Here is a 52,736-nt window from a genome sequence, read left to right on the forward strand (position 1 = left end):
CTGGGGTGCAGGAGGCATGGGAGCCAGGGGCGCGGCCGGGTCGCCGCTGAGCAGCGGATCGGCCACCGGCGCGGGGAGCGCATCGGTGAGTACGTGGATCACCACTGCCGTGGCGCGGGCATCGGGCCCGGCGGCTGGGCACTCGGGGTTGCCGCATTGGCACGCCAACCGATCCCCACGCGCGGCCAGCACACCCAGAGCGTCGGCACGGCGCTGCCCGAACGTGCGGGGATCGTTGTCGCATACTTGCCGGGCGAGTTCGGTCAGTACTCGATCCAGTAGTTCGGCGTCGGTGGCCAGCAGGGCACCCCAGATGGAGGCCACCCCGGTGTCGTCGTCGGGTTTGCCGACCCCGACCCCACGGCGCCGGGCCGCGGATCGCACTTTGAGGACCGCGGCCGGATCGAATTTCTGCACCCAGCCGTCGATCTTCTTCTCGATCTTCTTGCGGGACAGGCCCGCCCACTCTGACAGTGCCCCGGCCAGCGCGGCATCGATCACCGCCATCAGGTTCGGGTCCTCGACCAAGCGGGTACGCCAACAGATCAGGCCCACCGTCCGCGCGGATACCCCGCCGTCGGCGAATACCGCCGCTACCCGCGGTAGCCGGTACCGCAACGCGATCGCCACCGACAACTGCCCTGAGGCTTCCTTCGGACCAATCCCCAGCGCGGCACCGACCTCCGCGCAGGCAGCGTCCCAGCCATCGCAGGCCCACCACTGCCGGTCACCCTGATTGTCGACCCGCAGCTCCACCAGATCCGCGATCGCCACGAACCGGCCGGACGCGGCCACCGCTTCCACCCGCGCATAATGCGCCATCGCATCGACCGTCGAGGCATCGCGCACGAGGACTCCCGTGCCACCGATACCACAATGATCGAACATATGTTCGAGTCTACCTGTCGATCGAGCGTGCCGCAATGGAATTCACCGATCAGTGCTACCGCTCAATTGGGCGCGTGAACATGTCAGGCAAGATGCCTCAGGTGACGTACCGTTCGCCGACCTTGTCCGATCTCGTCAGCACGCTGCTGGTGGATCAGACCGATGACCACCACTTCGTGGCCACCCAACTCGACAACCCCGGCCACCACATCGCCGGCGGTCATCTCGCCGGTCAGGTGCTGGTGGCGGCGAGCCGGACCGCACCGGGACGCAGCGCGCACAGCCTGCACGTCTACTACCTGCGTGCCGGTGACGCCCGGTATCCGGTCGAGGTCCAGGTCGACGCCGCGCGCGACGGCGGCACGCTCGCGACGCGCCGCATCACCGCCCGTCAGGATGGGGAGATCCTGCTGGAGGCGTTGGCGTCGTTCAGCGCCCCGGTTGACGCGCTCGACTATCAGGCGACCATTCCTGATGTGCCGGAACCGCTTTCGGTACCGACCATGGCCGAACAGCTCGCCGACTACGCCGACGAATCAGGTGGCTTCTGGGTCCGCGACCAACCGTTCGAGCTGCGGTACATCGATCCGCACCCGCGGTTGGCGAAGGACTCGTCGGACCCGGCGCCGCATCTGCGGATGTGGTGGCGCCCGACGGACACCATCCCCGACGACCCAGCGTTGCACGCCGGGCTGCTCGCGTACCTGACCGGTACCACCATGCTGGAGGCGGCGATGATCCCGCGTGGTGCGCTGCCGGCTCACACCTTCTCCGCGCTGATCGACCACGCGTTGTGGTTCCACCGGCCAGTGGATCTGGGCGACTGGGTGCTGTCCGACCAGACCTCGCCGAGTGGCATTGGCGGCCGCGGCCTGGCCAGCGGGACGATGTACAACCGTGCCGGGCAGTTGGTGTGCGTGGCCACGCAGGAGCTGTATTTCGGTCGTGGCTAACAATCTTGGGTCTGAAGCGGTCCCGCTCACCGGGCGAAACACGCGGTTGTTTCATCACCATTAGCAAGCCCGTTGCGGTGGCTGCCGCTAACATCGGTGCCGGTAAAGCACATTTTTCACGGTATCCCCGGCGAACTTGTGTGGTGAAACCGCACCATCGGCCGCGCTTCAGCGGCTACTGTCTGCGGTGACGCCGGACAGTACGCCGGATACTCAAACCTGCATAACGGGAGGCCATTGATGAGCGGCTACCAGACCGTGGTCGTCGGTACGGACGGATCGGATTCGTCATTGCGTGCTGTGGAGCGCGCCGCCCAGATCGCCGCGGGGGCCAATGCGAAGTTGGTCGTGGCAACCGCCTACTTCCCGCACGCCGATGATCAGCGTGCGGCCGACGTCCTGAAGGACGAGGGCTACAAGGTGCACGGCGACGCGCCGATCTACGCGATCCTGCGTGAGGCTCGTGACCGCGCCGAGGCAGCCGGTGCCACTCAGGTGGAGGAGAAGGCCATCGTCGGCGCTCCCGTCGACGCACTGGTCGAGCTGGCTGAGGGTTCCAACGCCGACCTGCTGGTCGTCGGCAACGTCGGCCTGAGCACCATTGCCGGCCGTCTGCTGGGCTCGGTGCCGGCGAACGTCGCTCGTCGCGCCAAGGTCGACGTGCTGATCGTCCACACCTCGTAAGGTTCGGATTTCCCTGAGGCCCTCGGCGTACTGCCGGGGGCCTCAGGATTTTTCGTGCCCGTAAAGTTTCGAGCCATGGCCCGAAGAAGTCTCGTCCTGGCGTCGTGGGTGACGCTGTCACTGGCCGCGTCACTGGTCGCCGGCTGCGGTGCGAACGATCGGACCGCCGCGCCCGCGACGACCTCCGGGCTGGCGTCCGAGACCGCATCGACGATCCCGTCCGTCGGCCCGCCGGACCCCAACGTGGCGCGCAATCCCGCCGTGGCTGCGGCGCAGGGGAGTGTGGTGCGGGTGCACGGTATCGCCCACAGTTGCCGAAAGCGGTTGGAGGGCACCGGGTTTGTCGTGGCGCCCAAGCGGGTCATGTCCACAGCCCATGGTGTTGCCGGGACCGACGAGATCTCGGTCGAGGTCGGCGGCGCCAAGTACGACGGTCACGTGGTTTCGTTCGACCCCAACATGGACATCTCGATCCTCGCCGTCCCGGACCTGCCGACGGCCCCGCTGATGTTCTCCGAGGCGCCTGCCGTCAGCGGTGCCGACGCGGCGGCGCTCGGGTTTCCGCACGGGGGTGCGTACGAGGCCAAACCGGTCCGGGTCCGTGAGGTCATCAAGCTGCAGGGGCCTGACATCTTTCGCACCGGCACGGTGACGCGCGAGGTGTATGCCATCAGAGGTGGTGTGCAGCAAGGAAATTCAGGCGGCCCGCTGGTCGACCTGGACGGTCGCGTGCGCGGCGTGGTCTTCGGTGCAGCACAGGACGACCCCGACACGAGTTTCGCGTTGACCGCGAAGGAAGTTGCCCCCCAGCTGGCGTTGGTGGGTAACACCGAACCCGTCCCGACGGGCCAGTGCGTGGGCTGACGTAGCCCTTACCAGCCGCGCGTCCGCCACTCCTCGAGGTGCGGCCGCTCGGTGCCGAGCGTGGTGTCGTCGCCGTGCCCGGGGTAGATGACCGTCGAGTCGGGGTAGACGTCGAAGACCTTGCGGGTGACGTCGCCGAGCAGCCGCTCGAAGTCGCCTTCCTGCCAGGTCTTGCCGACGCCGCCCGGAAACAGGCAGTCGCCGGTGAAGAGGTGTGTGACGTCACCGTCGGCCCCGCGGAGTGCCAGCGCGACCGAACCTTCGGTGTGACCCTGCAGGTGGATGACGTCGAGGGTCAGGTCGCCGATCGTGATGGTGTCGCCGTCGGCCAGAATCCGGTCGGGCTTGACGGGCAGTGGCTCGGCGTCCAGTGCGTGCGCCGCGGTGGGTGCGCCTGTGGCTTCCGCCACTTCGGCCAGCGCCTGCCAGTGGTCGAAGTGCTGGTGGCTGGTGACGATGAGCTCGACGTTCGGCGTTTGCGACCTGATCAGCTCGACGAGCGCCGCGCCGTCGTTCGCGGCGTCGATGAGCAGCGTCTTTCCGGTCGCGGAACAAGTGATGAGGTACGCGTTGTTGTCCATCGGTCCGACCGATGCCTTGACGATCGCCGCGGCGGGCAGCGTGCGACGTGCCGCGGTGCCCGCATCGACGTGGCCGGTGTAGGTGTCGTTGACGACTGTCATGACGCCACCGTATCGGGCTTGTCGGTGGGGGCACATAGCATGGCGCTGTGGTGTCTGGACTGCCCAGACATTCAGGTGAAGGGATACGTGTGTCGGACCGTCTGATCGTCAAAGGTGCGCGCGAGCACAACCTGCGGGGAATCGACCTTGACCTGCCAAGAGACTCGCTGATCGTGTTCACGGGCCTGTCCGGATCGGGCAAGAGCTCGCTGGCGTTCGACACCATCTTCGCCGAGGGGCAGCGCCGCTACGTCGAGTCGCTGTCGGCCTACGCCCGCCAGTTCCTGGGCCAGATGGACAAGCCCGACGTGGACTTCATCGAAGGCCTCTCGCCCGCGGTGTCCATCGACCAGAAGTCGACCAACCGCAACCCGCGCTCGACCGTCGGCACCATCACCGAGGTCTACGACTACCTGCGGCTGCTCTACGCGCGCGCGGGCACTCCGCACTGCCCGGTGTGTGGTGAGCGCATCGCTCGGCAGACGCCGCAGCAGATCGTCGACCAGGTGCTCGCCATGGACGAGGGCATCCGGTTCCAGGTGCTCGCGCCCGTGGTCCGGACCCGCAAGGGTGAGTTCGTCGACCTCTTCGACAAGCTCAACGGCCAGGGTTACAGCCGCGTGCGGGTCGACGGCGTCGTGCACTCGCTGACCGATCCGCCGAAGCTCAAGAAGCAGGAGAAGCACGACATCGAGGTGGTCGTCGACCGCCTCACGGTCAAGGCCAGCTCCAAGCAGCGGCTCACCGATTCGGTGGAAACCGCGCTGGGCCTCGCCGACGGCATCGTCGTGCTGGAGTTCGTCGACCGCGACGACAATCATCCGCAGCGCGAGCAGCGTTTCTCGGAGAAGCTGGCCTGCCCCAATGCGCACCCGTTGGCCGTCGATGACCTTGAGCCGCGGTCGTTCTCGTTCAACTCCCCGTACGGCGCCTGCCCGGAGTGCACCGGCCTGGGCATCAAGAAGGAAGTCGACCCCGAGCTCGTCGTGCCGGACCCGGAGCTGACGCTCGCCGAGGGCGCGGTGGCGCCGTGGTCCATGGGGCACAACGCCGATTACTTCACCCGCATGATGGCGGGGCTCGGCGAAGAGCTGGGCTTCGACATCGACACCCCGTGGAAGAAGCTTCCGGCCAAGGCGCGCAAGGCGATTCTGGAAGGGTCCGACCACCAGGTGCACGTCCGGTACAAGAACCGGTACGGCCGCACCCGCTCCTACTACGCCGATTTCGAGGGCGTGTTGGCGTTCCTGCAGCGCCGGATGGAGCAGACCGAATCCGAGCAGATGAAGGAACGCTACGAGGGCTTCATGCGGGACATCCCGTGCCCCGAGTGCGCCGGCACCCGCCTCAAGCCGGAGATCCTGGCCGTTACCCTGTCCGCGGATGACGACGCGAAATCCATTGCGCAGGTGTGTGATCTGTCCATCTCGGACTGCTCGACGTTCCTCAACGCGCTGACTCTCGGCTCGCGCGAGCAGGCCATCGCCGGCCAGGTACTCAAAGAGGTGCAGTCGCGGCTCGGGTTCCTGCTCGACGTCGGCCTCGACTACCTGACCCTGTCGCGGGCCGCGGGCACGTTGTCCGGCGGTGAGGCACAACGTATTCGGCTGGCCACCCAGATCGGTTCGGGTCTGGTCGGCGTGCTCTACGTACTCGATGAACCCTCCATCGGGTTGCACCAGCGGGACAACCGCAGGCTCATCGACACCCTGGTCCGGCTGCGCGACCTCGGTAACACGCTGATCGTCGTCGAGCATGACCTCGACACCATCGCGCACGCCGACTGGGTCGTCGACATCGGTCCCGCTGCCGGTGAGCACGGCGGCCAGATCGTGCACAGCGGCACCTACAAGGAACTGCTGAAGAACACCAATTCGATTACCGGTGCCTATCTTTCGGGCCGGGAGCAGATCGAGGTTCCGGCCATCCGGCGGCCCGTCGACCGCAAGCGGCAGGTCACCGTGGTCGGCGCCCGGGAACACAACCTCAAAGAGGTTGATGTCGCGTTCCCGCTGGGGGTGCTGACGTCGGTCACCGGGGTCTCCGGCTCGGGTAAGTCGACGTTGGTCAACGACATCCTGGCGACCGTCATGGCCAACAAGCTCAACGGCGCCCGGCAGGTGCCTGGCCGGCACACCCGGATCAACGGGCTCGACCAGCTGGACAAGCTGGTGCGGGTCGACCAGTCACCGATCGGCCGCACCCCGCGGTCCAACCCGGCGACCTACACCGGCGTGTTCGACAAGATCCGCACGCTGTTCGCGGCGACGACCGAGGCCAAGGTCCGCGGCTACCAGCCCGGCCGCTTCTCGTTCAACGTGAAAGGTGGCCGCTGCGAAGCCTGTTCGGGTGACGGCACCATCAAGATCGAGATGAACTTCCTGCCGGACGTGTACGTGCCGTGCGAGGTGTGCCAGGGCGCCCGGTACAACCGGGAAACCCTCGAGGTGCACTACAAGGGCAAGACCATCTCCGAGGTCCTCGACATGCCGATCGAGGAGGCCACCGAGTTCTTCGAGCCCATCAGCTCGATCCACCGGTACCTCAAGACGCTCGTCGACGTCGGTCTCGGCTACGTGCGGCTGGGCCAGCCCGCCCCGACGCTGTCCGGTGGTGAGGCCCAGCGCGTGAAGCTGGCCGCCGAACTGCAGAAGCGGTCCACCGGCCGCACCGTCTACATCCTCGACGAGCCGACCACCGGCCTGCACTTCGAGGACATCCGCAAGCTGCTCAAGGTGATCAACGGTCTGGTCGACAAGGGCAACACCGTCATCGTCATCGAGCACAACCTCGACGTCATCAAGACCTCGGACTGGATCGTCGACATGGGTCCCAACGGCGGCGCGGGCGGCGGCACGGTGGTGGTGTCCGGCACACCGGAGGACGTCGCGGCGAGCCCCGACAGCTACACCGGTCAGTTCCTCGCCGAGCTGCTACCGGCCGTCGTGCCCGATCCGCCGAAGACCAGGCGGCGCAAGGTGAGCGCCTAGCGTCAGCGAGACAGGGCCTGGCTCAAGGGTGACGGGAACCGCGGCTTGACCCGCACCCCGTCGAGCCAGTCCGTCAGCTCGGAAGCCTTGCGTTGCAGCACCTTCCGAGCTGACGCTCCGACGTCTTCGACGTACTCCAGCTGTACCCGGCCGTCCGCGTCCTGACCCCAGGCGCCGACGACGCGGCCGTCCCACCACACCGTGGGCCCGGCATTGCCGGAGCGGTCGAACAGCTGCCCGGCGTGCGGACCCAGGTACCACGACCGGGCCTGCCAGCCCATGACGGTCGGGTCCAACCCGGGCAGCAGTGCGCCCCAATGCGGGACCGGGGGAGCGGCGTCGAGATCGTCGGGCAGGACGAAGCCAATGTCATCGCAGTCTTCCAACCCGACTTCGACGGCCTCGATCGACCGCAGCCCCTCGCGCGCCCAGGTCAGGGTCTGCCCGAACCACCACTTCACATCGGCGGCGGTGGCCGGGCCGAAGGTCCGCAGCCACGCGCGCAGCAGCGCCGCCCGGGCGTCGTCGGCGGGCAAGGCGGCGGCAGGTTCAGGCAGCCAGTGTGCCGCCGCTGCCCACCGTGGCCGCGACGTCGTCCAGGTGCCGTCGTTGGGCCCGCGCAGCAGATGTCCCTGCGCGGACAACACGGTCAGTACCCGCGGGGCGACGGGAGTGCTTCCGCCCCAGGTCTTTCCGGGCGCGGGGTCCCAGTCGCCGGCCAACTCCGGCAGCGTGGTCCGGAGCGTGGCGGTGTTGGCGAAATCGCCCGAGGACAGGTGGCCGCGGACGGCGGCCGACGCGAGCTCCAGCCAGGTCTCGCCGTCGGCCGCGATGCCGGATTTCTCGACGTCGCCGATCAGCCGTTTGCGTTCGGTCGCAGCCACGCGATCGCTGGCCGCGGCCTGGACAGCGGGCAGGTCGTCGGTGTGCACCACCCACAGCGTCCGGCGCATGGCCATGTGCTTGACCAGCTGCCGGTCCCGATACAGCGCACCGTCGAGATCAGTGACGGTGAAACCGGGCAGCCGCGCCCACAGCGACAGGTACGGCGTGGCGGGGTCAGTGCCGTGCAGGCCTACCAGCGACCGGGTCACCTCGTGGTGACTCGATGCCGCACCACTCAGGAAATGACGTTGCGCCAAGCGATTGCGGCGCTCGGCGACGGTGTAGGTACGCAAGTCAGCTGTCGTGCATCGAGCGACGGATCTGCTCGACCCGTTCCGCGGCGGCCTTCTGCCGGGCTTCGTACTGTTCCTCGACCGACCGGCCTTCCGGGGTGTCCGCAGCCAGCTCGGCCGAGCCGATCGCGGTGCCGTACCGGGTCTCGATCTTCTCGCGCACCGACTCGAAGGTCGGGACACCACCGGGGGTGTAGCCGGTATCGGGCGCTGGCGCGGGTGCCGGCGAGGGTTCCGGTTCCAGTGGCACGACCTCGGCGTCGATCGGCTCATTCGGATCCGTCGATGGCTGCTCGGCGGCGGTTTCGTCGGCCATGACTTCACCGTACCGCGCGGGAAAGTTGGGATCGGTAGCCGCGACGTCCGCGTGTACTTACGGCACGACGACGCCACTGGGGCGGCGTACAAGGAAGGGAAACCCTCTGCCATGAACATCAATCGCACTCTGGCCGCTGGTATCGGCATGCTGGCCGTGGGCGCCACCCTGATCGGCTGCTCCACTGACAAGTCGGACGGCCCGAAGGCGTCCGGCCCGGGTTCGGTGACGGGCGGCGGCAACACCGTCGTCAAGGTCGAGGGCCAGGACCTGGCCGGACTGGACCTGAAGTCGGTGACCTGCGTGAAGCAGGGCGGCACCATCAACATCGCCAGCGCACCCATCGGCGGTGGCGCGCAGGGCCTCGGTGTCGTGCTGACCGACGCGGCACCGCCGAAGGTGCAGTCCCTGGGCATGGTGGTCGACGGCAACGCGCTCGCGGTGTCGGAGATGGGCGGCATGAAGACCGGCTCGGCTGACGTCAAGGTCGACGGCAGCACGTACACCATCACCGGGCAGGCGGCGGGCGCTGACCTGAAGAACCCGATGGCCGGAATGATCTCGAAGAACTTCGAGATCATTCCGGCCATCGGGTTCTTCAGGTCAGCGCCCGCCGCCTGCCCGGTGATGGTGTACGTGCTGCCGTCGACCTTGACGTCAGCCGAGCCGGTCTTCATGCCGCCCATCTCCGACACCGCGAGCGCGTTGCCGTCGACCACCATGCCCAGGGACTGCACCTTCGGCGGTGCCGCGTCGGTCAGCACGACACCGAGGCCCTGCGCGCCACCGCCGATGGGTGCGCTGGCGATGTTGATGGTGCCGCCCTGCTTCACGCAGGTCACCGACTTCAGGTCCAGTCCGGCCAGGTCCTGGCCCTCGACCTTGACGACGGTGTTGCCGCCGCCCGTCACCGAACCCGGGCCGGACGCCTTCGGGCCGTCCGACTTGTCAGTGGAGCAGCCGATCAGGGTGGCGCCCACGGCCAGCATGCCGATACCAGCGGCCAGAGTGCGATTGATGTTCATGGCAGAGGGTTTCCCTTCCTTGTACGCCGCCCCAGTGGCGTCGTCGTGCCGTAAGTACACGCGGACGTCGCGGCTACCGGTGAACTCGCCCGCGCCCGCGCGCTGATGTTCGCCGCCGACGAGGCGACAGCCAAGGAACTGCTGCTGTCGCTGATGCCCGCCATCGAAGCGGCCGACCGGGACGACCAGATGCTCGAGGTCTTCGCCCAGCTCGGCGAGATCTATCTGATCCGCAGCGCCCTGGACGGGGTGCGCGAATGTATCCGGCGGATCGACGACTGCCTCGACATCTACGCAGCGATCCTGGCCGGCACCGCGCCGGCCGCGATCGCCGCGCAGATGACCATGACCCCGGAGGACGCTGACCACATGCTCAGCCGCTACCGCCGCCGGGCCACATTTCTGCGGACCGGCCTGTCCGCCGCCATCGGTGACCACGAGGGCGCGGCGCAGTCCTTGGCTGCGCTGGATGACGAAGACGTCTATCTGATGACCCACGCCCGCATCCTCTGCGCGCTCGCGCTGTGCGACGACGATCTGCACGTCCGTTCGGTGCCGTTGTGGGACCAGGTGCTGGCCGCGATCGCTTCGCCGGCCGACGACCCCGAGCGCGAATATCTTTGGCTCACCGGCGCGCTCGGCTATGCGCGGTTCTGCATCGAAACCGGCAAGATGGACGAGGCGTTGCCGTGGCTGCGCCGGGCCGAGGCCCGCGCCCAGGCCCGCGGCTGGGAATTGGCCACCGCGAGAGCGCAATTGGAACGGGCGGCGGTGCGTTGGTCGACGGGCGACCTGGAGGGCACCGAAGCGCTGGTCACCGCCGCGTATCCGGAGATCGCCCGGCAGGCGCGAGCTCACGAGGTATCGCGCTGCTGGCTGTACTTCGGGCTGACCCGGCTGGCCGCCGGCGCGTTGCAGGCCGCCGACGAATGCTGGGGGCACGCCGAACGGCACTGGCGTGAACTGGGCAAGCCGCTGCATGTGCACCGCATCCTGTTGCAGCGCAGCTGGATCGCCATCTTCCGGGGCGGCTACGACGAAGCCCGTGAGCTGATCGGTCAAGCCCGGGCGTGCCTGGATTCGTCGCCGCGCAGCAGTTGGTTGCAGTACGCGCGACTCGACGACCAACTCGGCTCCGTGTGGCGCGCTGAGGGACTGGCGGACCTCGGCTTCGATGCCGCGGGAAATCTGGGGACGTGGTCCGCCGAACCCGGCACCGATCAATACCGTTCCGGCATGGACAAATTGGCCACCGCCGCGGACTTGAAGTTGCCTGCGGCCCTGGCCGTCGACTCGGTGCGATACTCGATCACCGACGCCGACGCGCGAGCCCGCTGGGCCACCGGGGTGTCGGCGCCCCTGCTGGCCGGGGCGTTCGCCGTGGCGTGGGAATCGCAGGATCCTGCCCTGGTCGGCGAACTGATCGAATATCACAGCGCCCGAGGTGCATTCAGTGTCGACGCCGCGAACGACCGGACGATGGAATGGGCCCGGGCCGCCACGACGGCAGCACCGGTCCTCGATGTCGAGCAACTCGCCTCGGTGGCATCCGGGCCGGTCGCTGTCGGCGCCGCCGGCCTCATCCGGCTCGGGCCGTTGCCGCCGCTGCAGATGGAGCCGGGCGGTGAGCCGGTGCTGGCACGCTACCGCGAGCTGGCTCAGGCCCGCTACGGCCGCGCCGTCACCGCAGATCAGGACGCGTGGTCGACATGCCCGTAACTGATGTCACCACAACCACATTGGTGCTGCGCTTCGCCGACATTGGGATCGCGACCTACGTCAGCCTACGGGTGGTCGGCAAACCGGACCGGCTGGTCACCTGGATGGTGGCCGAGGACGTCCTACTCGCGGTGACCTCCGCGCTGGCCGATGTGCTGCCGGATCCGCTTGACGGTGAACACATTTCCGATGCCTTGACCCGGTCATTGGCCACCGGTCCCTTCGCCGCCGTGGAGCGGGAGCGGGAACTCGCCCGGCTCCTGGGGGCGCTGCTGCCCGATGAGGCCTGGGACCTGGTGCGACAGTGCGCGGGCGGGCCGGAACTGCCGGTGATCTTCGTGTCTCCGGGTGCCCGGTTGAGTCGGGTGCCGTGGGGCCTGCTCGCGCAGCCCACCGGCACCGACGACCAGCGCCTGATCGAGCTGGCCGACCTCATCCTGGCCGTGCCGCCGAACATTGCGAATGCGCCGCGCCGGCAAACGAATCCGGTCGACGGGCCGCCGCTTCTGCTGCTGGACCCGAAAGTGCCGGGCCAACGGCCGGATTCAGCGCTGGGCTCGGTGCTCGGGCGACCCTCGCCGGATACCGTGCTGACCCGGCACTTCGCCGCGCGTCCCGCACTGCCGACGGTCACCGCGCCGGTGGAGCTCTTCCGCCGCGCCGACGCCGACCGGCACTGGTTGGCGGATCAGTTGGCGCAGCAGCCCTCGCGGCTCGTGTACGTCGGGCATGCCAGCGCGGCCCCCGACCGTGACGGATCCGCTGAGCAGGCCGCCCTGCATCTGGCCGAGTCCGAGCCGCTGACCGCCGCCGGCATCATGGTGATGGAGCTGCCGATCCCGCCCCGAGTCGCACTGTTGGCCTGCGCATCCGGCGCCGACTACCGGTTCGACGAGGCCACCGGCCTGGTTGCGGCGATGATTCTCGGTGGCGCACAGGTGGTTACCGCGACCCTCTGGTCGCTGCCGACGACGGCCGGCTACCGGACGGCCACAGCCGGCGACGCCGATCCGATGTCGGAGGTGATCATTGCCGTCGACACCGCACACGAGGCGACGACGCCGGCCCGTGCCGTGAACCAATGGCAGCGACACTGCCTGCGTCGCTGGCGAACCGGAGGCGCGGCGCTGAGTCCGGTGTACTGGGCGGCCCTGATGACGTTCACCGTGGACGGCGCGCGGTGATGACGACGTCGCACGCCTATCCTGGGCCGATGACCATCGGGCCGCAGCCGCGTCGCGCCGTCATCGACGCCGCGTGGCGCGAGATCGGGCCCGGTCTCGAACTTCTGAGCAGCCCCGACGGCGGCCCGCTGAGCCGCGCGGTGAAGCGCATCGTCGATCCGCTGGTACTCCGGCTGCGGGCGCACCCCGAGTACTCGGCACCCGTGGTCGCCGCGGATATCGCGGACGAGATGCGCCAGATCATCTTCGACCACGCAGTTCAGTTGCGCGCTGCGGCACAGTGGTTCGCGCTGCTGAAGGCGCAGCGCCGGCGCGACCGCATCACCACCGGGAACGCGCAAGAGCTCTACTTCCCGGTGTGCTTCGAGCTGGCCGCCACCAGAGGCGAACCAGGACAAGATGATTCACCCGTCGTGGTGGAGGCGCTGCGTGACGTGCACGGCGACCGGGACCGCACCGCCGTGGAGCGGCTGCACGAGTACCTCGCCGATCCCGCAGTGCTGGAGACGTTGTCGCGTCAACTCGACGCCGGCTGGGACGACGTACGGGCCGGAAGCGAGCCGTCCGCGCCATTTCTCGCCGGGCTGACGACGGTGCTCGGCCCGTCCGGCGGCCACAACGCCGATGCCGCCCGGCAGCGGGTCTGGACCGCACTGATCGGTGACACCACCCCGTACAACTTCGGCGCCCGGATGCGAGATGCCTCGGCCGCCGCGCCCTGGTCGGTCGACGAGATCGGATTGTGCGCTGCCGCACCACAATCGAAGCCGACGGTCGCGGGTTCCCGCGTGGCAGAACGTCCGCTGGACCGCAGCATCGTCGACCGCGTCCGGGCGACGCTGCGCCGTGCCCTCGACCGCGACGAGCTGCCCGACCTGTCGACCTTGTGTGCCGAAGAAGCGGACCGCGCGGCCTCGCCATGGGGGCTACTGGCAGAGGACAACCAGGCCACCATGGTCGCCGGCATCGAGATCGGGGTGGACCTGGCACCGCTCGAGGTGAACCACCCGACCCGCTACCACCTGTCGGGCCAGATTCAGGCCCGGCTCCGCAAGGAGGCGTACGTGCTGCACGCCCGCAGGTACCTGACCGATGGCGGTCCCGTCCATCCACGGCAGCAGCAGGTGGTGGACGACCTCGCGGCGTTCGTCCGCCCCTATGTCTCGCGGCTGTGGGCACGACTGCACGGGCGTGACGTCTGGCAGGAATCCTGCGGCGATGCCGGCGAGGTGCGCGGCCTGTTGGACGGGGTCGCCCGATCGGTGAGCCTCGATCACCGCCAGCGCATCAAGGCGATGCTGGAATTGGAGGCGACAGGGTGAAACTCACTGTCGATTCAGGATTGTGGGCGTTGGGGTCCGAGGTCGACGCACCGCCTGAGGTGGCGGTGCTCGAGGTCAGCGGCGCCGTCCTGGCGTGGACGATCCACGAACCCGCACAGGCGCTGCGGATCACATTCACGGACCTGCCGGCCGCGGACTGGTTGTGGCGGCTGGTCGGGGAGGCCGGCCACGTGGCAGTGGTCGCTGCAGCCGCTACCGAAGCCGGCAACGACGTCGACCTTGCCGATGTGCTGCCGCTGCCCGAACCCCTTGCTGCCCTTCGCCGTCTGGCCGTCGGGCACTGGCTGCGGCGGTGGTGGCCGGCCAGCGCCCGCGACGGCATCACCCCGCTCGACCCCGCGGTGCTCGATACCGAGGTGGCGCTGTCGACGGCGGCGCTGGAGGACTACTTCACCCAGGACACCTTGGACTCGGACATCGCCGGACTGCTGGAGCCGCACCGTCGGACGCTGTCGGGTCTGGCCGCCGCGGGTGATCCGCGGGTGCTCGACCTGGTCCGCGGCTGCGTCAGCCTCGCCGACGAATCCGGGCTGGGCGACTGGTCGGAAGTCCTTGCGGCACAGGCGCTGCCGCGGCAGGACGACTACGCGCTCGCCGCCGGGCAACCCGGTGCCGGCGACGACGGCGCCATCGCGAGCGGCGTCGCATCGGTCTCGTGGACCGCGGTGCCACCGCGGATATTTGACGCTGCCGAACGCACCATCGACTGGTCCGTGCAGGCGCGTGACGGTGCGGTCGTCGCCGATATCCGCGTCGCCACGATCGGTCCTGCGGACGGGATAGCGGTGCGTCTGGACTCGGGTTCGATCACCGGCGACGGCACGCTCGACACCGACGGAAATGCCACCCTGCCCTTGCCGGCCACCGAAACCCAAGCCTGGGGCCATGATTGGACCGGGACCACGGTCACCCTCGGCGCCGAGAGCGGCGAGACGGAAGCGGTTCGCGACCGGGTCCGGCGTTACGTGCGCGCCCGGCTCGCGGCGCCCGGCCCCGATGCCTACCTGGCCGAGATCCTGGCTGCCGAAGCCGACTACTAAACCGTCACCGGCGAGCGGCCTCGACCGTCACCGCCGGCGCCGTCGCGCCGGGCAACGGCAACCACGGAACCCCGGGTGTGCCGACCTGTCCGGCCAGCCATGGCAGCGCGGCGGTGAACGCTTGCGCGGCGTACGGCCAGTCGTGCTTGCCCGGTCGTTCCACCACCGCGCACCGGATGCCACGTGCGCTGCCCAGCCCGCACAACGAATGTGCCGCAACGGTTTGTGCGGGCAGCGGCCCCCGGGAGAGCTCAGGTCCGTTGATGTCGTACCAGGCGGCGATGTCGTTGTACGACGTTCGGGACATCACCGTCATCGGGTCCCAGTCGGCGTATTTGGCAGTGCTGCCACCGAACAGGCGCGCAATGGTCTGAGGCCGGTCGCCTGCGTTGGGGGCGATGTCCCCGGCGATGTCCTGGAATGCGCTGAACAGGTCGGGATGCATGACGGTCAGGTCCACCGCGCAGGTGCCGCCCATCGACCAGCCGACGATGCCGCGGTTGCGCCGGTCGCTGCTGACGCCGTACGTGGCGGTCATGAACGGCAACACGTCTTTGATGAGGTGGTCGGCGGAGTTGCCGCGCGGTCCGTTGACGCATTCGGTGTCGTTGTTGAACGCGCCACCGGGATCGACGAAAACCAGGACCGGGGCATTGCCCTGGTGAGCGGCGGCGAAGTCATCGACGGTCTTGATCGCATTGCCGGCCCGCAGCCAGTCGGCCGGCGTGTTGAATTCGCCGCCGATCATCATCAGCAACGGCAGCCGCGGCGCCGGGTTGCTGGCGAACCACGCCGGCGGCAGGTAGACGTACTCGTCGCGATGTTTGAATCCCGATGCCGCCGAGCCTGTCTCGACTTGGACGACGGACCCCTTGCGGGGTATCTGCCGCGCCTTCTGCATCGCCACCACGGTCTCGGGCCGTGTCTGGTTGGGCACCGGCGCCGAGTTCACCTGTTCCCATGCGGTGTCGAGGTTGGGGAAGTACCCGACCCAGGCGTTCAGCGCCAGCCCCGTGGACAGCACGCACAGTGGTACCGAGACGACGGCCAGCCCGCGGCGCCACCAGCGGGTGGCCCGCCAGCCGACGATCAGCAGCACCGCCGCGGCGCTCGTGACCGCAGTCCACACCAACAGCTGGGTCGGCGCGGGCTCGTCAGACCAGCCCTGCGATGCGACGAACCAGCGCGCGGCGGCGGTCAGTGCCACCCCGGACGCGACAGCCACAGGTAGCCAAACGGTGCGCCACCGGCGGTTGCGCCAGCCGACCGCGACTATCAGCACCGCCACCGCGAGGGCCTGGACGGTGTACGGCAGCCAGCCGTGCGTCAACGAAATATGTTGCTCGGCATAGAGGCTGGCAGTCGTTGCCCCGATCGTCACCACGCCAGGGTGACTCGCAAAGCTGGGAGCCTCCTGTGTGCTACCTGGGCTTCGCGAGGGGGAACGGCAGGGTCTCGCGGATGCTGCGACCGGTGATCAGCATGACCACGCGGTCGACGCCCATACCCAGACCACCCGTCGGCGGCATCGCGTATTCCATGGCCTGGAGGAAGTCCTCATCCAGTTCCATGGCCTCGGGATCGCCGCCGGAGGCCAGCAGCGACTGTTCCTCGAGTCGCCGGCGCTGTTCCACGGGATCGGTCAGCTCGCTGTATGCGGTGCCGAGCTCGACACCCCAGGCCACCAGGTCCCAACGTTCGGCGACGCCCGGGATGCTGCGGTGCGGCCGGGTCAGTGGCGAGACCGAGGTGGGGAAGTCCTTGTAGAACGTCGGTGCCTCGGTGCGGTCTTCGACGAGGTGCTCGTACAGCTCCAGCACGATCGCGCCGGCATCCCAGTGGGTGCGGTACGGGATCGTGGCGGCGTCGCACAGCTTGCGCAGGGTCGCCACGTCGGTTTCCGGGGTGACGCGCTCGCCCAGTGCCTCGGACACCGCGTCGTGCACGGTCTTGACGGGCCACACTCCCGAAATGTCAACGGGCGTAAGGCTGCCGTCCGGACCCGGCCGCATGACCACCTGGGCGCCATTGGCCGCCGCCGCGGCGTTCTGGATGATCTCCCGGCAGCCGTCGATCCAGACGTTGTAGTCGGCGTGTGCCTGATACGCCTCCAGCAGGGTGAACTCGGGGTTGTGGCTGAAGTCCACCCCCTCGTTGCGGAAGGCGCGGCCAAGCTCGAAGACGCGCTCGACACCGCCCACGCACAGCCGCTTCAGGTACAGCTCGGGCGCGATGCGCAGGTACAGATCCAGGTCGTAGGCGTTGATGTGGGTCTCGAACGGGCGGGCGTTCGCGCCGCCGTGGATCTGCTGCAGGATCGGGGTCTCGACCTCCAGGAATCCCTTGCCCACCAACGTTTCCCGGATGGCGTGCAGCACGCGGCTGCGGGCGGTGATCAACTCTCGCGACTCGGTGTTGATCGCCAGGTCCAGATATCGGGTGCGGACGCGGGCCTCGGGGTCGGTCAGGCCCTTCCACTTGTCGGGCAGCGGACGCAGGCACTTGCCGATCAAGCGCCAGTTGTGCGCCAGCACCGATACCGTGCCGTTGCGGCTGGCGCCCATGACGCCGGTGACCTCGATCAGGTCGCCGAGGTCGATCGCCCCGGTGAACTCCGCCACGGTGCCGTCCGTCAGGAGTGAATTGTCCAGCAGCAGTTGGACTTCGCCGGACCAGTCGCGCAGTTGGGCGAACAGCACACCGCCGTAGTCACGCAGCCGCAGCACGCGACCGGCGACGCAGACCGTGGTGTCCACGGCGGACTCGACTGCTTCGGCGACCGTGTGGCTCGGTGCCTGCCCCACGGGGTAGGCGTCAATACCGCCCGCCTGCAACGCCTGTAGCTTGGCCATCCGGACCCGTACCTGGTCGGGCAGGCGGCGCGCGTCGGTGGCGTCGGACGCCCCTGCTGCCAGGTCGGCCACATCGGGAGCGCTGCCGTCGGCATGCAGCCGGCCCGACTCGACCAGATTCTTGGGAGCCGCGGTGTGGTGGCCGGTGTGGGGTTGTTCGTCGCGCCGGGAGAAGGGCAACACCAGGAAGCCCTCGGCGATCACCGACGCGACCCCGACGCGCGGGATCAGCCGCGCGTCCTCGTAGCAGGCGTAGCGGGGAACCCATTCGGGCAGGTACTTCATGTTGGAGCGGTACAGCGTCTCCAGCTGCCACCACCGGGAGAAGAAGATCAGCAGCGCGCGCCACAGCCGCAGGATCGGGCCGGCACCGAGCTGCGACCCCTGCTCGAATGCCGACCGGAACATCGCGAAGTTCAGCGAAATCCGGGTGACGCCAATCTCTTCCGAACGCTGGCACAGCTCGCTGACCATCAGCTCGATGGTGCCGTTCGGGGATGCGGGGGAGCGGCGCATCAGGTCCAGCGACACCCCGTTGTTGCCCCACGGCACCAGGGACAGCATGGCGACGACCTGGCCGTCACCTTGCACGGCTTCCACCAGCAGGCAGTCCCCGTCGGCGGGGTCCCCGAGTCGTCCCAGCGCCATCGAGAAGCCGCGTTCGGTCTCGGTATCGCGCCACGCGTCGGTGTGCGTGATCACCTGGGCCATCTCGTCGGCGCTGATGTCGCGGTGCCGGCGCATCCGCACCGTCAATCCGGCCCGGCGGGCGCGGGTGACGGCCTGCCGGACTGCACGCATGTCGGGCCCGGACAGCTTGAACTGGTCGGGATACAGGATCGCCTCGTCGCCCAGTTGCAGGGCGTTGAGCCCGCCCTGGCGATAGGCCTCGGCGCCGGTCGAGCTGGCGCCCATCACGCCCGGTGCCCAGCCGTAGGTCTGGCACAGGGCCAGCCAGGCGTCGATGGCGGCCGGCCAGGCCCGCGGGTCGCCGACGGGATCGCCACTGGCCAGGCAGACGCCTACCTCGACCCGGTAGGTGATGGCCGCGCGGCCGTTGGGCGCGAACACGACCGCCTTGTCGCGGCGGGTGGCGAAGTAGCCCAGTGAGTCGTTCTTGCCCCATAGCTCGAGCAGCCCGCGGATGGCGGACTCGTCCTCGCCGGTGAGGGCGTTCTCCGCGCGCTGGGACTGGAACAGCACGATCGCCGCGACCATCAGCGCCACTGCGCCGAACAGGCCGAACAGCGCATTGAGCAACGCGTGCGGATGGCCACCCTCGAACGCTTCTTTGCCGACCGCGGCGAAACCGCTGACCCGGTTCACTGCGTAGGCCAGGCGGTAGTCAGGGTCCAGCGGGGGCCGGCCGGGGAACATCTCCAGCAGGCCCCAGGCCAGCAGGATGCCGACGGCCATGCCGGCGACGAGGGTCAGGGCCGCCTTGAGCAGCGCCCCGCGACGGACCTTGGCCCAGAACTGATTCCGCGACAGCAGCAGGACGACGATGACGCCGATGTGGAACACCAGGCCGATCGCCTCGCCCAGGTCCCGCATGACGGTCAGGTCGACCACCGAGAGGTTGCCGGACAGCAGGCCGTAGATGTTCCAGCCAATGTGGCCGACCATGTAGATCAACAGGATCCACCAGGCGATCCGCTTGCGTGCCGCGAGCGCGGCGGCCAGCAGAACCAGCACGAACGACCAGGCGAAGCTGGTGTCCGGGAAGTTGAACAGGTAGTCGTTGACGAACTCTCGGGGGATGTGGATCATCCACCGGATCAGCGGCGACAGGCTGGCGAACAACGACAGCGTCGCGACGACACCGACGGTCCAGCCGGCGGCGGCCGGAACCCACCCCAATGTCGTCGGGCGCTGCTGTGGTCTGCTCGACGTCAACGTCATAAGTTCGGACAATATGCGGTGAAACCTGGGAGTGTCTGCAGAGCCCTGGTCACGGCTACCAGACGGGGCCCGTGTACTTCTCGCCCGGACCCTGGCCGGGCTCGTCGGGCGCGACGCTCGCCTCGCGGAAGGCCAGCTGCAGACTCTTGAGGCCGTCGCGGACCGGGCCGGCGTGCATTCCCAGATACTCGGCGGAGGCCTGAACCAGACCGGCCAGCGCGGTGATGAGGCGACGGGCCTCGTCGAGGTCGCGGTGCGGGCTCTCGTCGGGATCCGCGTCGGCCAGCCCGAGCTTCTCGGCGGCGGCGCTCATCAGCATGACGGCGGCGCGGGTGATCACCTCGACGGCGGGGATCGCGGCCAGCTCCCGTACCTGGGCTTCCTCAGCTTCGGTCACTGAGTTTGTGGTGGGGTCACTGGTTAGGTTCGGGTCGGTCATGACTGCTAGAGTGTCATGCGCGACCGTCCTGGCTTACGTCAGGACAGCAAGTGGAGTCCCACTCCCACCGTCGGCCTCGCGGCTTGACGGTCCGGTCACAGGCACATTGTGCCTGTTCTGCGTTGTGCGCAGACGGCGTGAGCCGTGATCGGTCGGCATTGGGCCCTGCTATATGCAGGGCTTTTCTGTTCATGCGAACAGATGGCCGGGCCGGGTGTGACCTCTACTGAACAAGTACTGGAACAACCCGGGAGGCCCCATCAGCACTGAGACACGCGTCAACGAGCGCATTCGAGTACCTGAAGTTCGGTTGATCGGACCGAACGGCGAACAGGTAGGCATCGTGCGCATCGAAGATGCCCTCCGCGTCGCCGCAGACGCCGATCTCGACCTTGTCGAAGTTGCGCCAGGCGCCAAGCCGCCGGTCTGCAAGATCATGGACTACGGCAAGTTCAAGTACGAGACGGCTCTGAAGGAGCGCGAGTCTCGCAAGAACCAGCAGCAGACCGTCGTCAAGGAACAGAAGCTGCGACCCAAGATCGACGATCACGACTACCAGACCAAGAAGGGCCACGTGGTCCGCTTCCTGGAGGCCGGGTCGAAGGTCAAGGTGACCATCATGTTCCGCGGACGTGAGCAGTCGCGGCCCGAACTGGGCTACCGACTCCTGCAGCGGCTGGGCGCCGACGTCGCCGAATTCGGCTTCATCGAGACGTCCGCCAAGCAGGACGGACGCAACATGACGATGGTGCTGGCACCGCACCGCGGCGCGAAGACTCGCGCAAAGGCGGCGCACGATGCCGACGCACCGGCCGGCCGGCCGGCGCCTGAGGCACCTGAATCTGACGCAACCGCGTAACAGCAGTCGCGATTGCCCGCAGCGGTTCCCGCCGCCGCGGGCGACCGCTTGGAAAGAAACTGAGGACACATGCCCAAGGCCAAGACCCACAGTGGCGCATCGAAGCGGTTCCGCAAGACCGGAACCGGCAAGATCGTGCGCCAGAAGGCCAACCGTCGCCACTTGATGGAGCACAAGGCCACCAAGCGCACCCGTCGTCTCGACGGTCGCGCCGTGGTCGCTGCCAACGACACCGCGCGTGTCGCCAAGATGCTGGCCGGCTAGTACAGCCCCGCTACCCGAACGAACGATAGGAACACTCTCATGGCACGCGTGAAGCGCGCACTGAACGCTCAGAAGAAGCGGCGCACAGTACTGAAGGCCTCGAAGGGCTACCGTGGGCAGCGCTCGCGGCTCTACCGCAAGGCCAAGGAGCAGCAGCTCCATTCGTTGACCTACGCCTACCGCGACCGTCGCGCCCGCAAGGGTGACTTCCGGAAGCTGTGGATCACGCGTATCAACGCGGCGGCCCGCGAGAACGGCGTCACCTACAACCGCCTGATCCAGGGTCTGAAGCTGGCCGGCGTCGAGGTTGACCGCAAGAACCTGTCGGAGATCGCGATCAGCGATCCCGCCGCGTTCACCGCGCTGGTTGAGGTGGCCAAGGCCGCTCTGCCCGCCGACGTCAACGCTCCGTCCGGAGAGGCTGCCTGAGTCTGACTACAGACTCAGCGCTCACCGAGCGATCTGCCCGGGTGGTCGCTGCAGCCAAGCTGCAGCGCCACGTCGGGCGCAAACGCGCCGGGCGCTTCCTTGCCGAGGGACCCAACCTCGTCGAGGCAGCGCTGCGGCGCGGTCTTGTTTCTGAGGTCTTTGCGACCGAAGCCGCGCTGGACCGGTTCGGCGCGCTGCTCGACGGTGCCCCGGTTTCGGTGGTCACCGAGAAGGCCGCAAAGGCGTTGTCGGAGACCGTCACTCCCGTCGGGCTCGTTGCGGTCTGCGCGCTGCCCGAGTCGTCCCTGGAGTCCGTGCTGGCCGCGGAGCCGCGGCTGTTGGCGGTCGCCGTGGGCATGTCGGAGCCGGGCAACGCCGGCACCCTGATCCGCATCGCAGACGCCATGGGCGCCGATGCGGTGGTGTTCGCCGGGCACAGTGTGGATCCCTACAACGGCAAGTGCCTGCGTTCCTCGGCGGGCAGCATCTTCTCGCTGCCGGTGGTGGTGGATCCCGATGCGGCCGCAGTGGTTTCGGCGATCCGGGACAGTGGCATCGAGGTGTTCGCGACGGCGCTGGATGCTTCTGTCGACATCCGCGCCGCCGATCTGTCGGCGCGCACCGCGTGGCTGTTCGGGCCCGAGGCGCACGGCCTGCCCGCTGACCTGGTGGCCCTGGCGTCGCAGCGGGTGCACATTCCGATGCGGGGGAGCGCCGAGAGCCTCAATGTGGCAGCCGCGGCGTCGATCTGCCTGTACGAGAGCTCCCGCGCCCACTCCTGATTCGGCCCTAGGCCAACAGCCCCTTGGCGACGTGGGTGATCTGCACTTCGTTGCTGCCGGCGTAGATCATCAGCGACTTGGCGTCGCGCGCCAGCTGCTCGACGCGGTACTCGGTCATGTAGCCGTTGCCGCCGAACAACTGGATGGCGTCCATCGCCACGTCGGTGGCGGCCTGCGAGCAGTACCACTTCATCGCCGACGCCTCCGCAAGCGGAATCTGGCGACCGGCCTGACCGGACTCGATCACGCGGAACAGCATGTTGCGCACATTCATCCGGGCCACCTCCATGCTGGCCAGCTTGAGCTGGATCAGCTGGAACTGCCCGATCTCCTTGCCCCACAGCGTGCGGGTCTTGGCGTAGTCGATGCACAGCCGCAGACATTCCTCGATGATGCCCAGTGACATGGACACCACGCCGACGCGTTCGGCCGAGAAGCTCGACCGGGCGCTGTCGCGGCCGTCGCCTGCCTTGTTCTCCTCGGTCTCGCCGAGCAGCCGGTCGCGGCCGAGCCGGACGTTGTTGAAGAACAGCTCACCGGTGCGCGACGAGTGAATGCCCATCTTGCGGAACGGCTTTGACTGGACGAAGCCCTCCATGCCGCGATCGAGCACGAAGGTCAGCACCTTGCGGTCACGCTTGTCGGCGCCGTCGCCCTCATCCAGCTTGGCGTACACGACGACGACGTCGGCGTCAGGGCCGTTGGTGATGAACGTCTTCTGGCCGTTGAGGATGTAGTCGTCGCCGTCGCGTACGACGTAGGACTTCATGCCGCCGAATGCGTCTGAGCCCGAGTCTGGTTCGGTGATGGCCCAGGCGCCGACCTTCTCGTAGGTCACCAGGCCGGGCAGCCAGCGCTCCTGCTGGGCCAGGGTGCCGCGGCTCTGGATGGTGGGCACCGTCAGGCCCAGGCTGACGCCCACGCCGGTGACCAGACCCGAACTGACGCGGCACAATTCACTGATCAGCACCATGCCCATGCCGGCTTGATCGGGTCCGCCGCCGAACATCCCGCCCGACGCCCGCTGCTTGCCGTCCGACGCCTCGCCCGAACGCAGACGGGACAGCCGCCGCTCCAGCGACTCTCGCGCCATCACGTCGATTCCGAAGGTGGCGAACAGCTTTCGGATGATCGGGTACGGCTCCATGTCGCCGCCCTCGAGGTCGTCGAGGTGCGGGCGGATTTCTTTGTCCACGAACTCGCGAACGGCGTCGCGCACGGCAATATCGACGTCGGACCAATCAAGCATGTATTCAGGCAGCCTTTCCGGGGACAGAGCGGTTGCGCGCGGGACGCAGACCGGCCAACGAGAACGTGGTGTGCACCAGTGACCCGGCGCGTTCCATCAATGACTTGTGACGTGGCACATAATGCATCGGCAGTCCCCAGCGATCTTTGGGCGGGGCCATGAACGCCGGCGCCTCGACCAGTGGCGCATCCGGCGGCAGCTGCCCGGCAGCTCGGCGGTACGCGGCCAATGCCCTTGGGTGCAAACGGATTTCCTCAGGAATGGCGAGGAACGCCAGTTCGACGGCCTTGCCGAGGAGGCGCAGCACCACCTCGTCGCCGGGCGTCCAGCGCATGCCCGCCCGCTCGCGGACGGTGGGGTCGAAAACCCCGGCCGCGACCCAGCGCTGCCCGGCCAGCCAGGGCTTGAACATCTGATCCCACACCGGGGTGGGCATCAGCACGAACCACGGCTTGGGAATCCGGATGGTGAAGATGTCGAGCGTGGCCCGGTTGATCTCCAGTTCCTCGGAACACTTGTGCTCCCAATAGGTTTGGAAGTCCTCCCAGGTCTCCGGAACCGGCCGCATGCTCATGCCGTACATCTGGTACCACTGCACGTGTTCGTCGAACAGCTGGCGCTTCTCGGCTTCGGTCAGCCCGCCGCAGAAATACTCGGCGGTCTTGATGATCAGCATGAAGAACGTCGCGTGCGCCCAGTAGAACGTCTCAGGGTTCAGTGCGTGATAGCGGCGGCCGTCGTGATCGACGCCCTTGATGGTCTCGTGATACCCGCGGATCTGGGCTCCGGTGTCTGCGGCGCGGTCGCCGTCGTAGACCACGCCCATGATCGGGTACACCGAGCGCGCCACGCGCTGTAGCGGCTCCCGCAGCAGAATCGAGTGGTCCTCGACGCCGGCGCCCAGTTCGGGATACATGTTCTGGATCGCGCCGATCCACACGCCGAGCAGGCCGGTGCGTAGGTCGCCGAAGTACTTCCAGGTCAGGGAATCCGGGCCCAGTGGCGCGATGGGCGGGGTGGCGGGAGTCTTGCGTGCGGTCATCGTGTGCCTCGCTCAACGTTGATACCGAGGGTTCTGCGCGCCACGATAATCGTGACAACGCATGTTGTCCACGATTTGGCACTGGTGTCGCCGGCACTGTTACGGACCGTCTACCGGCGCGCCACAACACGGTGACCAGGTATTTTTCGGCTGGGCAGTGGCGATCGTTGCCGCTGCCGCGCGACGCCACCTAGGGTGGCGTCGTGGAAGTCGAATCGTTCGAAGAACGATCCGACGGTGTGGGCGAGATCGGCCCGGCGTCACACGCCGGGCCAGGATCAAGTGGACCGTTGGGCTGGTTGCAGAACACCAATCACAGTCCGGCTGTAATCGAATTCATCAGGCGGGCGCGCCGTTCCCTGCCGGGGGACCCGGAGTTCGGTGATCCGCTGTCGGTCGCCGGCGTCGGCGGTCCGAGTGCCGCGGCCCGGGCCGCCGATCGGCTGCTGCCGCGCGGTGGCGCGTCCCACGAGGTGAGTTTGGCCGGCCTGCAGGTGTGGCAGGCCCTCACCGAAAGGGTCTCCGGACGGCCGGCGAACCCCGAGGTGACCATCGTGTTCACCGATCTCGTCGGCTTCTCGAAATGGTCGCTGAGCGTCGGCGACGACACCACGCTCCGGCTGCTGCGCCGCGTGGCTCAGGTGTTCGAGCCACCGCTGCTGGAATCCGGCGGGCACATCGTCAAGCGCATGGGCGACGGGTCCATGGCCGTGTTCAGCAACCCCGTCACCGCTTTGCGGTCGGTCGTCCGCGCGCTCGACGCGCTCAAAGAGGTCGAGATCGACGGGTACCACCCCAAGATGCGCGCCGGCATCCACACCGGGCACCCGCATCGCATCGGGTCGGACCTGCTCGGCGTCGACGTCAACATCGCGGCGCGCGTCATGGAGCGGGCCACGAAGGGTGGGCTGATCATCTCGCAGGCCACCCTGGACCGGATCGACGAGCAGTACCTGGACGCTCTCGGCGTGACGCCCAAGAAGGTGCGCAAGCAACTGTTCGCCGCCAAGGCCTCGGGTGTGCCCGAGGACATGTCCATGTACTGGATCAGGCCGCGCAAGGACGCCGCAACCGAACCCGATGACGGGGAGCTCGCTGAGGCCTAGGGCCGGCCTGGTGTGGCGCCGCCTGCCCCGCGTCCCGGTCACTGTCGTCTACGCCGCGCTGCTGGTCGCCGTCACGGTCACGTTGGCGGCGCTCGGTCCGGCGGTGCACGACCGGGTCATCGGGTACGCCAGTACCAATCTGCACAATCTCGGTGAGGGCCGCGTCGGCACGCTGATCGCCAGCGCCCTGATCGCTGACGACGGTCGGTTCTTCCTGTGGCTGCCCGGGCTGGTCTGCCTGCTCGCAATCGCCGAACTGCTCTGGCGCAGTCGCCGCCTGCTGGTGGTGTTCCTCGTCGGGCACATCGGCACGACGCTTGTGGTCGCGGTCGGGCTGGTGGTGGCCATCGAGCTGGGCCGGCTGCCGTGGTCGATCGGCCGGGTTGCCGACGTCGGGGTGAGCTACGGGGTGTTGACGGTGGTCGGAGCGCTGACCGCGGTGGTGCCCGCCCGTCTGAAACCGGCCTGGTTGGGCTGGTGGCTGGCCGGTTCGGTTGCCGTTGTGGTCGTCAGCGACGACTTCATCGAAGTGGGGCATGTGGTCGCGTTGGTCCTGGGGCTGGTGATCTCGAGTCGACTGCAAACGCCGGTGCATTGGACCCGCGGAAAGGCCGCAGTGTTCGGGGTGGGTGTGTGTTTCGGCTACGCCGTCCTGGTCCACACACCGGAGCTGGCGATGGTCGGGGTCCCTGCGAGTGCGGTGGGCGCCGCGCTCGTCGCTATGATCTCCGGGTGGCTGAGCAGGGTGAAGAACACAGTGGAGGGCCCTCTGGCGCCCTATCGGAAGAAGCACTGACCGCGGCGGTCGACGCCGCCCGTCTCGCCTTCGACCAGGCCGCTGACCTCGACGCCCTGGCCCGCGCCAAGACCGAGCACCTCGGTGACAAGGCGCCCATCGCGCTGGCCCGTCAGGCGCTGGGCACGCTGGCCAAGGAAGACCGGGCCGACGCCGGCAAGCGCGTCAACGTCGCCCGCACCGCCGCACAGCAGGCGTATGACGACCGCATCGTGGTGCTGCGCGCCGAGCGCGACGCCGCCGCTCTGGTCGCCGAGCGCATCGACGTGACGTTGCCGACCACGCGCCAGCCCATCGGTGCCCGCCACCCGATCACGATCCTCGCCGAGAACGTCGCCGACACCTTCGTGGCAATGGGCTGGGAGCTGGCCGAGGGGCCGGAGGTCGAGACCGAACAGTTCAACTTCGACGCGTTGAACTTCCCGCCGGACCACCCGGCCCGCAGCGAGCAGGACACCTTCCACATCGCGCCCGACGGTTCGCGACAGGTGCTGCGCACCCACACGTCGCCGGTGCAGATCCGCGCCCTGCTCGAGCGGGAGCTGCCCGTCTACATCGTCTCGATCGGCCGCACCTTCCGCACCGACGAACTCGACGCCACCCACACCCCGGTGTTCCACCAGGTCGAGGGTCTGGCCGTCGACAAGGGCCTGACCATGGCCAACCTGCGCGGCACCCTGGATGCGCTGGCGCGCGCCCAGTTCGGCCCCGAAGGACGCACGCGGTTCCGCCCGCACTTCTTCCCGTTCACCGAGCCGTCGGCCGAGGTCGACGTCTGGTTCCCGGACAAGAAGGGTGGTCCCGGCTGGGTGGAATGGGGCGGCTGCGGCATGGTCAACCCGAATGTGTTGCGGGCCTGCGGTATTGACCCCGACGAGTACTCCGGATTTGCCTTCGGCATGGGATTGGAGCGAACCCTGCAGTTCCAGAACGGAATTCCCGACATGCGCGACATGGTGGAGGGCGACGTGCGCTTCTCCCTGCCGTTCGGGGTGGGTGCCTGATGCGCATTCCCTACAGCTGGCTGCGGGAAGTCGTCCAGGCCGGGGCTCCGGGCTGGGACGTGTCGCCCGAAGAGCTGGAAGCAGCGTTCATCCGGATCGGCCACGAGGTCGAGGACATCATCGCCGCGGGGCCGGTCACCGGTCCGCTGACCGTCGGCCGTGTCGTCGAGATCGAGGAACTGACCGAGTTCAAGAAGCCCATCCGGGCGTGCAAGGTCGACGTGGGTGAGGCGCAGCCGCGCGACATCGTCTGCGGGGCAAGGAACTTCGCCGTCGGTGACCTGGTCGTCGCGGCGCTGCCGGGTTGTGTGCTGCCCGGCGAGTTCAAGATCGCGACCCGTAAGACCTATGGCCGGGTGTCCGACGGCATGATCTGCTCGGCGGCCGAATTGAACTTCGGCTCCGACCATTCCGGCATCATCGTGCTGCCCCCGGGCACCGCTGAGCCGGGCGCCTCGGGCGCCGAGGTGCTTGGGCTGGACGACGTGGTGTTCGACCTCGCCATCACCCCTGACCGCGGCTACTGCCTGTCCATCCGCGGCATGGCACGCGAGATCGCCTGCGCCTTCGACCTGGAATTCGTCGACCCTGCCGATGTGCCGGCCCTGCCCGCCGAGGGCGAGGCCTGGCCGCTGACGGTGCAACCGGGCACCGGTGTGCAGCGTTTCGGGCTGCGTCCGGTCGTCGGCATCGACCCGGCCGCGGTGTCGCCGTGGTGGCTGCAGCGTCGCCTGCTGCTGTCCGGTATCCGCGCCATCTCGCCGGCCGTCGACGTCACCAACTACGTGATGCTCGAACTCGGCCACCCGATGCACGCCCACGATCGCAAGCTGATCACCGGTGGGTTCGACGTACGCTTCGCCAACCCGGGGGAGACCGTCGTCACCCTCGATGACATTGAGCGCAAACTGGATCCGGGCGACGTACTGATCGTCGACGACGTCGCCACCGCGGCCATCGGCGGCGTCATGGGCGCCGGTACCACCGAGGTCCGCGACACCACCACCGACGTGCTGCTGGAAGCGGCAGTGTGGGATCCGGCCGCGGTGTCGCGCACTCAGCGCCGCCTGCACCTGGTCAGTGAGGCCAGCCGCCGCTACGAGCGCAGCGTCGACCCGGCGATCTCCCGGGCCGCGCTGGACCGCTGTGCCGCGCTGCTCGCCGAAATCGCCGGGGGCGCAGTCGAACCCACGCTGACGGACTGGAGTGACGGCGATGCCGCACACGATTGGTCGCAGCCGCCGGTTGCCATTCCGTTGGATCTGCCGGATCGGCTCGCGGGCGTCAGCTACCCCGAGGGCACCACAGTGCGGCGGCTGACTCAGATCGGTGCCGTGGTGACCGTCGACGGCGACAGTGCCACCGTGGTCCCGCCGAGCTGGCGGCCGGACATGAAACAGCCCGCGGACCTGGTGGAGGAAGTGCTGCGGCTCGAGGGCCTCGACGCCATCCCGTCGGTGCTGCCACAGGCGCCGGCCGGCCGCGGCCTGACCGCAGCCCAGCAGCGGCGCCGTGCGATCGGTAAGTCGTTGGCGCTCAATGGTTTCGTCGAGGTGCTGCCGACGCCGTTCCTGCCTGCCGGGGTGCTCGACGCCTGGGACCTGCCGGCTGACGACCCGCGGCGCGCCACCATCTCGGTGCTCAACCCGCTCGAAGCCGACCGGCCCGCACTGGCGACCACGCTGTTGCCGGGCCTGCTCGAGGCGTTGGTGCGCAATGTGTCTCGCGGCGCGGCCGACGTCGCGCTGTTCGGTATCGAGCAGGTCGTGCAGGCGACACCGCAGACCAAGGCCCTCGCGCCGATCCCGGTGGATCGTCGTCCGACCGATGCTGAGCTGGCCGAGATCGACGCGGCCCTGCCGTATCAGCCGCTGCACGTCGCCGCGGTGCTCACCGGCCTGCGCGAACCGGCCGGGCCGTGGGGCGCGGGTCGTGCGGTCGAGGCCACGGACGCCTTGGAGACCGTGCAGATCGTCGCCCGGGCCTGCGGCGTCGAGGTGACGCTGCGCGCGGCCCAGGAGCTGCCGTGGCATCCGGGGCGCTGCGCCGAGGTGCTGGTCGGTGACACCGTTGTCGGCTACGCCGGACAGTTGCACCCGGCGGTCATCGAACGCACGGGCCTGCCGAAGGGCACCTGCGCCGTCGAGTTGAACCTGGATGCCGTCCCGGTCATCGAGCGCGCCATCGTGCCGTCGGTGTCGCCGTACCCGGCGGTGTTCCAGGACGTCAGCCTGATCGTCGCCGACGACGTCGCGGCCCAGGCAGTGGTCGACGTCGTGCGCGAGGGCGCCGGCGAACTCCTGGAGGACGCGCGGTTGTTCGACGTCTACACCGGCCCGCAGATCGGGGAGGGGCGCAAGTCGCTGACCCTGGCCCTGCGTTTCCGGGCGCCCGACCGGACGCTGACCGAGGACGAGGCGAGTGCGGCCCGCGACGCGGCAGTGGCCCTGGCCACCGAGCGGCTCGGTGCCGAGCACCGCCGGTAACACGCCCTACTAATTGGTTTGCAAGTTGATGCATAACCATGCAGAATTGCTTGCATGACTTCTGTGGCGGTGGCCGGCGCCAGTGGGTATGCCGGCGGCGAGATTCTGCGGCTTCTGCTGGGCCATCCGGCTTACGCGGACGGTCGCCTCACCATCGGGGCCCTGACCGCCGCGGGTAATGCCGGAACCACGGTCGGTGACCACCACCCGCACCTGCTGCCCATCGCGCAGCAGGTGCTGCAGCCCACCGAGGTCGACGTTCTCGCCGGGCATGACGTGGTGTTTCTGGGTCTGCCGCACGGACATTCGGCCGCGCTGGCGCAGCAACTCGGCCCGGACACCCTGATCGTCGACTGCGGCGCCGACTTCCGGCTCACCGACGCCGCCGCCTGGGAGAAGTTCTACGGCTCCGAGCACGCAGGCAGCTGGCCCTACGGCCTGCCCGAGCTGCCCGGCGGTCGCGACAAGCTGGTCGGCACGAAACGTATTGCGGTACCGGGCTGTTACCCGACCTCGGCCCTGCTGGCCCTGGTGCCTGCCGTCGCCGCTGGGCTCGTCGAACCCAACGTCACCGTGGTGGCGGTCAGTGGCACTTCGGGCGCCGGCAAGTCGGGCAAGGTCGACCTGTCGGCCGCCGAGGTCATCGGCTCGGCCCGGGCCTACAACGTCGGCGGAGCGCACCGGCACACCCCGGAGATCGCGCAGGGCCTGCGGGCCGTCACCGACAAGGACGTGACGGTGTCGTTCACCCCGGTGCTGATCCCCACGTCGCGCGGCATCCTGGCCACCTGCACCGCGCGCACCACCGCGACCGTCGAGGAGATCCGGGCCGCGTACGAAAAGGCCTATGCCAGTGAGCCGTTCATCTACCTGTTGCCGGAAGGGCAGCTGCCCAAGACCGGTTCGGTCATCGGCAGCAACGCCGCGCAGATCGCCGTCGCCGTCGACGAGGATGCGAAGACTCTCGTCGCCCTGTGCGCCATCGACAACCTGACCAAGGGCACCGGCGGCGCGGCAGTACAGTCCATGAACATCGCGCTCGGCTGGCCGGAAACCGAAGGACTATCCACCGTGGGAGTAGCACCGTGACTTCAACGTCGCCGACCCCGTCCCTGCATCGCAACCAGGGCGTCACCGCACCGGAAGGCTTCCGGGCAGCCGGAATCGCCGCCGGCATCAAGGCTTCCGGGAAACCGGACCTGGCCCTGGTCTTCAACGAGGGGCCCGATCTTTCGGCGGCCGGGGTGTTCACCCGCAACAAGGTGCGGGCCGCTCCGGTCCAGTGGAGCGAGCAGGTGCTCAAGTCCGGCCGGTTGCGGACCGTGATCCTGAATTCCGGTGGCGCCAATGCGTGTACCGGCCCGGGCGGTTTCCAGGACACGCACCAGACGGCCGAGGCCCTCGCCGCGGCGCTCAGCGACTGGGGTACCGAGACCGGTGCCATCGAGGTCGCGGTGTGCTCGACCGGGCTGATCGGTGACCGGCTCCCGATGGACAAGGTGCTGGCCGGCGTCACCGAGATCGTCCACGAGATGGCCGGTGGACTCTCCGGTGGCGAGGAGGCCGCGCGGGCCATCATGACCACCGACACCGTGCCGAAACAGGTTGCGCTGCACCACCCGGGCAAGTGGACCGTCGGTGCCATGGCCAAGGGCGCCGGCATGATGGCCCCGTCGCTGGCGACCATGCTGGTGGTCATCACCACCGACGCCGTCGCGGACGCCGAGGCACTGAACCTCGCGCTCAAGAACGCCGCCGCGAAGACCTTCGACCGGCTCGACATCGACGGCAGCTGCTCGACCAACGACACAGTGCTGTTGCTGTCATCCGGCGCCAGCGAAATCCAGCCCAGCCAAAGCGAATTGGACGAGGCCGTCCTCACCGTGTGTGACGACCTGTGCGCGCAGCTGCAGGCCGACGCCGAAGGCGTCACCAAGCGCATCGCGATCACTGTCACGGGTGCGGCCAGTGAGGACGACGCGCTGGTGGGCGCCCGGGCCCTGGCCCGCGACAGCCTCGTCAAGACCGCGCTGTTCGGGTCCGACCCCAACTGGGGCCGCGTCCTGGCCGCGATCGGCATCGCGCCGATCGAACTCGTGGCCGACCGGATCAGCGTGTCGTTCAACGGATCCGCGGTGTGCATCGACGGCGCGGGCGCGCCGGGCGCGCGGGATGTCGACCTGTCCGGCAACGACATCGACGTCGTCGTCGATCTGGCGGTCGGGGAGCACGAGGCGACCATCCGGACCACCGACCTGTCGCACGCCTACGTCGAAGAGAACTCGGCGTACAGCTCGTGAGCACCGCCGGACTCTCCACCGCGGTCAAGGCGTCGGTCTTCGCCGAGGCGCTGCCGTGGTTCAAGCAACTGCACGGCAAGATCGTCGTGGTCAAGTACGGCGGCAACGCCATGACCGACGACACCCTCAAGGCGGCCTTCGCCGCCGACATGGCGTTCCTGCGCAACTGCGGCATTCAGCCGGTCGTCGTGCACGGCGGCGGCCCGCAGATCAGCGCGATGCTCAAACGTCTTGGTATCGAAGGCGATTTCAAGGGTGGCTTCCGGGTCACCACGCCCGAGGTTCTCGAGGTCGCGCGGATGGTGCTGTTCGGCCAGGTCGGCCGCGAACTGGTCGGCCTGATCAACGCCCACGGCCCGTATGCGGTCGGCATCACCGGCGAGGACGCGCAGCTGTTCACCGCGGTGCGTCGGAGCGTGACGGTCGATGGGGTCCCCACCGACATCGGGCTGGTCGGCGACGTCGACCATGTCAACACCGACGCCATCCTGGATCTCATTGCCGTGGGCCGCATTCCGGTGGTGTCCACGATCGGTCCCGACGTCGACGGCGTGGTGCACAACATCAACGCCGACACCGCGGCGGCCGCACTGGCCGAGGCACTCGGCGCCGAGAAGCTGCTGATGCTCACCGACGTCGAGGGCCTGTACACCGACTGGCCGGACCGCAACTCGCTGGTCACCGAAATCGATACGGCCGCACTGGCTCAGCTGTTGCCAAAGCTCGAATCCGGCATGGTGCCCAAGATCGAGGCGTGCCTGCGAGCCGTGCAGAACGGTGTCCCGAGCGCACACGTCATCGACGGCCGCGTCGAACACTGCGTCCTGGTCGAACTGTTCACCGACGACGGAACCGGAACCAAGGTGGTAGCACCCGCATGACCGAAACTGAAGCGCTGCAAGCCCGTTGGCAGGCAGTGATGACGAACAACTACGGCACCCCGCCGGTCGCTCTGGTCAGCGGCGACGGCGCCGTGGTCACCGACGCCGACGGGAAGAGCTACGTCGACTTCCTGGCCGGCATCGCGGTGAACGTGCTGGGCCACCGGCATCCCGCGGTGATCGAGGCCGTCACCAACCAGCTGAACACACTGGGGCACACTTCGAATCTGTATGCCACCGAACCGGGTATCGCCCTGGCTGAAGCCCTCGTCGCCCAGCTCGGCGCACCGGCCCGTGTGTTCTTCTGCAACTCGGGCGCGGAAGCCAACGAAGCCGCGTTCAAGATCAGCCGGCTCACGGGACGCACCAAAATCGTTGCGGCGCAAGGTGCTTTCCATGGCCGCACCATGGGGTCGCTGGCGTTGACCGGCCAGCCCGGCAAGCAGGAGCCGTTCCTGCCGTTGCCCGGCGACGTCACCCACGTGCCCTACGGCGACGCCGACGCTCTTGAAGCGGCTATCACCGACGAGACCGCGGCGGTGTTTCTCGAGCCGATCATGGGCGAGGGCGGCGTCGTCACCCCGCCGGCCGGGTACCTGGCCAAGGCGCGCGAGCTCACCACGAAACATGGTGCGCTGCTGGTGCTCGACGAGGTGCAGACCGGTATCGGCCGCACCGGTGCCTTCTACGCCCACCAGCACGACGGCATCACCCCCGACGTCATCACGTTGGCCAAGGGCCTCGGCGGCGGCCTGCCCATCGGGGCATGCATCGCCATCGGAGCCGCGGCCGACCTGCTGCAGCCAGGCATGCACGGCAGCACCTTCGGCGGTAATCCGGTGTGCACCGCCGCGGGTCTGGCGGTCGTCAAGACCCTGGCCGACGATGACCTCGTGCACCGGGCCGACGCCGCGGGCAAGACGCTGGCGCACGGTATCGAGGAGTTGGCCCATCCGCTGGTCGATCACGTCCGCGGCCGTGGGCTGCTGCTCGGCGTCGTCCTGACCGCGCCGCAGGCCAAGGCCGTCGAAAACGCCGCGCGCGACGCGGGTTTCCTGGTCAATGCCGCGGCCGCCGACGTCGTGCGGCTCGCGCCGCCGCTGGTCATCACCGACGCCCAGATCGACGCCTTCCTGACCGCACTACCCACCGTTCTCGACACCGCAGCAGGGGAGTCCCAGTGATCCGCCATTTCCTCCGTGACGACGACCTGAGCCCCGAGGAACAGGCCGAGGTCCTGGCGCTGGCCGCCGAGCTCAAGAAGGCGCCGTTCAGCCGGCGCCCGCTCGAGGGGCCGCGGGGCATCGCCGTCATCTTCGAGAAGAACTCCACCCGCACCCGGTTCTCCTTCGAGATGGGCATCGCCCAGCTCGGCGGGCACGCCGTCGTCGTCGACGGCCGCAGCACCCAGCTGGGTCGCGAGGAGACCCTCGAGGACACCGGCGCCGTGCTGTCCCGCTACGTCGACGGCATCGTGTGGCGCACCTTCGCGCAGGAACGCCTCACGGCCATGGCCAGTGGTGCCTCCGTCCCCATCGTCAACGCCCTGTCCGACGAGTTCCACCCCTGCCAAGTGCTGGCCGACCTGCAGACCATCGCCGAACGCAAGGGCACGCTCGCCGGGCTCAACATGTCGTACCTCGGCGACGGCGCCAACAACATGGCGCATTCGCTGATGGTCGGCGGCGTCACGGCGGGCATCAACGTGACCATCGCCGCGCCGAAGGGGTTCGAGCCCGACCCGCAGTTCGTCGAGGCAGCCAAGAAGCGCGCGGCCGAGACCGGGGCGACCGTCACGGTCACCACCGACCCGCAGGCCGCCGCGGACGGCGCCGACGTCCTCGTCACCGACACCTGGACCTCGATGGGCCAGGAGAACGACGGCCTGGACCGCGTGCGCCCGTTCCGCCCGTTCCAGATCAACACCGCGCTGCTGGGCCGCGCCAACAGCGACGCCGTCGTGCTGCACTGCCTGCCGGCGCACCGCGGGGACGAGATCACCGACGAGGTCATCGACGGCCCGCAGAGCGCGGTGTTCGACGAGGCCGAGAACCGGCTGCACGCGCAGAAGGCCATGTTGGTGTGGCTGCTGGAACGTAACGGCCGATGACAGCACCGACCCGGGCCGGACGGCAGTCGCGCATCGTGGCGCTGCTGTCGTCGAACCCGGTGCGCAGCCAGACCGAGCTCGCGGCCCTGCTCGCCGAGGAGGGCATCGACGTCACCCAGGCCACGCTGTCGCGGGACCTGGAGGAACTCGGTGCGGTCAAACTGCGCGGCGCCGACGGTGGCACCGGCGTCTACGTCGTCCCCGAGGACGGCAGTCCCGTCAAAGGCGTCTCCGGCGGCACCGAGCGGATGTCCCGTCTGCTCGGCGAGCTGCTGGTGTCCACCGACGCCAGCGCCAACCTGGCGGTGTTACGTACGCCACCTGGGGCGGCGCATTACCTGGCCAGTGCAATAGATCGAGCGTCTCTGCCTTATGTTGTGGGCACGATCGCCGGGGATGACACCATCTTGGTTGTTGCCCGCGAACCGATGAGCGGCGCCGAGCTCGCCGCCACCTTCGAGAACCTGTAGCAGTACTAGACAAGGAGATTGACACATGTCCGAGCGCGTCATCCTGGCGTATTCCGGTGGCCTGGACACCTCGGTCGCGATCAGCTGGATCGGCAAGGAGACCGGCAAAGAGGTCGTCGCCGTGGCCATCGACCTGGGCCAGGGCGGGGAGGACATGGAGGTCGTCCGGCAGCGTGCCATCGACTGCGGCGCCGTCGAGGCCGTCGTCGTCGACGCCCGCGACGAGTTCGCCGACGAGTACTGCCTGCCCACCATCAAGGCCAACGCGCTCTACATGGACCGGTACCCGCTGGTCTCGGCCATCTCGCGGCCGCTGATCGTCAAGCACCTCGTCGAGGCCGCCCGCAGCCACGGCGGCACCGTCGTCGCGCACGGCTGCACCGGCAAGGGCAACGACCAGGTCCGGTTCGAGGTCGGCTTCAACACCCTGGCGCCCGAGCTCGAGGTCATCGCCCCGGTCCGCGACTACGCCTGGACCCGCGAGAAGGCCATCGCCTTCGCGCAGGAGAACGACATCCCGATCAACGTCACCAAGAAGTCGCCGTTCTCCATCGACCAGAACGTCTGGGGCCGCGCCGTCGAGACCGGCTTCCTCGAGGACCTGTGGAACGCGCCGACCAAGGACGTCTACGACTACACCGAGGACCCGACGGTCCACTTCAACACCCCTGACGAGCTGATCATCAGCTTCGACAAGGGTCGCCCCGTCGCCATCGACGGCCGCCCGCTGAGCGTGCTGCAGATCATCCAGGAGCTCAACACCCGCGCCGGTGCGCAGGGCGTCGGGCGACTCGACGTCGTCGAGGACCGCCTCGTCGGCATCAAGTCCCGCGAGATCTACGAGGCCCCGGGCGCCATGGTGCTGATCACCGCGCACACCGAGCTCGAGCACGTCTGCCTGGAGCGCGAGCTCGGCCGTTACAAGCGCGGCGTCGACCGCAAGTGGGGCGAGCTGACCTACGACGGTCTCTGGTACAGCCCGCTGAAGGCCTCGCTCGAGGCGTTCGTCGAGCACACCCAGCAGCACGTCTCCGGCGACATCCGCCTGGTCCTGCACGGTGGGCACATCTCGGTCAACGGCCGCCGCTCGAACGAGTCGCTGTACGACTTCAACCTCGCCACCTACGACGAGGGCGACAGCTTCGACCAGAGCTCGGCCAAGGGCTTCGTCCAGCTGCACGGCCTGAGCTCCAAGATCTCCGCCAAGCGCGATCTGGGTCTGTAGGCCACATGAGCACCGGTGGAACCAACGAAGGTTCGCTGTGGGGCGGACGGTTCGCTTCCGGCCCGTCCGAAGCGCTTGCCGCACTGAGCAAGTCGACCCACTTCGACTGGGCACTGGCGCCATATGACGTCACGGCGTCCAAGGCGCACGCCCGTGTGCTCCACAACGCCGGGTTGCTGACCGATGAGCAGCGCGACGGCCTGTTGGCCGGGCTGGACAGCCTGGGCAACGACGTCGCCGACGGCACCTTCGGGCCGCTCGCGACCGACGAGGACGTGCATGGCGCGCTGGAGCGCGGGCTGATCGACCGCGTCGGCGACGACCTGGGCGGCCGGCTGCGCGCCGGCCGGTCCCGCAACGACCAGGTGGCCACGCTGTTCCGGATGTGGCTGCGCGACGCCATCAAGGTCATCGGCAACGGCGTGCTGGACGTGGCCGCCGCGCTGGCCGGCCAGGCCGAGGCGCACCCGACGGCAATCATGCCCGGCAAGACGCACCTGCAGTCGGCGCAACCTGTGCTCCTGGCCCACCACCTGCTCGCGCATGCGCACCCGCTGCTGCGCGATGCCGACCGGTTGCTCGATCTGGACAAGCGGGTGGCGGTGTCGCCCTACGGATCTGGCGCGCTCGCCGGTAGCTCGCTCGGCCTGAGCCCTGACGCCATCGCCGCGGACCTCGGCTTCGCCTCCGCGGCCGACAACTCGATCGACGCCACGTCCTCGCGTGATTTCGCCGCCGAGGCCGCCTTCGTGTTCGCCATGATCGCCGTGGATCTGTCCCGGCTGTCCGAGGACATCATCCTCTGGAGCACAACGGAATTCGGCTACGTCCGGCTACACGACTCCTGGTCGACGGGCAGCTCGATCATGCCGCAGAAGAAGAACCCCGACATCGCCGAACTGGCCCGCGGCAAGTCCGGCCGCCTCATCGGCAACCTGGCCGGTCTGCTGGCCACCCTCAAGGCGCAGCCGCTGGCCTACAACCGGGATCTGCAGGAGGACAAGGAGCCGGTCTTCGACTCTGTCGCCCAGCTCGAACTGCTGCTGCCCGCGATGGCCGGACTGGTCGGCACCCTCACCTTCGATACCGACCGGATGGCCGCGCTCGCACCGCTGGGTTACACATTGGCCACCGACATCGCGGAATGGATGGTGCGCCAGGGCATTCCGTTCCGGGTGGCGCACGAGGCGGCCGGCGCAGCGGTCAAGGCCGCCGAGGCCAGGGGAGTCGGGCTCGAAGAGCTCGCCGCCGACGAGCTCGCGGGCATCCATCCGGGACTCACCGCCGAGGTGCGGGACGTGCTGACCATCGCCGGTTCGGTTGAGTCGCGCGACGCTCGCGGCGGCACATCACCCGCTCGGGTCGCCGAGCAGCTCACCATTGTTCGGGATGAGGCGGCGCGACTGCGCACGCACCTGGGGTAGGTGTCGGTGGACGCCGAGGCGGTGGTTCAGCGGGCCGGACTGCTCTCCGGCGTCGGCCGGTGGCACGCCGCGGCTGACCTGCTGTCGTCCGCTCTTGCCGAGCACCCACATGACGGCCCGCTGCTCGAAGCGTTCGCGGTCGCTGCGTACAACACCGGGGATCTGGAGCGTGCGCGCACCGCTGCAGAGTCGGTGCTGGCTCACCACGGGACATCGCTGTTCGCGTTGCAGGTCTTGGCGCGGGTGCACCTCACGGTCAACAAATCCAACGATGCGGTCAGGTTCGCGCGTCGGGCCGTGGCGGCGAGCCCCCATGACGCCGACGTGCACATGCTGCTGGCGACGTGTCTGTCGCAGGCGTCGGATCGGCGCGCAGCGGTGGCGGCAATGGATCACGCATTGGAACTCGAATCCCATGACCCTGAGCTGTTTTTGGCCGCGGCACGCGTGGCGCGGCGATGTGGTGATGGCCGTTTCGCACAGTTCATCGCAGCTGGGCTGGAACTGGATCCGACCAACACCGACCTGCAAACCGAGGCAGCGTCAGCCCGGACTTTCACCGGCGAGCGCGTGGAGGGGTTGTCCTCGGTGCTGGTCGAAGACCCCACCCATGACGTAGCACGGCACACCCTGGCTCAGACCGTGTGGGGCACCATCGCGCGGTTGGCCAGTGGTGTGTGGGTCTACGCGTTGGCCGTGATCCTGTTGTCGGCGTGGGTGTCTCCGGCGGTGTTACGCCATCTGGCGCCGGTGCTGATGGCCCCGCTGATCGTTCATTGGATTCGGGTGTTCCACCGGGTGCGCAAGCAGCTGCCCCGTGGCTACCTGGTCCGACGGTTGCGGCGCGGCCCAATTGCGTTGGCCGGCATCGGTTTGGCCGCCTTCGCCGCAATCATCGCCTCTATGGCGCCGGTGCTGCTCATTGTCGGATGGAGCCCGGCCGGAGTCCGCCTGGGGTACTACACGCTGATCGTCGCGTGCCTGGTTGCGGGACTTGCACACGTGCTGGTGACCATCGGCCGATTGCGCAGCGACCGCGACGTGAATCTGGGTAACCATCTGGATGAGCAGTCCGGCTACTGGTTGGTGTGGTTGCTCGGCTTGGGGCTGCCGATCGGCGTGGGCTGGGCGTGCTACCGATTGGCGGCGCAGCCCGGCGCACTGTGGTTCGCCCTGATGATTCTGCCGATCGTATTCGGGGTTCGGTGCGCGGAATACGTCGTCGCGCTGGCCGGTCGGGGCCTGCGGTGGCTGGGCTTCCTCTTGGCAGCGCTGTTTCTCGCCGGTTGTGTCTCGCTGGTGCTTTGGTGTGGACAGCGCGCGGCGGGCGTCGAGTTCGAGTATCAGCCGGGTCCGCTGTCGCCCGGCAAGATCCAGGTGCCGACGTTCACACCATTGCGACCCATGCCGACCTACCCAGCGCCCACTCCGGGTCGCTGAGCAACTCGTTACCGTGCGCGACACCGCCGATCGTTTGCGGGCCCGCCTGCACGGCTGAGCCCGCCTGCGGCCGTAGGCTCGGGCGGTGCCAACTCGCAGCCGCGCCGCGGTGTACGCCAGACGTCGCAAGCGTCGGATGGCGAAGGTCGACCACGACCTGACAGCACAGCAATGGGCTGTCCTGCAACAGGTTTGGGGTGGCTGCGCCTACTGCGAGGCGCAGGACGCTGACCTGCAGAAAGACTGCGTGCAGCCCATCTCTCGCGGCGGGCGGTACACGCTCGACAATGTGGTGCCGGCCTGCCGGTCCTGCAATGCGAGCAAGTGCAATGCCGAGGTCACCGGGTGGCTGCGCCGAAAGAAGTTGGACGAAGGCAGGTTCCTGCTGAGGAAGGCGACCATCGCCAGGGAACTGGTCGGCCACGAGATCCCCGCGGACCACTCCAGTCAGGCCGAATCCGGATCCTGACGCGGGCCGGCGCCTACGCTGACCGGATGGCCGGTACCCAGACGCCCGACGTGCGGCTGGCTGAGCTGATTGCCTCGCTCTCCCTGGCCACCGATCTGGGCCTGGGGCAGCCGCAGGAACATGTGCTGCGGCAGACGGTCATCGCGACGCGGCTGGCTGCTGCCGCGGGAATGGCGCCCGAGCATCAGGCCGCCGCCTTCTACGTATCGCTGCTGGCCTGGATGGGATGTGTCGCCGACTCACACGAGCTGGCCTACTGGTTCGGCGACGACCTCCAGATGCGCGCCGACAGCTACCAGGTCGACAAGGTCGGACCCGGCATGGCGCGGTTTCTGCTCGGGCACCTCGCACAAGGCCAACCGGCGCTGCAACGCATCACCATGGTCGGGCGCTTCCTGGCCCAGGGCGTCGCTGATATGCCGAAACTCTTTGTCAGCCACTGCCAGACGGCCAGCGACATCGCCGACCGGCTCAACCTGCCTCCCGAGGTCCGGGCGGCCCTGCTGGACGCCTTCGAGCGCTGGGATGGCAAGGGCGTGCCGGGACGGGCGCGGGGCACGGAGATCGAACCGGTGATGCGCGTCGTGCATATCGCCGACGACGCCGAGGTGCACCACCGCGCTGGTGGCGTCGAGGCCGCGCTGGAGATGCTGCGCAGCCGACGGGAAACCGAATTCGACCCGGAGTTGGTCGACCTGTGTTGCAGCCGCGCCGACGAGATCTTCGGGGGACTGGACACGGTGGACGCTTGGGGCTCGGTGATCCACGGCTGCACGGCGCTGGATGGCACCATCCCCGATGCTGACTTGACCGCCGTGCTCCGCGTCTTCGCCGACTACGCCGACCTGAAATCGCCCTGGTTCCTGGGTTACTCGCGCCGGGTCGCGGAACTCACCGCGGCCGCGGCAAGAACTGCTGGACTCAGTGATGACGACATCGCCCTCGCCGAGCGCGCGGCGCTGGTGCACCGGATCGGAGCTATCGGCGTATCGACCGGCATCTGGAACAAGCCGGGTCCCTTGACCATTGCCGAACGTGAACGCGTCCGCACCGTCCCGTATCTCACCGAACGGGTGCTGTGCCGCCAGCCGCGGCTGTGCGAGATCGGCGCGGTCGCCGCCGGGAGTTACGAACGGATGGACGGCAGCGGCTACCCGCGCGGCTTGACCGGCACGGCCATTCCCGCGACCGCCCGGCTGCTGGCCGCCGCCGCGGTCTATCAGGCCCTCGGCGAGGATCGTCCACACCGGGTCGCGTCCTCCGACGACGACCGCACTGCGGCCATGCACGCTGAGGTCACCGCCGGGCGGCTGGACGGCGCGGCAGTCGGTGCAGTGCTGACGGCGGCTGGGTGCCGCATCACGCGTCGGCCCAAAATGGTCGCCGGGCTGACGGGCCGCGAGCTCGAGGTACTCGAGCTCTTCGTCCGGGGCCGGTCGAATCGGCAGATCGCCCAACATCTTTCGATCACGCCACGAACTGTCGGCACGCACGTCGAACACATCTACACCAAGATCGGGGTGTCGACCCGCGGCGCCGCCGCGATGTTCGCGATGCGCCACGGGCTGGTCAACGCCGCCGAATAGATCGGGCATTCACCCGATGTGCCGGTCGGGCCGGGGCCGTAGAACCGATACATGAGCAATGACACCGACACGGGATGGGCAGTGGCCGGCGCCTTCCTGGAGGCGTTCGCCGGCCAGGATTTCGTCTCGCTGGCCGAATGCCTTGATCCCGACGTACATTTCCGCGCCCTGATCCCTCCCGGCCTCGTCGACGTGACCGGAGTCGACGACACCGTCGGCCGGTTCCGGCACTGGTTCGGCGCCGACAACTTCGAACTGGTCGACGCCTCCGTTGGCCGCGTCGGGGACCGCGTCGCGTTGAGCTGGCGCGTCCGCACGTCACCGCCCGGGGATCCGAGCGTCGTCAGGCTCGTCGAACAGCGCATGTTCGCCGCCGCCGACGACCGTATCCATTCAATCGACTTGCTGTGCTCAGGATTTCAGCCCGAACAGAAGGAGACCCGCTCATGAGCTCGAAAGTGGCAATCAGCCTCACCACCGGATTGGAAGACGCCGAGAAGGTGACCATCGCGCTGCTGGTGGCTGTCGGCGCGGCCGAACAGGGCCACCCCACGATGATGTTCCTGACCAAGGAAGCGGTGCGGCTCGCCCAACCCGGGTTCGCGCTCGGCGTCGCGTGCGACGGCTGCCCGCCGCTGCCGGACCTGATGGCCCGCTACGAAGCCGCCGGCGGCAAGTTCCTGATCTGCCCGATCTGCTTCAACGCCAAAGGGCTTGAGGCGGAAAGGGTAGTGGCCAATGCCGACCTCGGCGGCACCATCCCCCTGTGGCAGTGGATCGGCGACGAGCCGGCCACCACGTTCAGCTACTGACCTCTTCGGACAGCTCCATCCAGCGTTCCTCCAGCTCGGTCACTTCGCCTTCGAGCTCCCGCAGCGAGCTGGTAAGACGTTGCAGCCCTTCGTAATCGCCCTGATCGTGCTCGGCGAACCGCTGGTGCGCGGTGTCGATCTGGCCGGCGAGCTTCTCCAGTCGCCGCTCGATCGCCGTGATCTCCTTCTGCGCGGCGCGGAGCTCCGCACCCGATAGACCTTCGGAGACCACAGCGACTGGTTTGGCTGCGGCGGTACCGGTTTGGGCCGCGTGCGAAGCGCGCAGCCGCAGGTACTCATCGACGCCGCCGGGCAGGTGCCGCAGCCGGCCGCCGAGGATGCCGAATTGTTGATCGGTGACGCGCTCCAGGAAGTACCGGTCGTGGCTGACCACGATCAGCGTGCCGGGCCAGGAATCCAGCAGATCCTCCATGGCGGCCAGCATGTCGGTGTCCAGGTCGTTGGTCGGCTCGTCGAGGATCAGCACGTTGGGCTGTTCCAACAGGATCAGCAGCAGTTGCAGCCGGCGCTGTTGCCCACCGGACAGATCCTTGACCGGCGTGGACAGCTGGGCGCTGGCGAAGCCGAGACGTTCCAGCAGCTGGCTCGGGGTGAGTTCGGTTGCCTTGGAACCGGATCCGAATTCGTAGGTGGTGGCCAGCCGGCTCAGCACCACCCGCACGGGCTCGTCGAGATGCTCGGCCAACTTCTCCACACCCTGGGTCAGGGTGGCGATCTGCACCGTCTTGCCGTGCTTGACCCGGCCGCCGGTCGGCTCGACCGAACCGTCGATCAGTCCGAGCAGCGTCGATTTGCCGGCACCGTTGACACCGAGGATGCCGGTGCGCTCGCCGGGGGCGATCCGCCACTCGACGTCCTGCAGCACCTCCCGCTCGCAGTAGGTCACCGACGCGTCCAGAATGTCGACGACCTGCTTGCCCAGACGGGTCACGGCCAGCGACTGCAGCGCCACCTTGTCGCGGATCTCGGGGACGTCGGCGATCAGGGCGTTGGCCGCGTCGATGCGGAATTTCGGCTTCGACGTCCGTGCCGGCGCACCGCGGCGCAGCCACGCGAGTTCCTTGCGGGCCAGGTTTTGCCGCCGTGCCTCACTGGCGGCCGCCTGCCGGTCGCGCTCCACGCGCTGCAGGATGTACGCCGCGTAGCCACCCTCGAACGGTTCGACGATGCGGTCGTGCACCTCCCAGGTGGCGGTACAGATCTCGTCGAGGAACCACCGGTCGTGGGTGACCACCAGCAAGCCACCGGCGTTGGCGCTCCACCGCTTCTTCAGGTGTGCGGCAAGCCAGGTGATCGCCTCGACGTCGAGGTGGTTGGTCGGCTCGTCGAGGATGAGGACGTCGTGGTCGCCGGCGAGCAGCTGGGCCAACGCGACGCGGCGGCGCTGGCCACCGGACAGCGTGCCGATCACCGCGTTCCAGTCGAGGTCGCCCAGTAGTCCGGCGATGACGTCGCGGCCGCGGGGATCGCCGGCCCATTCGTGCTCGGGGACGTCGCCGACGACGGCGTGCCCGACGGTGTCGGTGTGGTCGAGGGTGTCGGCCTGGTCGAGCATCCCGATGCGGACGCCGCCGCGCACCGTCACCCGGCCGGAGTCGGGCTTCAGCCGGCCGCCCAGCATCGCCAGCAGACTGGATTTGCCGTCGCCGTTGCGGCCGACGATGCCGATCCGGTCGCCCTCCTCGATCCCGACCGTCAGCGAATCGAAAACCACACGGGTCGGAAACTCGAGATGCAGGGCTTCGGCCCCCAGTAGATGCGCCATCAGGCGCCGATCATATGGGGTGCGCAGCGGCGTCCGCACTCACCGCAACAGCAAGGCCACAACCGCCAGGTAACCAGCGCGTTGTGCCATGATGGCGACGTAATCAGCGGATTTGTACTTATTTGACCAAAAGGGAGTGCCCGGTGGTGGACTTTTCAGCGATCACCGCTCCAGTGGAGCGGTTGGTGGCTACCGCCCAGAACGGGTTGGAAGTGCTTCGCTACGGCGGGCTGGAGACCGGCGCCGTGCCATCGCCGTTCCAGATCGTCGAGAGCGTGCCGATGTACCGGCTGCGGCGCTACTTCCCGCCGGACACCCGCCCGGGTGCCGCCGCGGCGGGCTCGCCGGTGCTGATGGTGCACCCGATGATGATGTCCGCGGACATGTGGGATGTGACGCGCGACGACGGTGCCGTCGGCATCCTGCATGCCGCCGGACTCGATCCGTGGGTCATCGACTTCGGCTCACCCGATCAGGTCGAGGGCGGCATGGACCGCAACCTGGCCGATCACGTGGTGGGGCTCAGTGCGGCCATCGACACCGTCAAGGCCACCACCGGCAAGGACGTGCACCTGGCCGGCTATTCGCAGGGCGGCATGTTCGCCTACCAGACCGCTGCCTACCGGCAGTCCCGCGACCTGGCCAGCATCGTGGCCTTCGGCTCGCCGGTGGACACCCTGGCCGCACTGCCGATGAACATGCCGGCCGGCCTCGCGACCAACGTCGCCGACTTCATGGCCGACCATGTCTTCAGCCGCCTCAACATCCCGGGTTGGTTGGCGCGCAACGGTTTCCAGATGCTGGACCCGATCAAGACCGCGCAATCACGCCTGGACTTCCTGCGCCAGCTGCACGACCGCGAGGCCCTGCTGCCGCGTGAACAACAGCGCCGCTTCCTGGCCAGCGACGGCTGGATCGCCTGGTCCGGGCCGGCGATCGCCGAGCTGCTCAAGCAGTTCATCGCGCACAACCGCATGATGACCGGTGGTTTCGCCATCCACGGCAACCTGGTCACGCTGGCCGACATCACCTGCCCGGTGCTGGCCGTGGTCGGTGAGGTCGACGACATCGGTCAGCCCGCCGCGGTGCGCGGCATCAAGCGGGCCGCCCAGGACGCCGACGTCTACGAATACCTCATCCGCGTCGGGCATTTCGGGCTCGTGGTGGGTTCCAAGGCGGCCAGTCAGAGCTGGCCGACCGTGGCGGCGTGGGTCAAATGGCTCGATGCCGGTGGACCGATGCCGGCCGACGTGGTGCCGATGCCGTTGCAGTCCGAATTGCCGCGCGAGTCGGTGCCGCTGGCGACTCGTGTCGCGCACGGTGCCGCGGCGGCCACCGAGATGGCCTTCACCCTGGCCAGCACCGCGGCCGACGCCGTGGTGTCGGCGGGCAAGTCCACGCGGGCGCTGGCCATCGAGACGGTCCGCACCCTGCCTCGTCTGGCCCGATTGGGTCAGATCAACGACCACACGCGAATCTCGTTGGGCCGCATCATCTGTGAGCAGGCCGAGGGCGCGCCGGACGGTGAATTCCTGCTGTTCGACGGTCGCGTGCACACCTACGAGGCGGTGGATCGCCGCATCAACAACGTCGTCCGCGGACTGATCGAAGTCGGTGTCCGGCAGGGTGTTCGGGTCGGCGTCCTGATGGAAACCCGGCCCAGTGCGCTGGTCGCCATCGCGGCGTTGTCGCGCCTCGGCGCGGTGGCAGTGCTGATGCCGCCCGACGCCGACCTGGCCGTGGCGGCCCGCCTCGGCGGCGTCACCGACATCATCTCGGACCCGGCCAATCTCGACGCCGCCCGCCGGTTGCGCACCCGCGTGCTGGTGCTCGGTGGCGGCGAGAACCGCGACCTGCATCTGGACGAAAACGGCGATGCCGACTTCATCATTGACATGGAGAAGATCAACCCCGACGTCGTCGAGCTGCCCGGTTGGTACCGGCCCAACCCGGGCTACGCGCAGGACCTGGCGTACGTCGCGTTCGCCAACGTCGGCGGCGAGCTGGTGGCCCGGCAGATCACCAACTTCCGTTGGGCGCTCTCGGCTTTCGGCACCGCCTCGGCGGCCAACCTGGGCCGCGGCGACACCGTCTACTGCCTGACCCCGCTGCACCACCAGTCGGGCCTGCTCGTGTCGCTCGGCGGCGCGGTTGTCGGCGGTGCGCGTATCGCGCTGTCCCGAGGCCTGCGGCCCGACCGCTTCGTGCACGAACTGCGGCAGTACGGCGTCACCGTGGTGTCGTACACCTGGGCGATGCTGCGTGACGTCATCGACGATCCGTCGTTCGTACTCAACGGCACTCACCCGGTGCGCTTGTTCATCGGCTCGGGTATGCCGGCCGGGTTGTGGCGCCGTGTCGAAGAGGCGTTCCAGCCCGCGCACGTTCTGGAGTTCTTCACCACCACCGACGGTCAGGCCGTGCTGGCCAATGTGTCGGGCCTCAAGATCGGCAGCGAGGGCCGTCCGCTGCCGGGCGGCGGCCAGATCGCGCTGGCTGCCTACGACGTCGACGACGACCTGATCCTCGAGGGCGATGAGGGTTTCGTGGCGATCGCCGAGCCCAACGAGGTGGGCGTGCTGTTGGCCAAGCCGCGCGGCCCGGTCGACCCGACGGCGTCGGTCAAGCGCGGCGTCTTCGCGCCGGGCGACACCTGGGTGTCCACCGAGTTCCTGTTCCGCCGGGACGACGACGGCGACTACTGGATGGTCGACAACCGCCGCTCGGTCATCCGCACCCCACGCGGCCCGGTGTTCGGCAAGGAGGTCGGCAATGCGCTGGGCCGCCTCGACGCGGTCGACATCGCCGTCACCTACCGCGTGCCGGTCGGAGATCGTGACCTGGCGGTCACGGCGTTGAGCCTGCGTCCGGGCGGCAGCGTGCTGGCCGCCGACCTCCGTGAGGCGCTCCTCGAGCTGCCGGTCGGCGTGGTGCCGGACCTCATCCACGTGGTGCCGGAGATGACGCTGAACGCGTCATATCGCCCGGTTCTCGCTGAGTTGCGTGCCGCGGGCGTGCCCGAGTCGTCGGACAACGCGTGGCAGTTCGACGTTGACACCGACTCGTTCGTGCAGTTCACGTCGGCCGCTCACGCGGAGCTGACCGGGGACGGCAGTCTGTCGTGACAGCCTGCCGGTGCCGGTCAGCGCTGTTAGGCTGCGCTTGGTCATATCGAATGGAGGACGCATGACGTCACACACCAGCCGTCGCCGGCACGGTGTTGCCGGCGCGATTCTGGCGGGAGCGGTGGCTGCCGGCATGATGATCACTCCTGCCGCGGCGCACGCCGATGTCCTCGACGACCTCGACGCCGAGTACGACATCGGTGCCAGTGGCGGCGACCTCTCGAAGCTGCTGCACACCGCACTCAAGCTGCGCGCCCAGGGCTTCGGTCCATCTAGGGGCAACCTCGCCGATATCCAGGCGGCCCTTGACGATCGTCCCAACCAGGTGCCGCTGATCCACGCGCTGCAGGACACCGTGAAGTTCCAGAAGCGCAATCAGGCCCGTGCTGCCGGCGCGAAGCCGCAGAACCCCATCGTCATCGGTGGCCCGGGCGGCCTGCCGCCCGGTCTGGTGCCGGGCACCGGCGGCTCGCAGATTCCGTTGGGTGGCTAGCGCACGATGATCGACGAAGCGTTGCGCGCGATTTTGGTGTGCCCGCAAGACCGCGGTGAGTTGCTGCTGGTCGGGGACGAATTCCTGTACAACCCGCGGTTGCGTCGGGCGTACCGGATCGACGCCGGGGTACCGGTGCTGCTCATCGACGAGGCGGTCGACATCACCGACGACGCCGAGCACCAGCGACTGATCGACGCCGCCCAGCGGTAGCTCAGCCCGGCAGGTCGCCGGTGAGATAGCGCTGCAGGTTGGGGCCGATCGTTTCCACGATCTGTTGCACCGGCAGCGATTTGAACGGCTCCAGTTCCAGGATGTAGCGGGCCATCACCACGCCGATCAGCTGGGACGCGACGAACTGCACCCGGGTTCGTCCGGTGCCGGGTGGATTGTCAACGCGCGCACCGACTTCGGTGGTGATGACGTCTTCCAGGAAGATTCGGATCAGATTGACGTCGTCGCCGGCCAGCATCGAGCGCAGCGCCGCGATGAATCCGACGCCGAGTTCGGAGTCCCAGATCGGGAGCAGCAGTGCCGGCAGGGTGTGCCCGAGTTCCTCGATGGGGGTGTTCCGCAGCGGTCCCAGCACCATTTGCGGGTCGACGGGAATGTGTACCGCGGCTGCGAAGAGCTGCTGCTTGGTCCCGAAATAGTGATGCACCAGCGCCGCGTCGACGCCCGCGGCGGCGGCGATCGCCCGCACCGAGGTGTTGTTGAATCCGTTGCGGGCGAACAGCTCCCGCGCACAGGCGAGGATCGTCTCCTTGGTGTCCGATGGTCCGGTCGGACGGCCGGGGGGCTTGCGGCGGGGCCGCGGCTGCGTCGCGGTCATGGGGTCCGGCGGCGCAGGGTCGCGGCGGCCAGGCACAGGGTGACGACCGCGAACACGATCACGATGACGATGTCCCGCACCGTGGTGCTGGTGATCTCGGCGTGGTCGGCCACCTCGCGGAGCGCTTCCAGCGCGTAGGTCGCGGGCAGCGCGTCACTGATCCACCGCAACCAGTCGGGCAGCATCTCACGCGGAACGATGATGCCGCACAACAACAATTGCGGCACGATCACGACCGGCATGAACTGCACGGCCTGGAACTCGGTGCGCGCGAACGCACTGCACAACAGGCCGAGTCCGACGCCGAGCACGGCGTTGATGATCGCGATCAGGAACACCAGCGCGGGGCTGCCCGCGGTGTCGAACCCGAGGAACCAGAACGACACCAGGCAGGCCAGCGTCGCCTGCGCGGCCGCGGCCACGGAGAACGCCGATCCGTAGGCGGCCAGCAGATCCAGCCGGCGCAGGGGAGTGGTCAGGATTCGTTCCAACGTGCCCGAAACCCGTTCGCGCTGCATGGTTATCGAGGTGATCAGGAACATCACGATCAACGGGAAGACGCCCAGCAGGATCAGGCAGGCGTTGTTGAACGGCGACAGCGTGCCAGGCCGGTGCGGCAGATCCTCGAACATGAAGTACATCAGCGTGATGACGGCGCTCGGCACCACCAGGATCATCGCCATGCTGCGGTGGTCGGCGGCGAGCTGACGCAGGATGCGGGCAGTGGTGGCCAGATAGGGCTGCAACGTCAGCCGGCTTTGGCCGCGGTGCTGCGCCTGATGATGGTCAGAAACGCTTCCTCCAGCGATGAACATCCGGTGTCCTCTCGTAGATGGGTGGGCGTGGTGTGCTCGAGCAGGCGGCCTTCGCGCATCAGCAACAGTTCCCCGCAGTGGTCGGCCTCGTCCATCACATGGCTGGACACCAGCAGGGTGGTGCCGCCGCGGGCCAGCCGGTCGAATTGTTCCCACAGGTCGACGCGCAGCACCGGGTCCAGCCCGACGGTCGGTTCGTCGAGCACCAGCAGGTCAGGTTTGGATACCAGCGCACACGCCAGCGACGCCCGGGTCCGCTGGCCGCCAGATAGGTTGCCGCAGAGCGCGGTTCGGTGATCCTGCAGCCCGACGGCGGCGATGGCGTCGTCGGCCGCGGTCTTGCCGGAGCCTGTCAATGCGGCGAAATAGCGCACGTTGTCGATGACGCGCAGGTCGTTGTAGACCGTCGGCTCCTGCGTCACGTAGCCGACGCGGCGACGCAGCTCCGCTGATCCGCCGGGTTTCCCGAGCACGGTGACGGTGCCCTTCGTGATGATCTGGGTACCCACGATGGAGCGCATCAGGGTGGTCTTGCCGCAGCCCGAAGGGCCGAGCAGTCCGGTGATGCTGCCGCGCCGCACCTGCAGGGACACTTCGTCGATCGCGCGTCGCTTACCGCGGACGACGGTCAGGCTGTCGACTCGAATCGCGACGTCAGGGGCATGATCCATTAATTCATCACTCGATGAACTCATCATAGGATGAATAATCCGCTCGCGGCGTGGACATGTCAACGGCGAGTCTTCGAGCGGGCAGAATGACGGGCCATGAGCGCCGCGCAACTCGCCGTCGACCCGGTCACCGCGGCCCGGCGCCTGCTCGGGGCCACGCTGTACGGCCGCGACGTGGTCGCCACGGTGGTGGAGGTCGAGGCCTACGGCGGCCCGCCGTCGGGGCCCTGGCCGGATGCGGCAGCACACTCGTTCCGCGGCCCGACACCTCGAAGTGCGGTGATGTTCGGACCGGCCGGCCGGCTGTACACCTACCGCAGTCACGGAATTCACGTGTGCGCCAATGTCGTCTGCTGCACCGACGGGGTGGCGGGTGCGGTGTTGCTGCGTGCGGCCCGCGTCATCGACGGCTGTGGTGCCGCCCAAGGTCGCCGACGCGCCGGCGTTACGCCGGCGGCGATCGCCCGCGGACCCGGCAATCTGTGCGAGGCGCTGGGAATCACCTTGTCGGACAACGGTATTGACCTGATGGATCGACGATCCCCGGTCCGGCTGGAACTGCACGCACTGCAGGAGGGGAGTGCCGGGCCGCGAGTCGGCGTCAGCCAGGCCGCCGACCGGCCGTGGCGATTCTGGCTGGCGGACACTCCGGAGGTTTCGGCCTACCGGCGCAGTCCCCGGGCGGCCGCGCCGGGGGATAGTGACTGATGGCAGCCGCTGACCTGCGATAGGGGAAGATCGACGTCGTGAGTACTGGCATCCTCGATGAACTGGACTGGCGCGGACTGATCGCGCAATCGACCGACCGCGAAGCGCTTGCCGCCGCGACCACGGATGGGCCGCTCACTCTGTATGCCGGCTTCGATCCGACCGCGCCCAGCCTGCACGCCGGACACCTGGTTCCCCTGCTCACACTGCGGCGATTCCAGCAGGCCGGGCATCGTCCCATCGTGCTGGCCGGTGGTGCGACCGGCATGATCGGCGATCCCCGGGACAACGGGGAGCGGACCATGAACACCGCCGACACCGTCGCCGACTGGTCTGAACGCATTCGCGGCCAGCTCGAGCGATTCGTCGAGTTCAACGACTCCGGCAACGGCGCGATCGTCGAGAACAACCTGTCTTGGACGGGTCCGATGTCGGCCATCGAATTCCTGCGTGACCTGGGCAAACACTTCTCGGTCAACGTCATGCTCGACCGGGACACCATCAAGCGGCGACTCGAAGGTGACGGCATCTCGTACACCGAGTTCAGCTACATGCTCCTGCAGGCCAATGACTTCGTCGAGCTGCACAAGAAGCACGGCTGCAGCCTGCAGATCGGTGGCTCCGACCAGTGGGGAAACATCATCGCGGGCGTCCGCCTGGTGCGTCAGAAGCTGGGTGCGACGGCACATGCGCTGACGGTTCCGCTGGTCACCTCGGCTGACGGCAAGAAGTTCGGCAAGTCGACCGGTGGCGGCAATTTGTGGCTCGACCCCGAGCTGACCAGCCCATATGCCTGGTACCAGTACTTCGTGAACGCGGCTGACGCGGATGTCGTCGGTTATCTGCGCTGGTTCACCTTCCTGTCCGCCGACGAACTCGGCGAACTGGCGACCGCCACGGCGGAGCGTCCCCACGAACGGGCTGCTCAACGCCGGCTGGCTCGGGAATTGACCACTTTGGTGCACGGCCAGGCCGCGACCGACGCCGTCGAACTGGCCAGTCAGGCGCTGTTCGGCCGTGCCGAACTGCGGGATCTCGACGCATCGACGCTGGCCGCGGCGCTGACCGAAGCCAGTAATGGCCAGGTCGCGGAGCTGGCGCCCGGTGGTCCGGACGGGATCACCGACCTGTTGGTGGCGACGGGACTGTCCAAGAGTCGTGGGGAAGCGCGCCGGACGGTCGCCGAGGGCGGCGTTTACGTCAACAACGCACGCGTGGAAAGCGACGAGTGGGTACCACAGCCGACGGATTTTCTGGGTGATCGCTGGCTGGTGTTGCGGCGTGGCAAGCGCCACATCGCGGGGGTTCGGCGGGTTACGGGCCTGACCAGTGGGAATCACCCCCTGTGACCAGGGGAAACGGCCCGCTGACCTGGCGATTTGACTCGCTGTTAGCCCTGCCGTAACTTATTCCAGGTCAGAGCGACACGGACAAGCGCCGGAGAGCGAAGACCAAATCCGAGAGTAACACCCATTAAGTTGGGAGTTCCTCACTGCCCGCACACGGACCGCG

Annotated in this window: 47 protein-coding genes and 2 pseudogenes; 35 read left to right on the forward strand and 14 right to left on the reverse strand. The window is 68.2% G+C overall.

Annotated features, from left to right (window positions below):
* The coding region (locus A7G45_RS29370) for a DUF222 domain-containing protein (RefSeq protein ID WP_260942147.1) at positions 1–888 on the reverse strand (888 nt) is incomplete at its 3' end.
* Positions 889–980: 92 nt separating this feature from the next.
* On the opposite strand from A7G45_RS29370, the gene A7G45_RS29375 reads away from it, so the two are divergent.
* From A7G45_RS29375 to A7G45_RS29385, 3 genes are all read left to right on the forward strand, one after another.
* On the forward strand, positions 981–1,841 hold the full coding sequence (locus A7G45_RS29375) for an acyl-CoA thioesterase (protein WP_260942245.1): 861 nt from the start codon (positions 981–983) through the stop codon (positions 1,839–1,841).
* Positions 1,842–2,081: 240 nt separating this feature from the next.
* Complete coding sequence (locus A7G45_RS29380) at positions 2,082–2,525, forward strand: universal stress protein (protein ID WP_043399432.1); 444 nt, start codon at positions 2,082–2,084, stop codon at positions 2,523–2,525.
* A 75-nt stretch (positions 2,526–2,600) separates the two neighbouring features.
* A complete protein-coding gene (locus A7G45_RS29385; RefSeq protein ID WP_276555777.1) occupies positions 2,601–3,389 on the forward strand; it encodes a MarP family serine protease in 789 nt (262 codons plus the stop codon).
* Between the two features lie 8 nt (positions 3,390–3,397).
* Here the strand turns inward: A7G45_RS29385 and A7G45_RS29390 are convergent, their stop codons facing one another.
* Positions 3,398–4,072: an MBL fold metallo-hydrolase gene (locus A7G45_RS29390; protein ID WP_260942149.1), complete on the reverse strand. Its 675-nt coding sequence runs from the start codon at positions 4,070–4,072 to the stop codon at positions 3,398–3,400.
* Positions 4,073–4,161: 89 nt separating this feature from the next.
* Between A7G45_RS29390 and uvrA the strand changes: the two genes are divergently transcribed.
* Positions 4,162–7,062 carry an excinuclease ABC subunit UvrA gene (uvrA, locus tag A7G45_RS29395; protein ID WP_260942151.1) on the forward strand — a complete coding sequence of 967 codons (2,901 nt, stop codon included), beginning with the start codon at positions 4,162–4,164 and terminating at the stop codon, positions 7,060–7,062.
* A 2-nt stretch (positions 7,063–7,064) separates the two neighbouring features.
* Here the strand turns inward: uvrA and A7G45_RS29400 are convergent, their stop codons facing one another.
* Complete coding sequence (locus tag A7G45_RS29400) at positions 7,065–8,240, reverse strand: winged helix DNA-binding domain-containing protein (protein ID WP_260942247.1); 1,176 nt, start codon at positions 8,238–8,240, stop codon at positions 7,065–7,067.
* 1 nt (position 8,241) lies between these two features.
* Positions 8,242–8,556, reverse strand: a complete 315-nt coding sequence (locus tag A7G45_RS29405; protein ID WP_260942153.1) for a hypothetical protein — start codon at positions 8,554–8,556, stop codon at positions 8,242–8,244.
* Positions 8,557–8,673: 117 nt separating this feature from the next.
* On the opposite strand from A7G45_RS29405, the pseudogene A7G45_RS29410 reads away from it, so the two are divergent.
* Positions 8,674–9,150, forward strand: a pseudogene (locus tag A7G45_RS29410) (lipoprotein LpqH); the annotation flags it as partial.
* Between the two features lie 23 nt (positions 9,151–9,173).
* Here A7G45_RS29410 and A7G45_RS29415 read toward each other — a convergent pair.
* Positions 9,174–9,581, reverse strand: a pseudogene (locus tag A7G45_RS29415) (lipoprotein LpqH); the annotation flags it as partial.
* Positions 9,582–9,686: 105 nt separating this feature from the next.
* Here A7G45_RS29415 and A7G45_RS29420 point away from each other — a divergent pair.
* From A7G45_RS29420 to A7G45_RS29435, 4 genes are read left to right on the forward strand one after another with little or no spacing between them, the layout of a single operon-like run.
* On the forward strand, positions 9,687–11,300 hold the full coding sequence (locus A7G45_RS29420) for a hypothetical protein (RefSeq protein WP_260942155.1): 1,614 nt from the start codon (positions 9,687–9,689) through the stop codon (positions 11,298–11,300).
* On the forward strand, positions 11,291–12,484 hold the full coding sequence (locus A7G45_RS29425; RefSeq protein ID WP_260942158.1) for a CHAT domain-containing protein: 1,194 nt from the start codon (positions 11,291–11,293) through the stop codon (positions 12,482–12,484). The genes A7G45_RS29420 and A7G45_RS29425 overlap by 10 nt, the downstream gene beginning before the upstream one ends.
* 29 nt (positions 12,485–12,513) lie before the next feature.
* Complete coding sequence (locus A7G45_RS29430; RefSeq protein WP_260942160.1) at positions 12,514–13,806, forward strand: hypothetical protein; 1,293 nt, start codon at positions 12,514–12,516, stop codon at positions 13,804–13,806.
* On the forward strand, positions 13,803–14,867 hold the full coding sequence (locus A7G45_RS29435) for a hypothetical protein (RefSeq protein WP_260942163.1): 1,065 nt from the start codon (positions 13,803–13,805) through the stop codon (positions 14,865–14,867). The genes A7G45_RS29430 and A7G45_RS29435 overlap by 4 nt, the downstream gene beginning before the upstream one ends.
* Before the next feature lie 4 nt (positions 14,868–14,871).
* Here the strand turns inward: A7G45_RS29435 and A7G45_RS29440 are convergent, their stop codons facing one another.
* Genes A7G45_RS29440 through A7G45_RS29450 form a run of 3 tightly spaced genes read right to left on the reverse strand, consistent with a single transcriptional unit; the run spans position 14,872 to position 20,060 of the window.
* Complete coding sequence (locus A7G45_RS29440; protein ID WP_260942165.1) at positions 14,872–16,248, reverse strand: alpha/beta hydrolase; 1,377 nt, start codon at positions 16,246–16,248, stop codon at positions 14,872–14,874.
* 40 nt (positions 16,249–16,288) lie between these two features.
* Positions 16,289–19,621, reverse strand: a complete 3,333-nt coding sequence (lysX, locus tag A7G45_RS29445) for a bifunctional lysylphosphatidylglycerol synthetase/lysine--tRNA ligase LysX (protein ID WP_260942167.1) — start codon at positions 19,619–19,621, stop codon at positions 16,289–16,291.
* A 55-nt stretch (positions 19,622–19,676) separates the two neighbouring features.
* On the reverse strand, positions 19,677–20,060 hold the full coding sequence (locus tag A7G45_RS29450; protein WP_260942169.1) for a DUF1844 domain-containing protein: 384 nt from the start codon (positions 20,058–20,060) through the stop codon (positions 19,677–19,679).
* Positions 20,061–20,286: 226 nt separating this feature from the next.
* Between A7G45_RS29450 and infC the strand changes: the two genes are divergently transcribed.
* The 4 genes from infC to A7G45_RS29470 all read left to right on the forward strand — a co-directional run bounded on the left by infC (position 20,287) and on the right by A7G45_RS29470 (position 22,394).
* On the forward strand, positions 20,287–20,919 hold the full coding sequence (gene infC, locus A7G45_RS29455) for a translation initiation factor IF-3 (RefSeq protein WP_081936794.1): 633 nt from the start codon (positions 20,287–20,289) through the stop codon (positions 20,917–20,919).
* Between the two features lie 69 nt (positions 20,920–20,988).
* Positions 20,989–21,183: a 50S ribosomal protein L35 gene (gene rpmI, locus A7G45_RS29460; protein WP_020103309.1), complete on the forward strand. Its 195-nt coding sequence runs from the start codon at positions 20,989–20,991 to the stop codon at positions 21,181–21,183.
* A 39-nt stretch (positions 21,184–21,222) separates the two neighbouring features.
* Complete coding sequence (gene rplT / locus A7G45_RS29465; RefSeq protein WP_029121325.1) at positions 21,223–21,612, forward strand: 50S ribosomal protein L20; 390 nt, start codon at positions 21,223–21,225, stop codon at positions 21,610–21,612.
* A 41-nt stretch (positions 21,613–21,653) separates the two neighbouring features.
* Positions 21,654–22,394: a TrmH family RNA methyltransferase gene (locus A7G45_RS29470; protein ID WP_260942175.1), complete on the forward strand. Its 741-nt coding sequence runs from the start codon at positions 21,654–21,656 to the stop codon at positions 22,392–22,394.
* Positions 22,395–22,401: 7 nt separating this feature from the next.
* Here the strand turns inward: A7G45_RS29470 and A7G45_RS29475 are convergent, their stop codons facing one another.
* Positions 22,402–23,643: an acyl-CoA dehydrogenase family protein gene (locus tag A7G45_RS29475; protein ID WP_260942177.1), complete on the reverse strand. Its 1,242-nt coding sequence runs from the start codon at positions 23,641–23,643 to the stop codon at positions 22,402–22,404.
* A gap of 4 nt (positions 23,644–23,647) precedes the next feature.
* Complete coding sequence (locus A7G45_RS29480; RefSeq protein ID WP_260942179.1) at positions 23,648–24,685, reverse strand: oxygenase MpaB family protein; 1,038 nt, start codon at positions 24,683–24,685, stop codon at positions 23,648–23,650.
* Positions 24,686–24,888: 203 nt separating this feature from the next.
* Here A7G45_RS29480 and A7G45_RS29485 point away from each other — a divergent pair, with 203 nt between their 5' ends.
* From A7G45_RS29485 to A7G45_RS29565, 17 genes are all read left to right on the forward strand, one after another.
* Complete coding sequence (locus tag A7G45_RS29485) at positions 24,889–25,791, forward strand: adenylate/guanylate cyclase domain-containing protein (RefSeq protein WP_308204180.1); 903 nt, start codon at positions 24,889–24,891, stop codon at positions 25,789–25,791.
* 10 nt (positions 25,792–25,801) lie between these two features.
* Positions 25,802–26,587, forward strand: a complete 786-nt coding sequence (locus A7G45_RS29490; RefSeq protein ID WP_260942181.1) for a rhomboid-like protein — start codon at positions 25,802–25,804, stop codon at positions 26,585–26,587.
* Complete coding sequence (pheS, locus tag A7G45_RS29495; protein WP_043399396.1) at positions 26,524–27,591, forward strand: phenylalanine--tRNA ligase subunit alpha; 1,068 nt, start codon at positions 26,524–26,526, stop codon at positions 27,589–27,591. The genes A7G45_RS29490 and pheS overlap by 64 nt, the downstream gene beginning before the upstream one ends.
* The gene (gene pheT / locus A7G45_RS29500) at positions 27,591–30,077 is read left to right on the forward strand and encodes a phenylalanine--tRNA ligase subunit beta (RefSeq protein WP_043986881.1); all 2,487 of its coding nucleotides are present in this window, start codon (positions 27,591–27,593) and stop codon (positions 30,075–30,077) included. Before pheS ends, pheT begins: the two co-directional genes overlap by 1 nt.
* A gap of 54 nt (positions 30,078–30,131) precedes the next feature.
* The gene (argC, locus tag A7G45_RS29505; RefSeq protein ID WP_043399390.1) at positions 30,132–31,166 is read left to right on the forward strand and encodes an N-acetyl-gamma-glutamyl-phosphate reductase; all 1,035 of its coding nucleotides are present in this window, start codon (positions 30,132–30,134) and stop codon (positions 31,164–31,166) included.
* Entirely contained in the window at positions 31,163–32,377 is a 1,215-nt protein-coding gene (gene argJ / locus A7G45_RS29510; protein ID WP_260942183.1) for a bifunctional glutamate N-acetyltransferase/amino-acid acetyltransferase ArgJ, read from the forward strand. Before argC ends, argJ begins: the two co-directional genes overlap by 4 nt.
* Positions 32,374–33,258: an acetylglutamate kinase gene (gene argB / locus A7G45_RS29515; RefSeq protein ID WP_260942185.1), complete on the forward strand. Its 885-nt coding sequence runs from the start codon at positions 32,374–32,376 to the stop codon at positions 33,256–33,258. Before argJ ends, argB begins: the two co-directional genes overlap by 4 nt.
* The gene (locus A7G45_RS29520; protein ID WP_260942188.1) at positions 33,255–34,442 is read left to right on the forward strand and encodes an acetylornithine transaminase; all 1,188 of its coding nucleotides are present in this window, start codon (positions 33,255–33,257) and stop codon (positions 34,440–34,442) included. The genes argB and A7G45_RS29520 overlap by 4 nt, the downstream gene beginning before the upstream one ends.
* Positions 34,439–35,368 (forward strand): ornithine carbamoyltransferase, encoded by a 930-nt coding sequence (gene argF / locus A7G45_RS29525; protein WP_043399379.1) that lies wholly within the window; start codon positions 34,439–34,441, stop codon positions 35,366–35,368. Before A7G45_RS29520 ends, argF begins: the two co-directional genes overlap by 4 nt.
* A complete protein-coding gene (locus tag A7G45_RS29530; protein WP_043399377.1) occupies positions 35,365–35,838 on the forward strand; it encodes an arginine repressor in 474 nt (157 codons plus the stop codon). The genes argF and A7G45_RS29530 overlap by 4 nt, the downstream gene beginning before the upstream one ends.
* A gap of 25 nt (positions 35,839–35,863) precedes the next feature.
* Positions 35,864–37,063 (forward strand): argininosuccinate synthase, encoded by a 1,200-nt coding sequence (locus A7G45_RS29535; RefSeq protein WP_043986887.1) that lies wholly within the window; start codon positions 35,864–35,866, stop codon positions 37,061–37,063.
* Between the two features lie 5 nt (positions 37,064–37,068).
* Entirely contained in the window at positions 37,069–38,487 is a 1,419-nt protein-coding gene (gene argH / locus A7G45_RS29540; protein ID WP_071288266.1) for an argininosuccinate lyase, read from the forward strand.
* Positions 38,488–38,493: 6 nt separating this feature from the next.
* On the forward strand, positions 38,494–39,927 hold the full coding sequence (locus tag A7G45_RS29545; RefSeq protein WP_260942195.1) for a tetratricopeptide repeat protein: 1,434 nt from the start codon (positions 38,494–38,496) through the stop codon (positions 39,925–39,927).
* A gap of 136 nt (positions 39,928–40,063) precedes the next feature.
* Positions 40,064–40,396, forward strand: a complete 333-nt coding sequence (locus tag A7G45_RS29550; protein ID WP_276555850.1) for an HNH endonuclease — start codon at positions 40,064–40,066, stop codon at positions 40,394–40,396.
* Between the two features lie 26 nt (positions 40,397–40,422).
* Entirely contained in the window at positions 40,423–41,982 is a 1,560-nt protein-coding gene (locus A7G45_RS29555; protein ID WP_260942199.1) for an HD domain-containing phosphohydrolase, read from the forward strand.
* Positions 41,983–42,033: 51 nt separating this feature from the next.
* Positions 42,034–42,432 (forward strand): nuclear transport factor 2 family protein, encoded by a 399-nt coding sequence (locus tag A7G45_RS29560; protein ID WP_260942201.1) that lies wholly within the window; start codon positions 42,034–42,036, stop codon positions 42,430–42,432.
* Positions 42,429–42,794 (forward strand): DsrE family protein, encoded by a 366-nt coding sequence (locus tag A7G45_RS29565; RefSeq protein WP_043399369.1) that lies wholly within the window; start codon positions 42,429–42,431, stop codon positions 42,792–42,794. The genes A7G45_RS29560 and A7G45_RS29565 overlap by 4 nt, the downstream gene beginning before the upstream one ends.
* Here the strand turns inward: A7G45_RS29565 and A7G45_RS29570 are convergent.
* Positions 42,784–44,580, reverse strand: coding sequence for an ABC-F family ATP-binding cassette domain-containing protein (locus tag A7G45_RS29570; RefSeq protein WP_260942203.1), 1,797 nt, complete (start codon positions 44,578–44,580; stop codon positions 42,784–42,786). The two genes, A7G45_RS29565 and A7G45_RS29570, sit on opposite strands and share 11 nt — an antisense overlap.
* Positions 44,581–44,723: 143 nt before the next feature.
* Here A7G45_RS29570 and A7G45_RS29575 point away from each other — a divergent pair, with 143 nt between their 5' ends.
* From A7G45_RS29575 to A7G45_RS29585, 3 genes are all read left to right on the forward strand, one after another.
* Positions 44,724–47,705: an acyl-CoA synthetase gene (locus A7G45_RS29575; RefSeq protein ID WP_260942204.1), complete on the forward strand. Its 2,982-nt coding sequence runs from the start codon at positions 44,724–44,726 to the stop codon at positions 47,703–47,705.
* Between the two features lie 61 nt (positions 47,706–47,766).
* A complete protein-coding gene (locus tag A7G45_RS29580) occupies positions 47,767–48,198 on the forward strand; it encodes a hypothetical protein (protein WP_043399360.1) in 432 nt (143 codons plus the stop codon).
* Positions 48,199–48,204: 6 nt separating this feature from the next.
* Positions 48,205–48,411, forward strand: coding sequence for a Trm112 family protein (locus tag A7G45_RS29585; RefSeq protein WP_043986897.1), 207 nt, complete (start codon positions 48,205–48,207; stop codon positions 48,409–48,411).
* A gap of 1 nt (position 48,412) precedes the next feature.
* Here the strand turns inward: A7G45_RS29585 and A7G45_RS29590 are convergent, their stop codons facing one another.
* The 3 genes from A7G45_RS29590 to A7G45_RS29600 are packed head-to-tail and all read right to left on the reverse strand — an operon-like array spanning position 48,413 to position 50,543.
* Positions 48,413–49,030 carry a TetR/AcrR family transcriptional regulator gene (locus A7G45_RS29590; RefSeq protein ID WP_260942206.1) on the reverse strand — a complete coding sequence of 206 codons (618 nt, stop codon included), beginning with the start codon at positions 49,028–49,030 and terminating at the stop codon, positions 48,413–48,415.
* Positions 49,027–49,845 carry an ABC transporter permease gene (locus A7G45_RS29595; RefSeq protein ID WP_260942208.1) on the reverse strand — a complete coding sequence of 273 codons (819 nt, stop codon included), beginning with the start codon at positions 49,843–49,845 and terminating at the stop codon, positions 49,027–49,029. Before A7G45_RS29595 ends, A7G45_RS29590 begins: the two co-directional genes overlap by 4 nt.
* Positions 49,779–50,543 carry an ABC transporter ATP-binding protein gene (locus A7G45_RS29600; RefSeq protein ID WP_260942210.1) on the reverse strand — a complete coding sequence of 255 codons (765 nt, stop codon included), beginning with the start codon at positions 50,541–50,543 and terminating at the stop codon, positions 49,779–49,781. Before A7G45_RS29600 ends, A7G45_RS29595 begins: the two co-directional genes overlap by 67 nt.
* Before the next feature lie 69 nt (positions 50,544–50,612).
* Here A7G45_RS29600 and A7G45_RS29605 point away from each other — a divergent pair, with 69 nt between their 5' ends.
* Both A7G45_RS29605 and tyrS read left to right on the forward strand, forming a co-directional pair.
* On the forward strand, positions 50,613–51,224 hold the full coding sequence (locus A7G45_RS29605) for a DNA-3-methyladenine glycosylase (protein ID WP_260942212.1): 612 nt from the start codon (positions 50,613–50,615) through the stop codon (positions 51,222–51,224).
* Between the two features lie 38 nt (positions 51,225–51,262).
* On the forward strand, positions 51,263–52,573 hold the full coding sequence (gene tyrS / locus A7G45_RS29610; RefSeq protein ID WP_260942213.1) for a tyrosine--tRNA ligase: 1,311 nt from the start codon (positions 51,263–51,265) through the stop codon (positions 52,571–52,573).
* The last annotated feature ends 163 nt before the right edge of the window (positions 52,574–52,736 follow it).

Source organism: Mycolicibacterium llatzerense (assembly GCF_025331195.1).
In the GTDB taxonomy this organism is placed as follows: domain Bacteria; phylum Actinomycetota; class Actinomycetes; order Mycobacteriales; family Mycobacteriaceae; genus Mycobacterium; species Mycobacterium llatzerense.

Excerpts from the sequence above, each read along its gene's own strand:
- A7G45_RS29535 (WP_043986887.1), top strand. The coding sequence starts at position 35,864 with ATGTCCGAGCGCGTCATCCTGGCGTATTCCGGTGGCCTGGACACCTCG.
- A7G45_RS29585 (WP_043986897.1), top strand. The coding sequence starts at position 48,205 with ATGATCGACGAAGCGTTGCGCGCGATTTTGGTGTGCCCGCAAGACCGC.
- A7G45_RS29600 (WP_260942210.1), bottom strand. The coding sequence starts at position 50,543 with ATGATGAGTTCATCGAGTGATGAATTAATGGATCATGCCCCTGACGTC.
- A7G45_RS29555 (WP_260942199.1), top strand. The coding sequence starts at position 40,423 with ATGGCCGGTACCCAGACGCCCGACGTGCGGCTGGCTGAGCTGATTGCC.
- A7G45_RS29405 (WP_260942153.1), bottom strand. The coding sequence starts at position 8,556 with ATGGCCGACGAAACCGCCGCCGAGCAGCCATCGACGGATCCGAATGAG.
- A7G45_RS29590 (WP_260942206.1), bottom strand. The coding sequence starts at position 49,030 with ATGACCGCGACGCAGCCGCGGCCCCGCCGCAAGCCCCCCGGCCGTCCG.
- A7G45_RS29560 (WP_260942201.1), top strand. The coding sequence starts at position 42,034 with ATGAGCAATGACACCGACACGGGATGGGCAGTGGCCGGCGCCTTCCTG.
- A7G45_RS29570 (WP_260942203.1), bottom strand. The coding sequence starts at position 44,580 with ATGGCGCATCTACTGGGGGCCGAAGCCCTGCATCTCGAGTTTCCGACC.
- A7G45_RS29390 (WP_260942149.1), bottom strand. The coding sequence starts at position 4,072 with ATGACAGTCGTCAACGACACCTACACCGGCCACGTCGATGCGGGCACC.
- A7G45_RS29375 (WP_260942245.1), top strand. The coding sequence starts at position 981 with ATGCCTCAGGTGACGTACCGTTCGCCGACCTTGTCCGATCTCGTCAGC.
- A7G45_RS29450 (WP_260942169.1), bottom strand. The coding sequence starts at position 20,060 with ATGACCGACCCGAACCTAACCAGTGACCCCACCACAAACTCAGTGACC.
- rpmI (WP_020103309.1), top strand. The coding sequence starts at position 20,989 with ATGCCCAAGGCCAAGACCCACAGTGGCGCATCGAAGCGGTTCCGCAAG.
- A7G45_RS29420 (WP_260942155.1), top strand. The coding sequence starts at position 9,687 with ATGTTCGCCGCCGACGAGGCGACAGCCAAGGAACTGCTGCTGTCGCTG.
- A7G45_RS29595 (WP_260942208.1), bottom strand. The coding sequence starts at position 49,845 with ATGTTCATCGCTGGAGGAAGCGTTTCTGACCATCATCAGGCGCAGCAC.
- pheT (WP_043986881.1), top strand. The coding sequence starts at position 27,591 with ATGCGCATTCCCTACAGCTGGCTGCGGGAAGTCGTCCAGGCCGGGGCT.
- A7G45_RS29380 (WP_043399432.1), top strand. The coding sequence starts at position 2,082 with ATGAGCGGCTACCAGACCGTGGTCGTCGGTACGGACGGATCGGATTCG.
- A7G45_RS29385 (WP_276555777.1), top strand. The coding sequence starts at position 2,601 with ATGGCCCGAAGAAGTCTCGTCCTGGCGTCGTGGGTGACGCTGTCACTG.
- argH (WP_071288266.1), top strand. The coding sequence starts at position 37,069 with ATGAGCACCGGTGGAACCAACGAAGGTTCGCTGTGGGGCGGACGGTTC.
- A7G45_RS29605 (WP_260942212.1), top strand. The coding sequence starts at position 50,613 with ATGAGCGCCGCGCAACTCGCCGTCGACCCGGTCACCGCGGCCCGGCGC.
- A7G45_RS29550 (WP_276555850.1), top strand. The coding sequence starts at position 40,064 with ATGGCGAAGGTCGACCACGACCTGACAGCACAGCAATGGGCTGTCCTG.
- A7G45_RS29425 (WP_260942158.1), top strand. The coding sequence starts at position 11,291 with ATGCCCGTAACTGATGTCACCACAACCACATTGGTGCTGCGCTTCGCC.
- A7G45_RS29520 (WP_260942188.1), top strand. The coding sequence starts at position 33,255 with ATGACCGAAACTGAAGCGCTGCAAGCCCGTTGGCAGGCAGTGATGACG.
- A7G45_RS29565 (WP_043399369.1), top strand. The coding sequence starts at position 42,429 with ATGAGCTCGAAAGTGGCAATCAGCCTCACCACCGGATTGGAAGACGCC.
- argC (WP_043399390.1), top strand. The coding sequence starts at position 30,132 with ATGACTTCTGTGGCGGTGGCCGGCGCCAGTGGGTATGCCGGCGGCGAG.
- A7G45_RS29475 (WP_260942177.1), bottom strand. The coding sequence starts at position 23,643 with ATGCTTGATTGGTCCGACGTCGATATTGCCGTGCGCGACGCCGTTCGC.
- A7G45_RS29530 (WP_043399377.1), top strand. The coding sequence starts at position 35,365 with ATGACAGCACCGACCCGGGCCGGACGGCAGTCGCGCATCGTGGCGCTG.
- A7G45_RS29480 (WP_260942179.1), bottom strand. The coding sequence starts at position 24,685 with ATGACCGCACGCAAGACTCCCGCCACCCCGCCCATCGCGCCACTGGGC.
- lysX (WP_260942167.1), bottom strand. The coding sequence starts at position 19,621 with ATGACGTTGACGTCGAGCAGACCACAGCAGCGCCCGACGACATTGGGG.
- A7G45_RS29430 (WP_260942160.1), top strand. The coding sequence starts at position 12,514 with ATGACCATCGGGCCGCAGCCGCGTCGCGCCGTCATCGACGCCGCGTGG.
- rplT (WP_029121325.1), top strand. The coding sequence starts at position 21,223 with ATGGCACGCGTGAAGCGCGCACTGAACGCTCAGAAGAAGCGGCGCACA.
- A7G45_RS29580 (WP_043399360.1), top strand. The coding sequence starts at position 47,767 with ATGACGTCACACACCAGCCGTCGCCGGCACGGTGTTGCCGGCGCGATT.